Source organism: Streptomyces silvisoli, assembly GCF_029269905.1.
Classification (GTDB): domain Bacteria; phylum Actinomycetota; class Actinomycetes; order Streptomycetales; family Streptomycetaceae; genus Streptantibioticus_A; species Streptantibioticus_A silvisoli_A.
Map to the genome: position 1 here is coordinate 335932 of NZ_JARJBC010000005.1, position 46431 is coordinate 382362.

The following is a 46431-nucleotide window of genomic DNA, read 5'->3' on the forward strand; positions in this document are numbered from 1 at the left end:
GTGGCGCGGCCGTCGTGTTGTCGACCGTCGGTTCCAGCCCGGCACAGTCGGACCTGGTGCAGGGGTTGAAGCCCAACGGTCGGCTGCTGATCGTCGCCGCTGACCACCAGCCGATCGATGTCTCGCCGGACGCGCTGGTCTTCGGTCGGCGTTCGGTTGGTGGCTGGTACAGCGGCAACGCCAAGGACAGTGAGGAGACGATGGCATTCGCAGCGCTCAAGGGGGTGCGGCCGATGATTGAGACACACCCGTTGGAGCAGGCCGAGGCAGTCTTCCAGTCCATGGGCAAGGCGCAGTTCCGAGCCGTCCTCGTGCCGTAGCCGGAAGGCGCTTTGGCGCGCAGCGCGAGGGAGGGAGCGCGGGTGGTACCGCTTCCTCCCTCGCATGTCGTGGTGCGCCTGCCACAGGCCCGGCGTCAACGTCGTGCGTATCGTCGCTAACAGTGGTCATCTAGCATTGGTTCTATGGTGGGTTGTGAGGCTGTGGATACGCGTGAACGCATCCTGATCGCTGCGGCGGACCTGCTGGCCGAGGGTGGTGCTGATGCTGTCTCCACTCGTGCGGTCAGTGCGGCGGCCGGGGTCCAGGCGCCCACGCTCTACCGCCTGTTCGGGGACAAACAGGGTCTGCTGGATGCGGTGACCGCCTATGGCTTCGAGCGCTATCTGGCGGACAAGCAGGCGATGGCGGCGACCGAGGATCCGGTGGAGGATCTGCGGCGCGGGTGGGACCTGCACGTGGAGTTCGGCCTGACCCATCCGTCGTTCTACGTGTTGATGTACGGGGCGGTGCGTCCTGGCGAGCGTCCAAGCGCGGCGGGGGAAACGCACCGGGTGCTGTTGGGCATGCTGGGGCGGGTGGCGCGGGCGGGGCGTTTGCGGGTGCCGGTGGAGCAGGCTGCGGAGATGATCCAGGCCACCTGTGCCGGCGTCGCCCTCGCCCTGATCTCCGCCTCGGCTGATGCCCGCGACCTGAGTCTGTCGACACGGACCCGGGATGCGGTGCTGGCCACCTTGACCACCCAAAGCGCCCCAGCCAACGAGGAGGTATCGGTCTCTTCGCGGGCCATCGCGTTGGACGCGGTGCTGTCGCGTTCCTCTGATGCGTTCACGGCGGCCGAGTTCGCGTTGTTGCGTGAGTGGCTCGCCCGGCTTGCGTCCAGGCCGTAGTGCCCCGTGCGACCCTTGCTCTCGACGGCAAGGGTCGCACGGGCGAACATGACGCCGGACGTCCCGCGGCCCCTGTCGGACGGTCAGGACGTCAGCGGCATCGCCGTCACCACGGGGTGGGGGCGTAGTCCTTGAGGAAGCAACCGTAGAGGTCTTCGCCCTGTTCGCCGCGGACGATGGGGTCGTAGACCCGCGCCGCGCCGTCGACCAGGTCCAAAGGAGCGTGGAAGCCCGCGTCGGCCAGACGGATCTTGTCGGGGTGCGGGCGTTCGTCGGTGATCCAGCCGGTGTCCACCGCGGTCATCAGAATGCCGTCGACCTGGAACATCTCCTGCGCGCTCGTGCGGGTGAGCATGTTGAGCGCGGCCTTGGCCATGTTGGTGTGGGGGTGCCCGGCGCCCTTGTAGCCTCGGCTGAACTTGCCTTCCATCGCTGAGACGTTGACCACGTACGTACGTCGGGCCGGGGAGGCAGCGAGCGCCGGACGCAGTCGGCTGATCAGGATGAACGGGGCGATGGAGTTGCACAGTTGGACTTCGAGCATCTCGACCGGCTCGACTTCGGAGACGGTCTGCACCCAGCTGTTGGAGGCGGCCAGGTCGGGGACGAGCCCGCCCGCGTCGATCGCCGTACCAGCCGCGATCCGGGCTGGCGAGGCCGAGCCCGTGACCAGTGCCAGCGAGGTGACCTCCTGCGCGCCGAGTGCCTCGTGTGCCCCGCTGGCCTGACCGGGCAGCGCCGGGTGGTCGACGCTCCCGCTGCCGAAACGGCCGATCACCTCGCTCGTGGGCAGTTCTCCGGCGGGCAGTGGCGCGGACTCGGCCGCGACCAGCTCGGAGTAGGCGGCGGGGGAGCGGCGCACGGTCTGCGCGGCGTTGTTGATCAGGATGTCCAGCGGGCCGGCGGCGGCCACCGAGTCGGCGAGCGCGACCACCTGGGCCGGGTCGCGTAGATCGATCCCGACGATCTTGAGACGGTGTAGCCACTCGGCGCTGTCCGGCATCGCTTTGAAGCGGCGGATCGCGTCGTTGGGGAAGCGGGTGGTGATGGTGGTGTGCGCGCCGTCACGCAGCAGCCGCAGGGCTATGTACATGCCGATCTTGGCTCGGCCGCCGGTGAGCAGTGCGCGGCGGCCGGTCAGGTCGGTTCGCGCGTCGCGCCGGGCCCGGTTGTCCGCGGCGCAGTCCCTGCAGAGCTGATGGTAGAAGGCATCCACTTCGACGTAGCGAGCCTTGCAGGTGTAGCAGGAGCGCGGGCGCTGAAGGATGCCGGCTATCTCGGTGGTGGTGGGGGTGGTCAGCCCGAAGACGCCTGCGGTCTCGTCGTCGATCCGGCCAGGCGCGCCGGTGGCGGTTGCGGCCGTCACCGCGCGGTCATGGGCAGTCTTGCGCGCCCGGTTCTCCTGGCGGCGCCGCTGTTTGACGGTGCGGAAGATGTGGGCCACGGCCTTGCGGACGGTGATCGCGTCCGGGTGGTCGATCGGCAGGTCGTCCAGTTCGGCGAGGACGTCGAGGCACAGCTGCAGGCGCTCCGGGGCCACGCCCGGCCCGAACTCGGGTGCGGTGCCGTCCACGGCGTCCGGTTGGTCGTTGGTGTGCTGGTGTTCCGTGGTCGCCGTCATGGCCGTGTGCTGCTCTCTCTTTCGCTGGTTCCCACCCGATTATCCGTGAACTGTACGGAGTGGTCGGGCGGCCGCCCCACGGGGCCCGCGTCCAGCGGCGGAGGGCCGAAGCGCGCCAGGCAGTGCCAGACCTTCTTCAGGTCCTGCGGGTCGTAGCGGCCTGTCTGTACGGCATCTCCGATGATCTTCGGGTCGATCCGGCCGTCGACCGCGATCTCGGCTCCCAGGTCGACGTACCGCTGTCCGCGGTAGCCCGGGTGGCGGCGCAGACGGTCCACGCTGAGCCGAAAACCGGGATGCCACTCGATCGGGCACGGTAGTCGGCGGGCTGCGTCCTCCACGGTCGTGCCGCGGTAGCTGGGGTCGAGAACCAGCGCCTCGACGTGGCGGTCGAGCCTGACCGGCCCGTGGATCTGCGCCTCGATGTGACCGTCCATGGCATCCAGGCCACCGGCCTCAGCCAACTCGATGAGCGAGAAACGAGCCGCGACGCCGAAGTCGGACGGCTCGGTGGAGCTGTCGGGGTAGCAGAACGTGGTTCGGGCCAGGGTGTCGCCGGTGAGCCGGAAGTGGGAGGAGCCGAATCGCGGTGCCCCGCCCGCGGGGTCGCGCCGGAAGTTCAACGCACCGTAGACAGGGCGCTCGTCGGCGGCCACATGGTCGTAGGCGCCGACGAAGATGCGACTCTCCCAGCGCCACCGGTCCCCGCCCGGGTGAGCGGTCAGACCACCGTTGCTGGTGCCCGTTACGAACTGGGATCGATAGACACGGTCCGCCGCCATCTTGAGCAGGATCGGCTGGCCGTCCGCTGCCCGGTCGGGGTGAAAGTTCATCGTCAGCCGCAGCCGAGGGTCGAGCGGATCTCCCGAGGACAGGGCCGTGAGGTGGTGCAAGGCCCTCTCCTGCGGAGACCAGCCGGTGCCGGTTCCCATCGGTGAAGTGTGCAGGAACACAGTCCGCCACCACATCTCAATTACCCTGAGCACGGTCCCCGAATCAGGGGCCTGAAAGGACGTGTGCGGGGGGCATGCCGGACCGCCCGCCGTCAGCTTCGCTGCGGCGGGCGGTTGCCGCGGCCCTACAGCTCCGCGGCTGCTCGCAGCGGACTGAGCGCGGCTGCGCGGCGGGCCGGGAGGGCCGCTGCGACCGCGCCGAGCGCGAGAGACATCAGGCATACGAGCGCCAGCGTTCCCCAGGGGAGTGCGAGCGAGTACTGCGTGATCGCGCCGTTGGCCAGCGCGCCGACCGCCCAGGCCCCGAACAGTCCGCCGAGCAGGCCGAGCAGTGTGCCGAAGGCGGCGACGGTCACCGCCTCCAGGCGGATCATTCGTCGGATGCCGACGCGATCCATGCCGATGGCGCGCAGCACGCCGATCTCGCGAGTGCGCTCCGAAACCGACATCGCCAGGGTGTTGACGATTCCGAGCGCGGCGATCACGACGCCGATGACGAGCAACCCGTACATCAGCGTGAGCAGGTTCCCCACGGTTCCGGCGGCCTCGTGGACGAGTTGCCCCCGGTCCTGGACCTTCAGCAGCGGGTTGTTGCCCACGGCGGCGCGCAGCCGGCTCTCCGTGTCCTTCGACACGGCGTTGTTGTCGGTGCGGACCAGGAGGCGTTGGACGGAGCCGGGCATGAAGCTGTTGTTCTGGACTTCTGGGCGGTAGCCCAGCGCGTCGCGGGCCACCGGGTTGTCCTCGTAGACGCCCACAACGCTGTACTGCTTGAAGTCCTGGCCCCGGCCGATGCTCGCGTTGAGTCGGCTGCCCGCGCTCAGGCCGCCTTGCTCGGCGAGGCTGCGGGACACGGCGATTCGGCCTGGTCCGAGATTCTTCGCGGAACCGCTGACGAAGTGGAGCCTCATGACGCTGTTCACGGTTTCCGGGTCGACGCCGGAGATCTGCTGGGACTTGCCACCGGTGAACACGGTGGAGTCCGCGATGGCGCTGGCGGTCCGCACTCCGGAGGTGTCGGCCACCCGCCGTACGGCGGCCGTGTCGATGGCGGTCGTGGTGTCACGGGTGCTGATCACGTAGTCGGCCCCGAGGCCGGACGCGGCTTGACGGTCGAGGGCCTGCCCGGTGGAGTTGCCGATGACGGCGAGCCCGGCGACCAGCGCGGTGGTGATCATCAGGGCGGAGGCGGTGGCCGCGGTACGCCGCGGGTCGCGCAGGGCGTTCTCCCGTGCGAGGTGGCCGATGACGCCGAAGCGGGTGGTCAGTCGTCCGATGAGCCGGACCACCGGGCCGGCGAGCAGCGGCGCCAGCACGACCAGGGCGGCGCCGAGGAGAGCGCAGCCGAGCATCGCGCTTTCCAGGTTTCCCTCTGAGGCGTCCTTCGCCCCGGCGAGCGACACCAGCAGCCCGGCGCCGAGCACCAGCAGGACCAGTCCTACCAGCCCGCGGATCCGGGAACGGGCGGCGGAGGGTGGCTGCTCGGCCGAGCGCATGGCCTCAACCGGTGCGATCCTCGCCGCCCGGCGGGACGGCAGCCACGCGGCGAGCACCGTGACCCCCACGCCCACGGCGAGCGCGGCCACGACGGGCTGGGCACTGATGACCAGAGGGCCGCTGGGCAGCACCTCCTGTGAGGTGTTCAGGATGTCGGGCAGCACCGAGGCGACGCCCAGGCCGAGCGGGAACCCGATCGCGGACGCGGCGAGGCCGACCAGGGCGGCCTCCAGAAGGACGGAGCGGACCACCTGGCGGCGCGACGCGCCGATCGCCCGCAGCAGGGCGATCTCACGGGTGCGCCGCGTCACGAGCATCGTGAAGGTGTTGACGATGAGGAACGAGCCGATGAACAGCGAGACCCCGGCGAAGATCATGGGCATCTTCTCGTAGCCCCGGGTCAACACGTCGACGTTGACGGCCTGTTGGGCGGCCTGGGCGGTGGCGGTGCTGACCTCGGTGCGGTCGGCCGGGAGCACGGCGGTGACCCGGTGGGAGAGTTCGGACTGGGCGGTACCGGGCGCGGCGGCCAGGTCGATGCCGGTGTAGTGGCCGGGAGAGGCGAACAGCCGCTGGGCGGTCGCCTTGTCGAACAGGGCGAGAGTACCGCCCGCCGTCACCCGGGGGTCCTTGGTGGAGACGATGCCGACGAGCCGCTTGGTCATGACCGGACCGTTGGTGGCCATCGTGACCATGTCACCGATGCCGAACCCGCCGGCCGCGGCGGTTCCGCTGTCCACGGCCACCTCGTCACTGTTGTGCGGGGCGCGGCCGTTCACGAGCGGGTAGCGGCTGTCCTTGCCTCCCTCGCCGGGTACGTAGGCGGCTGCCAGGTTCGCCCATGTCTTGCCGACACGCAGCGGGCTCCCGTCCTTTGCGGACAGGGTGGCAGCGCCGTCGGCCAAGGGACGCGCGGTGGTGACACCCGGCAGCTTGGCGAGTTTCCGCACGAGCGCGTCGTCGAGCACGGTGGTGCGCTGGTCCTCCGCGGTGGCCGACGGGGCGAACTTCGGCGTCACGCTGACCGCGATGTCCGCGAAGTTCCTGGATACGGCGGCGCGGTAGGCGGCGGAGGAGGAGTCCGCGAAAACCAGCGTGCCGGAGACGAAGGCGACACCGAGACAGACCGCGAGCACGGTCATGAGCAGACGGGCTTTGTGCGCAAGGACGTTGCGCAGGGCTGTTCGCAGCATGGGGGCGATTCCAGGGGAGTGCGGAGTACGGAGAAGACAAAGGGCTGCCAGGTGCTGTGCGGGGCCCGAAACGCGGGTGACTGTGCGAGGCGCGCGGCGGGCGCCCGCCACCTGGCCGGGTCAGCGCGTGCGGCTCTGGGCCTCGAACCGGAGCATCCGGTCGAGGACCGCGTCAGCGGTCGGCTCGTGCAGCTCGTCCACGAGCTGGCCGTCGGCGAGGAACACCACCCGGTCCGCGTGTGCGGCGGCCACCGGGTCGTGGGTCACCATCACCACCGTCTGCCCCAACTCCCGTACCGAGTCGCCCAGAAAGCCAAGGATCTCGGCGCCGGAGCGGGAGTCGAGGTTGCCAGTCGGCTCGTCGGCGAACACGATCTCGGGACGCGAGACCAGGGCGCGGGCAGCCGCGACCCGCTGCTGCTGGCCGCCGGACAGCTCAGTGGGCCGATGGGCGAGCCGACCCGCCAGGCCCACGGTGGTGACAACCGTCTCCAGCCAGGCCGGGTCCGGCTTACGGCCGGCGAGCCGCAGCGGCAGCGTGATGTTCTCCAGCGCGGTGAGCGTCGGCAGCAGGTTGAAGCCCTGGAAGACGAATCCCACCTTGTCCCGCCGCAGCGTGGTGAGTTGCTTGTCCGAAAGGGAGGCAAGCTCGGTTCCGCCGATGCGCGCCGAGCCGGAGGTGACCCGGTCCAGCCCGGCCATGCAGTGCATCAGCGTGGACTTGCCGGAACCGGAGGGACCCATCACGGCGGTGAACCGGCCCCGTGCGAACTCGACGAACACCGAGTCCAGCGCGGTGACCCGCGTCTCACCCTTCCCGTACACCTTGGTCAGACCCGTTGCGCGGGCAGCCGGTTCGGTGACGGGGGAGCCGGGTGCGGGGGTGGGGAACATCTGGGACATGAGTACTCCGCCTGTGATTCGACGGTCCGCACAGAGCGCGGCGGGCCGGAGGGACACACCCATCCTCACCGCCTTCACCTGCGCAAACATCGCTCTGCGGGCGGGAGTTGGGCTCTGTCCGAGGGAGGAGTCGAACGGTCCGCCTCCGCCCTCGGGCAGACCCTCAGAGGGAGGGGCCTATGCCGTTGGGGAGAGGAGGGCCTGCCCGCGCGGGACCACACCTCGTGCCACGGCCTCAGACCGTTCACACAGCAGGGAGCCCGCGCCGCGCAGCGAGTGCCGTGGCGACGTCCGTCAGGAGACCAGACCCGCCCGGTGGGCGAGCAGCGCCGCCTGCACCCTGCTCGCCGAACCGGTCTTGTCCAAGATCGCGCCGACGTGCGTCTTCACGGTCCCGATCCCAATGCCGAGCCGCTCGGCGATGTCGTGGTTGGAAAGTCCCTCGCCGAGCATCACGAGGACCTCCCGCTCCCGGGAGGTGAGCCGGGCGATCCGTTCGTCCCCGACAGCGGACCGGGCCAGCCCGGATCCGCCGCCGCGCAGCATCCGGGCGATCACCGAACCGGTGACGCCGGGAGAGAGCACGGCGTCACCGGCGGCAGCCGCCCGTACCGCGCTGATCAGCTCCTGGGGGCCCTCGTCCTTCAGGAGGAAGCCCGAGGCGCCCTCGCCCAGCGCCCGGACCACGTTGTCCTCGTCACCGAAGGTCGACAGCATCACCACACGCGGCGCCGGATCCAGGGCCAGCAACGGCGCGATCGCGCTCAGCCCGTCGCACACCGGCATCCGGATGTCCACCAGCGCCACGTCGGGACGGTGAGCGGCAGCCGCGTCCACGGCCTGGTGCCCATCGGCGGCTTCGGCGACGACGTCGATCCCGTCGGCGTGCCGGAGGATCAGCCGGACCCCGTGCCGGACCATCGCCTCGTCGTCGGCGAGCAGGACACGGATCGGCCGGGCGGGCTCGGTCACGGGGCGATCTCCCAGGGCGCGGCGTCCCGAACCAGCGGGACGGTGAAACGGTCGATGGCGATCAGACGGTGTGCGGTGTCGAAGCAGTAGCGGGCAACGACCAAGCCGTCGGGGCGGCTCTCGGTGGCCCCGTTGAACGGGTAGACGCAGCCGACCGTGCCAGCGGGACGGGACGGTTCGCGACCGGTGGCCGCGGCCCGCACGGCCAGGTTGTCCACCACGCCGTCCCTGGCCATGTCCTGGAAGCTCATGCCGATGTGGGGCAGCGGGGGCGGCCCCGTGCCTCGCGGGTGGCCGACGAACACGAAGCCGATCCCGAGGACCATCAGCACACACAGTGCCACCATCCCGAAGGCGAGCGTCAGCGCCTCGGCCGTCCGGCGGCCGAGCTGAACGGAGTCCTGGCGCCCGACGCGGTCCGCGCCACCGGACGAAGCGGTGTCTGCCGTCGGTCCGGTCGAGGCAGGCCCGGTGCCGGGTCGTTCCGCGGCGACAATCTCACCGGGCTCGGTCGGCACGACCGCCTCCACCTGGAATCCGCCGGACGGCAGCGCAGCGGCGTCGAAGTTGCCGCCGAGCAGTTCGACCCGCTCCCGCAGACCGGCGAGGCCGCGCCCCGTGCCCATGTCCTCGGCAGGGGCCGACGGCTTCGGCGGCGCACCGTTGCGGACGGTGACCCGCACCGTCTCGTCACCGTGCACGACCCGCACCGTGACATGCGCCGCCGTCGCATACCGGTGCACATTGGTCAGCGCCTCCCGTACGACCCGGTGCACCGCGCGGCGAACCCGCTCCGAGCGGTTGCCGAGATCCGCTCCCCTCCAGTCGAGCTGGACGGCGATTCCCCCGTCGCGGGACTCCGCCACCAGCGCCTCGATGCCCGCGCGGGTGCCGGTCGCGTCGGTGAGCGCGTCCGGCCCGGTGTCCCGGCCGAGCGGCCCGAGCACCCCGAGCGCCTGCCGCAACTCACGCATCGCGTCCTGGGTGGTATGCCGTACCAGGACGGCCTCCTCGCGCAGCTCTGGGTGAGCGCGGTCCAAGGCCAGCTCCAGTCCGCCGGCGTACAGCGAGACGAGGCTGAGCCGATGGCCGACCATGTCGTGCATCTCGGCGGCGATGCGGGACCGCTCCTGGACACGCGCCTCGCTGTCGGCGAGCCGCCTGGCCCGTTCCGCCGCGTCACCGCGCTCACGAAGCGCCCTGACCAGTCGGCCCTGCTGTCCGTACGCCGTGCCGACCAGGCCGGGCACGACCACCGCGGTCACCGCGAGGACCAGCCCCAGCGCCACCCCGTACGGCACCGATCCGGGGCCGAACCAGGGGGCGACCGCCGTCGCGGACAGCACGCAGAGGAGACCGGCCGCACCGAGGAGTCGGGCCCGCCTACGTGCCCGAACCGTGCGGCGGGCCACGCTGTACGCGGTCGCCGCCGTGACCGGCCCGAGGCAGGGCAGCGTGCCGGTGAGCACCGCGAGCACCAGCAGCACCGCGCCAGGAAGCCGACGACGCAGCGGCAGGAGCACGGCACCGGCGGGAACCGCCAGCAGCTGGAATCCCGGGTGCGGCAGGTAGTCGAGACGCACGGCCACCGCGTACAGGCCCGCAGTCGCCAGCGCCGCGCCGACCACCTCCACCACCGGCGACACGGATCCGCGGGGGGACGGCGCGGCGAACGGGCGGCAGCGGGTGAAACGGCGGAAGGGGCTGGTGAGCGACACGCTGACCAGTATCGACGTCCCACCGCTACACAGACGTGAACCTCACGGGCGATCTGCGCTCTACCGAAAGACAGAGGCAGGGCGCCGAACACGTCAACGCATGGCTCGGCAACGGCTACAGCAGCAGGTCGAACAGGCCGAGGACCTGCTCCCACTCCGGGGTGAGCGGGTGGGTGCGGTCCGGGGCGATGATCCGGAACGACTTCGCCATCGCCAGGCTCAGCCCGCCCGCGATGGCCGGGAGTCTGTTCTGTGTCTCCTCGCTGGCCGACAGTTCCAGTGCGGGGTGGGTGGCCAACTGGTCGAGCAGCGGCTGTAGTTCGATCTCCTGGTCGAGCTGTTTGAAGGCGTGGATGCTCTCCTGCAGTCCCTTGGTGATGGGAAGGTCCTGCGGTTCGATGATGTCCCGACCGTTGGCCTTGGCCTTGGCCTGGGCGATGAGGAAGAAGTCGTAGAGCTTCTGGTCGATGAAGTCGGCGTAGCGCTTGAGGTCGTTCTTGTCGACGGAGAGTCCGGCCGCGGCCCGAAAGAAGCGTTCGAACTTGGTCACACCCATGACGGGCATACCGATCACCTCCTGAGGTGGGTTGGGCTGTGTCGGCCCGATCGAGGTCAGTCCTGGGCGGAAACTCCCACCTCCCTGAGACGCTCGTGGATCAGGCGTACGGCCATCGCTCCCTCGCCGATGGCGGAGGCCACCCGCTTGATCGAGCCGCTGCGTACGTCTCCGACGGCGAAGATGCCCGGCCTACTGGTCTCCAGCGCCATGGGGGACCGGCCCAGGTAACTCCAGTCGTTCTCCTGGGTGTTCGTGGCGGCGTCCTGACCCGTCTCCACGAAGCCGTGCGAATCCAGGCAGACCGCACCCTCCAGCCATGTGGTGCACGGCTCGGCCCCGATGAAGATGAAGAGTGCTCGTACCGGCAGGGTGCGACGGTCCCCGGTGCGGTTGTCCTCCACGGTCACCGACTCCACGGAGCGGTCCCCGTGCACCTCACGCACTTCGGTGTGCAACTGGACGTCGATTCCCGGATGCCGCTCGATCCGGTCGACGAGGTAGCGGGACATGTTGGCGCCGAGGTCGCCACCGCGCACCAGCAGGTGGACCTTCGGCACCTGCCGGGCGAGGAAGAGGGAGGCCTGCCCGGCCGAGTTGCCCCCGCCGACCACCGCGACGGGATCGGCACGGCACCTGCGGGCCTCCACGAGCGTGGCCGCGTAGTACACGCCCAGGCCCTCCAGTTCGTCGATGTGGGGGACGTTCAGCCGACGGTAGTGGGCACCGGTGGCGAGCACGATCGTCCGGCCCATGGCCGGGCCCTCCTCGTCAAGGGAGACGACGTAGTGGCCTTCCCTCCGCTCCAGCCCGACCGCCTGTACCGGAACGGTGATCCCGGCACCGAACCGGGTCGCCTGCACAACAGCCCGCTCGGCGAGTTCGGCGCCCGAGATTCCAGCGGGGAAGCCGAGGTAGTTCTCGATCCGGGAGGACGTGGCCGCCTGGCCTCCGGTGGCCACTCCCTCCAGCACGGTGGTCCGCAGCCCTTCGGAGGCCCCGTAGACAGCGGCGGCGAGCCCGGCCGGTCCGGCGCCCACGACCAGCAGGTCACGTACGTGGTCGTTGGGTTCGGCGGAGCGCATGCCGAGGGCGCGGGCCAGCTCGGCGTTGCCCGGATTGCGCAGTACCCGGCTGCTGTTGAGCACGACCACGGGCGTGTCGGAGGCGGGGATGCCCAGCCGCTTGAGCAGTGACTCCGCCCCCTTGTCCTTCTCCAGGTCGATCCACCGGTGCGGAAGGCGGTTGCGGGCGGCGAACTCAAGCAGTCGGCGGGTGTCGGACGAGTAGCCCGAGCCGACGATCCGGAAGCCGGTGCCCTGCCCCACCAGTTCGGAACGCCGCAGCAGATAGGCGCGGAATATCAGGTCGCCGAGGGCGGGTTCGCTGGCCAGTAGCGCGCGCAGTTCGCCGGCATCCACCACGAGGACCGTCCCGCTTTCGACGACCACGGCGGTGAAGAACGCGGCCTGGCCTTCCAGGAGCGCGAGTTCGCCGAGGAAGCGCCGCGGGCCGTGTATCCGCAGCACGCGTTCGTCGACTCCGTATCCCTCCAGGATCGCCACTTTGCCACTGAGCACGACGATGAACTCGGTGCAGACCTGGCCCTCGCGGAAGAGGACTTCACCGGCCTCCACCTTCCGCTTGTCGCCGCATGCGGCCAGCACCTCGATCTGCTGGTCGGAAAGCCGGGGGTACGCACCGTGTGTGTCGGGCGTCTCGTCAGCGCGCACGGCGTCGCCGCCGCCCATGACGGCTCCCTCTCCCCGGTCCGGTGCCCGGCCGCTCACACGAACGCCTCATGTGCGAAGCACCAGCGCCAGTGCTCGCCCGGTTGCAGCGAACGGACGATGGGGTGTCCGATGGCGGCGGCGTGCGCCCTGGCGTGCCGGCCCGGCGAGGAGTCGCAGCAGCCGACGTGTCCGCAGGTGAGGCAGAGGCGCAGGTGCACCCAGCCCATGCCGAGCCTGAGGCACTCCTCGCATCCGTCGGGGGTCCTCGGAACGACGTCGCGGACCAGGCTCAGATGGGGGTCGTGAAGGACGGTCATGGTTGCCTCCGGGAGTCAAGCGGGTTGGGCGCGGCGGGAGAGCGTCTGCTCCACCCAGTCCCGCAGCACGTTGGGCGGTGCGGCGCCGGTCTGCCGGGAGATCTCCCTGCCCTGGTCGAGGATGAGGAGGGTCGGGACGGCCTGCACACCGAACCGCTGCTGCAACTGTGGAGACTTGTCGATGTCCACCTTGACCAGCTTGATCCGGCCGGCCATGTCGCGCGCCACCCGCTCCAGCGCGGGGCTGACCATCCGACAGGGGCCGCACCAGGTGGCCCACAGGTCCACCAGGACCGGCAGCGTCGACTGCTCGGCGACCTCGGCGAAGTCCTGGCTGGTGGCGTCAACGATCCACGGCAGCGCCTGGTGGCAGTTTCCGCACTTGGGGGTGCCGTCCGCGGCGGCCGGAATCCGGTTGGTCCTCCCGCAGTTCCCGCACCTGACGGTCTGCGTCCGCGGGTGTGCGGTGCCGCTCATGATGCCTCCTGACGGCCGCGGTCACGCGGCCTTGGCTTGTTGCTGCGTGGCATCGGGGAGCTCCACCACCAACTCGCCGTCGTGAGCGGTGACCACCACCGTGATGCCCTCACGGATCTGGCCGCGGAGCAGAGCACGGCCGATCTTGGTCTCCACCTCGTGCGAGATGAAGCGGCGCAGTGGCCGGGCCCCGAAGACGGGGTCGAAGCCCTCCTGGGCGATGAGGCGGCGGCCCTCCTCGGTCAGTTCCAGGGTGATCTGCTGTTCTGCCAGCCGCTTGCGCAGCTCGTCGAAGAGCAGGTCGACGATCCGTTCGATCTCGGCGAGGCCCAGTGGCCGGAACAGCACCACGTCGTCGACCCGGTTGAGGAACTCGGGCCGGAAGTGGGCGTGCAACTCGGCCATGACCAACTCCCGCACCTCGGGCTTGATCTCGCCGCCCGCGGTGGCGTCCTGCAGCAGATGCTGGGAGCCGAGGTTGGAGGTCATGATGATGACCGTGTTACGGAAGTTGATGGTGTGGCCCTGGGCGTCGGTGATCCGGCCGTCGTCGAGCACCTGGAGCAGGGTGTTGAAGACGTCCGCGTGCGCCTTCTCGATCTCGTCGAACAGCACCACCGAGTACGGCTTGCGGCGCACGGCCTCGGTCAGCTGGCCGCCCTCCTCGTATCCGACGTAGCCGGGGGGTGCTCCCATCAGGCGGCTGACGGTGTGCTTCTCCTGGTACTCGCTCATGTCGAGGCGCACCATGGCGTCCTCGCTGTCGAACAGCGCGGCCGCCAGCGTCTTGGCGAGCTCGGTCTTGCCGACACCGGTCGGTCCCAGGAAGATGAACGAGCCGATGGGCCGACGCGGGTCGCGGATCCCGGAGCGGGCCCGGATGACGGCGTCGGCGACCAGTTGTACGGCCTCGTCCTGGCCGATGACCCGCTCACGCAGGATCTCGTCCAGCCGCAGCAGCTTCTCCCGCTCGCCCTCCTGCAACCGGGCCACCGGGATGCCGGTCCAGGCGGCGACGATCTCGGCGATCTCGTTCTCGGTGACCACCTCTGGCAGCAGCCGCTGTTCGCCCTGTTTGGTGGCGAGTTGCTGCTCCTCGGCGGCGAGTTTGCGCTCCAGTTCGGCGATCTTGCCGTAGCGGAGTTCCGCGGCCCGGTTCAAGTCGTAGTTCCGCTCGGCCTCTTCGGCTTCGTGGCGGGCCTGTTCGAGCTCCTGGCGCAGTTCCTGGACGCGCCGGATGGCCTGCCGCTCGGCGTCCCACTGCGCGTGCTTGGCGTCCGCCTCGGCCCGTAGGTCGGCCAACTCGCGGCGCAGTTCCTCAAGTCGGGCCTTGCTGGCCGGGTCGTCCTCCTTGGACAGCGCGGCCTCCTCGATCTCCAGCCGGGTGACCCGGCGGGTGAGCTCGTCCAACTCGGCTGGCAGGGAGTCGATTTCGGTGCGCAGCCGGGCACAGGCCTCGTCGACCAGGTCGATCGCCTTGTCCGGTAGGAAGCGGTCGGTGATGTAGCGGTGGCTGAGGGTCGCCGCGGCGACCAGGGCGTTGTCCTGGATCTTGACGCCGTGGAAGACCTCAAGGCGTTCGCGTATCCCGCGCAGGATGGAGATGGTGTCCTCGACGCTGGGCTCGTCCACCATCACCGGCTGGAAGCGCCGCTCCAGAGCGGCGTCGGACTCGATGTGCTTGCGGTACTCGTCCAGTGTGGTGGCGCCGATCATGTGCAACTCGCCGCGGGCCAGCATCGGCTTGAGCATGTTGCCCGCGTCCATGGCGCCCTCGGCGGCGCCCGCGCCCACCACGGTGTGGAGTTCGTCCACGAACAGCAGGATCCGGCCCTCCGCGGCCTTCACCTCGGCCAGTACCGCCTTGAGGCGCTCCTCGAACTCGCCCCGGTACTTGGCGCCCGCCACCAACGAGCCCATGTCCAGCGCGAAGATCGTCTTGTCGCGCAGGCCTTCGGGAACGTCCCCGCGCACGATGCGCTGTGCGAGCCCTTCGACGATGGCCGTCTTGCCGACGCCGGGGTCGCCGATGAGGACCGGGTTGTTCTTCGTCTTACGGCTGAGGATCTGGATCACGCGGCGGATCTCCGCGTCGCGGCCGATCACCGGGTCGAGCTTGCCGGCCTGGCCCTCGGCGACCAGGTCCCGGCCGTACTTCTCCAGCGCCTCGTACGCGCCCTCGGGCGTCGCGGAGGTCACCCGCTGGGCGCCGCGTACCTGGGTCAGCGCGGACAGGAAGGTTTCCCGGGTGACGTTGTGCTCCTTGAGGCGGCGGCCGGCCTGGGTGGCGCTGCCCTCGTCGATCATCGCAAGGATCAGGTGCTCGACCGAGACGTACTCGTCCTTCAGCCGCTTGGCCTCCCGGTCGGCGGTGTCGAGCAGCCGGGCGAGCCGCTGGGTGACGTACACCTGCCCTGGTGTGGCGCCCGGACCGGTGACCTTGGGGCGCCTCTCCAGGTCGCCGCGTACGTCCGCCCGGAGTGCGTCGAGGTTGGCACCGCACTGCTCCACCAGGCGCGGTACGAGGCCGTCGCCCTGGGCGAGCAGGGCGAGCAGCAGATGTTCGACGTCGACCTCGGTGTGGCCCATCCCCGTTGCCGTGGTCTGTGCTTCCTGCAGCGCTTCCTGGGACTTCTGGGTGAGTCGGTTCATGTCCACGGCGGTCCACTCCTTCGCTGTCCGATGGGTGCGTCGGCTCGCGGATGGGCGGCGTTCACGCGGCGCAGTTCGGTCTCCAAGGACTCGATCCGGTCAAGTAGGTCCAGGACCAGCCCGATCGCGGCGTAGTTGAGACAGAGTCCGGTCCGCAGTCGTTGGACACGGGCGATGGCGGACGGTGCGGTCGCGGCGAACCACAGCTCCCCGGAGGCGTCCCGGGCGGCGTCCACCAGGCTCAGCGCGACGAACCGGCGGACCAGGTCGGGGTGCAGGCCGCTGCGGCGGGCGACGACGTCAAGGCTGAGCCGGTACGGCCGGGTCAGCGGGTAGTGGACCGTTGCCGTCTCCCGTGCGCGCTGTGCCGCGGTCGGCGTGGGACGGACGCTCATCTCACTGCCTCCTCGGGTCGAAGGTCGAAACGGCGGCCAACTCCTCGAACAGTTCCTTCTCCTTGGGAGTCGGCGAGGGCGGGACCGCTATTCGGATGTGGGCGTACAGGTCGCCCGGCCTGCCCTTCGGGTTGGGCATGCCTTCCCCGCGCAGCCGCAGTCGGCGGCCGCTGGAGGAGCCGGGCGGGACGGTGACCTTGGCGGTGCCGCTCGGCGTCGCCAGTGGCACGGTCGCGCCCAGGGCCGCCTCCCACGGGGCCACCGGCAGGTCGACATGGATGTCGCGTCCGGACAGCCGGTACCGCTTGTGGGGGAGGATCCGCACCCTCAGGTACAGGTCGCCGGCGGGGCCGTCGCCCATGCCCCGGCCGCCTTCTCCAGCGAGCCGGATCCGCTGGCCGTCGACCACACCGGGCGGTATGTCCACGTCGTAGGTGCGAGGGTGCTCCGGGCCGCCGATGGTCACCTTCCGCTTGCCGCCGCGGTGTGCCTCCTCCACGGTGAGCCGGAGTTCGGCCTCCTGGTCGGCGCCCGGCATCGGGCCGGGGGCGCCGCGGCCGCCGAAAATACCGCCGAACAGGTCCTCGATGTTGATTCCGGCGCCCTCGAAGCCCTCACCACTGGTGTAGACCCGAGCCCTTCCGCCGCCGGGCGCACCGCCGGTGGTCCAGCGGACCCGACCGCCGCCACCACCGAATCCGGCGCCCGCGGCCACCCGCTCGTCGTAGTCCTCCGGAATCTGCCGGAAGTCCGCACCGAAGCGGTCGTACCGTGCGCGTGTCTTCGGGTCGGACAGCACCTGGTATGCCTCGTTGATCTCCTTGAACCGCTCTTCGGCGGCCGGGTCGCTGTTGATGTCCGGGTGGTTCTGGCGGGCGAGCTTGCGGAAGGCCTGCTGGATCTCGTCCGCGCTCGCATTGCGCGACACACCCAGCACTTCGTAGTAATCGCGCGCCATGCCGTCACTCCTGTTTCCGGCTCACGGCCACGGCCGCTGGCCGAAGTTGCCGATCGGGGTCGCCGTATCCGGGCCGGAGCACCCGCACCACGGTGCCCGGCGCGGTGTCCGGCTCGTCGACCACCGTGACCACCTCGTGCCTGGTGGGGTCGAACGGCACATCCGTCTCGTCATGACGCGGGTATCCGAGGTCCTTGAGGATCTGGACGGCCAGGTCGCGCACCGCCCTCACCCCTTCGACGACGGAGCCGGGGTCGGCCTCGGCGTGCGACAGCGCCAGTTCGAGGTTGTCGACCACCGGGAGCCAGGCGGCGGCGACCCGCCCGCGTTCGGCGTCCCGCACCTGCTGCAACTCACGGATATGCCGCTTGCGTTGGTTGTCCAGCTCCGCCATCGCCCGGCGCCAGCGGTCGTCCAGTTCCTCGACGGTGGGGGTGGCGGCCGACTCCTCGTCCTGGCCGGTCGGCTGCCGCGTCGCCTGTTCGTCCGGCGGGTGCTGGTCCTCATGCTCGGACATGGCGGTGCCTCATCCCCGATCGAATTCGGCGTCGACGACGTCCTCGTCGGGCCCCTCGCCGGTGGCCGGCCCGCCCTCTTCGGCCGGCCCGCCCTCTTCGGCCGGTCCGCCGCCTTCTGGCGGGGTGCCGGGCCGGCGGCTGGCGAGTCCGTGGTAGATCTGCTGCAACTCGGAGGTGAGGCCGCGGACCCGGTCCACCGTCGCTTCCTCCTTGACGGCCTGACGGGCCTCGGAGACCAGCATCTCCGCGCGTGCCTTCTCGTGTTGCGGGACGGAGTCACCCAGTTCGCTCAGCCGCCGCTCCACCTGGTAGGCGACCGCGTCGAGTTCGTTGCGTGCGTCCACCGCCTGGCGCAGGGACTGGTCCTCGGCGCGGTTGCGCTCGGCCTCGGAGACCATCCGTTCGACCTCGCTGCGGTCCAGGTTGGAGCTCTCGCTGATGGTGATCCCCTGCTCGGCGCCGGTGTCCTTGTCCCTGGCGCTGACGTTGAGGATGCCGTTCGCGTCGACGTCGAAGGTCACCTCGACCTGCGGCTCGCCGCGCGGCGCCGGGCGGATGTTCTCCAGCCGGAAGCGGCCCAGAACGCGGTTGTCCGCCGCCCGTTCGCGCTCGCCCTGCAGCACCACCACGTCGACCGCGGGCTGGTTGTCGTCCGCCGTGGAGAACGTCTCGGAGCGCCGGACCGGGATGGTGGTGTTCCGGTCGATGATCTTCGTCATGACGCCGCCGCGCGTCTCCACGCCGAGGGACAGCGGGGTGACGTCGAGCAGCAGCACGTCCTTGACTTCGCCCTTGAGCACTCCGGCCTGGATGGCCGCGCCGATCGCCACCACCTCGTCGGGGTTGACGCTCATGTTCGGTTCCTTGCCGCCGGTGAGCTTGCGCACCAGCGCCTGAACCGCGGGGATGCGGGTCGAGCCGCCGACCAGGATGACCTCGTCGATGTCGTTCTCGGTCACCTTGGCGTCGCTCATCGCCTGGCGCACCGGGTCCAGGCAGCGTTCCACCAGGTCGGCGGTGATCTGCTCGAAGGTGGAGCGCCGGATCGTCTCGGTCAGGTGCTTGGGGCCGGAGGCGTCCGCCGTGATGAACGGCAGGTTGACCTGGGTCTGGGTGACCGAGCTGAGCTCGACCTTGGCCTTCTCGGCCGCTTCGAACAACCGCTGCAGGGCCTGCGGGTCGCTGCGCAGGTCGATCCCGTTCTCCCGCTGGAAGGCGTCCGCCAGGTGGTCCACCAACCGCCGGTCGAAGTCATCGCCGCCCAGGTGGGTGTCACCGGCCGTCGAGCGGACCTCCACCACGCCGTCGCCCACGTCCAGCAGGCTGACGTCGAAGGTGCCGCCGCCGAGGTCGAAGACCAGCACCGTCTCATGGCCCTTCTTGTCCAGCCCGTAGGCCAGTGCCGCCGCGGTCGGCTCGTTGATGATGCGCAGCACTTCCAGGCCGGCGATCTTCCCGGCGTCCTTGGTAGCCGTGCGCTGGGCGTCGTTGAAGTAGGCGGGCACGGTGATGACCGCTTCCGTGACCTTCTCACCCAGGGTCTTGCCCGCGTCCTCGGCGAGCTTGCGCAGCACCAGGGCGCTGATCTCCTCGGGCGCGTACTGCTTGCCGCGTACCTCGAAGCGGGCCAGCCCGCCGGGCCCCTCGACGACGTCGAAGCCCACCGCTTTGGCCTCTTCGGTCACCTCGTCGAAGCGGCGGCCGATGAAGCGCTTCGCCGAATAGATCGTCCCCTTGGGGTTGAGGATCGCCTGCCGACGGGCCAGCTGCCCCACCAGGCGCTCCCCGGTGTCCGTGAACGCGACCACGGAAGGAGTGGTGCGGGAGCCTTCGGAATTGGGGATGACCGACGCCTCACCGCCTTCCCACGCGGCGATCACCGAGTTCGTGGTACCCAGATCGATCCCGACTGCCTTGGCCATCTGGCACTCCTAGATCGTTACTCCCCCCTGCGGACGGCGCGATCCATCGGGTGGGATCCCATCGCACCTTCTGCCAGCGTGCTCGAACCGGGCGGCCGCTGACATGGCCCCGCGGGGACGAATTACGCCCGCCGTACCGACCTGCCAGGTCGAGGGGGAGCGGTGGCCTGCCGCTTTCCGGCCCCGGAGGCGAGCTCCGCGGGGCCGGATCCGTCCCGGCGGCCGATCGCGGCTCGCGTCCGAGGACCGGCGGCGCTTCGCTGCTCGGCCGTTCAGCGGAAGCTGGCGGCGATCTCGGACAGCCGGTCCAACTCCGCCAACGACTCCCGCTCCGGCATCGTCTCCAGGTCCAGCAGCACCCGGTCGACCCCCACCTTGCGCAAGCCCTCCAGCAACTCGGGATCCGCGGGCGTGTAGGCCACCGTCACTGGCACATCGCGGTTCGCCATGCCGCGCAGGCGCTCCATCCGCTGACGGAGCTCCTCCGGGGGCATGACGTTGGCGATCCAGGCGTCACCGAGCTCCGCGATCCGTGGGAACGCGGCTTCGCCGCCACCCACGTAGATCGGCGGGTGCGGGTGCTGCACCGGCTTGGGCCAGCTGTACACCGGGTCGAAGTCCACGAACTCGCCGTGGAACTCGGCCTTCTCCTTGGTCCACAGCTCCCTGATGGCACGCAACCGCTCGTCGACCAGCCGGCCGCGGGTGGCCGGGTTGGTGCCGTGGTTCTCGATCTCCTCACGCAGCCAGCCCACTCCCACCCCGAAGATGGTGCGCCCGCCCGAGACCAGGTTCAGGGAGGCGACCTCCTTCGCCGTGATGATCGGGTCCCGCTGCACCACCAGGGCGATGCCCGTGCCGACGAGCAGCCGTTCGGTGACCACCGCCGCGGCGCTCAGCGCGACGAAGGGGTCCAGGGTGCGGTAGTACTTCTCCGGCAGCTCCCCACCGAACGGGTAGGGGGTACGACGCTCCACCGGGATGTGGGTGTGCTCGGCGATGAACAGCGAGTCGAATCCGCGTTCCTCGACGGCTGGTGCCAGTGCGGTCGGCGTGATGCCCTGATCGGTGAGGAAGGTTGAGATCCCGAACTTCATGGCAGCTCCTCTGCTCGATGGCGGGACGCGACCGACCCGCGGCGCTCACTGCGCCGGGTACCGGGACCCGTCCGTCTGGCAACGATCATCAGGCCTGCGGACACTCGGGCACCGGCGGCACGCCCCGCGTGGCCGTCCGGAGCGCCCGTTGCCTCAGGCGGCGATGACCTCGGCGTCGTCGTGGCGGCCGGATGGCTCCCGCTGGTCGGTGTCGAGTCGCATGCCCAGCGGGCGGGCCAGGCCGACGACCTCCTCGTCGACCCGCTGTAGATGACGTAGTGCCTGTGCGGCGGTCGTGTCCGGCTCCTCCGTCTGCCGTGCCTCCGGGCGCGGCTCGCGGACGGCCGACGACGTGCGCCGCCAGCGTCCGAACAGCGGTTTCGCGCCGGTGTCGAGCGGCTCTCGGCAGTTGCCGCCGCTTTCCAGGCAGGTGATGAGCGCGTCGAGGTTGCGGTCGACACGCTGGGCGGCCTCCCGCAGCCGTACGTCGGACCTCATCGTGCGACGTCCCGTGGCCAGTTGTGCCATGGCCGCCAGGCTGCGCGCGTGGTAGGCGGCCGTCTCCAGCAGCCCCAGGACGTATCGGGTGATCCTTCGGCGGTTGCGCAGCGGAGTGATCGGGTGCCGCAGCGGCTGGGTGGCGGTCCGCAACTCGTCCAGGGCGTTGTCCAGCGTCCGGGCTCGTTCCAGCAGATCCACCGGCCGGCCACCGCTGAGCTCCGCGACGCCCTGCCCGGTCACCTCCCGCAGCCGCCCCAGGACTTCGCGGACCTGCTGCTCGGTGCGTTCGTAGGTGCGTACGGGCAGGACGAGCGTGCCAGCGAGGATGGCGCAGGCGGCTCCGATCGCCGACTCCCCGAGCCGTAGCTCCAGCAGTCCGGGCGTGAGGCTGTGCAGCAGTGTGTACAGCAGGCAGAGCATGGCCGTGACGAAGAAGGACGACAGCGCATAGGTCGTCGCGGTGGTGCAGAAGCTGCCGAAGACACACAGCATGAGCAGCGCGAAGGCCGTCCAGGGTTCGTTGCCGACGAGGTCGGCCAGCCAGATCCCAGCCAACACGCCGATCAGTGTTCCGGTGATCCGGCGGTAGCCCTTGACCAGGATCTCGCCGCTGGAGGAGGTGTTCACGAACACAACCCAGCAGGTGAGGACCGCCCAGGACCAGCGCTGCGGGGACAGCAGTTCGCCGCCCAGGATGGCCAACGCCGAAGCGACGGCGACCTGCACGGCGACGCGGGTGCTCGCCCGGCGCATGCCGGTTGGCTCGGTCTGTCGGCTCGCCGCCCGCTGCGCGGTGTCCTCCGCTTCCAGTACCGCCTCTTCCGTCTGCAGTTCCTCGCGCGAGCGCGCCGCCTCCGGGCTGTCGTCCGGGCTGTCGTCGGGACCGGCGAGTGCGATGCGCAGTCCCATCAGCCCACGACTGAGTTCCCCGATCGCCCTGAAGACGTCCCGCACCGGCGCCGGAGCCTCGGGGAGTCGCTCGGGATCCCGGTAGCCGAGCAGCCTGTCGCGGACGATCTTCAGGCCGACGCCCTGGTCGTTGACCGCGGTGCGGCTGGCGATCTCCCGCAGCGCCCTGAGGTCGGCAACGAGGCGGCGCACCAGGTCCGGCCGCGCCACCTCCAGCGGCACTTGCTCGGGCGGCCGGCCCGCCACGAGACGGTCGGTCAGGTCATGGGCCACCGGATTGGCACCCGGCCTGCCCAACGCCCCCAGCAGCATGGCCCCCAGCCGCTCGGCGGCGACCTCGGCATCGGCGATGCGCCGCTGCACATCGGCCGCGACCGCGGGATCCCTGATCCCCTCGTCCAGGTGGTCCTGGATCATCAGCGCGGCCTGGTGCAGGCGCGCCGTACGCCGCCGGAGTCTGCGCATCGCCGGTTCGGCCGTAGGGGCGTCGGGCCCCTGTTCGGCCACCTCGATCAACGAGTCGATCAACTGCAGGAGCCGGGCCCGGAAGGACTCGCACAGGCGGAGCAGAGTGCGTTGCGGGGAGACGCGCACCACGGCGAACCGCACCACCACGGCGGAACACCAGCCGATCACCAGCACGGTGCTCTCCTGGGCCACCACCTCCGGTCCCGTGCGCACGAACAGGGAGATGAAGTACATCTGGAAGGCGATGACACCCAGATCACTGCCCCGCTTGCCGAACCGCCTGGAGTAGGCGGCCAGGAAGACCACCACCACGCACATCAGGTCGGCCAGCGGGCGGTTCGGTGCGATCAGGGTGCCGACCGTCAGCGCGGCCAAGCCGGTGGGCAGGCCGACGGCCAGTGTCACGGCCTGTTCCCTGCGGTTCGTGGCCGAGACCGCGAAGGAGAAGACCTCCGCCGCCGTCGCACCGGTGACCACCGTCCGCGGGGGGTAGTGCGACGCGGCCAGCAGCGCGGCGCACAGCAGGATCGCCGTGACGATGCGGGCGGCGCTCAGGAATCGGATGAGCCCTGGATCGGAGGCGATGACGCGGTCCACCGCCCGCCGCCACGCCTCCGCTGCCTGTGACGTCCAGGCGAGCGCTCGTCCGCTTCGGGTGTGCTGGTCCGTGGCTCCGCCTTTCGGATGTCCGGGTCGTCGGGTCGCCTGTGCCCCACCGGACGGTGTTCGGGACTCGGTGGGCCGGGAGTCGGCCGGCGGTTCGGGCTGCCAGGGCTGCGTGGGCTGCGCCGCGCCGAGCAGAGCGCTTCGGCCCCCGGTCGGTGGGCGGCGGCTTCGTCCGTCCGGTCGTCGGACGCTTGGGCCCGGGCAGCTTCTTCGCCGGAAGGTTCCGGCGGGGTGACCCGGGCGGCGCGGGCAGGTATCTCCTTTCTTGTTTCAGCCTGCTCTTGTGTCAGCCTGCGCGGGGCGGGTAGCCGAGACATGGGCCTAAGGGGACAAAACGCACATAGTGACTCACCCTCGCAGGTCGAGGCCCCTTGCCTGACCAGGGCTCCTTCGCTGGCACAGGGGCCCGGCCGACCCGCGGTGCGCAGCCCGTACGGCCCACGGGCCGCACGACCAGCGCCGCGCTCTTTGGGAAGGAGACGGCATGAACGCCATCCCGGTGAAGGGCACGCCGCCGAACGCGCGGGCCGAGCAGTGCCTGGGCAGGATGGCCAGCCTCTGCGAGCTGGCGCCGACGATGTTCAACGGCCGGGACGAGAACGACGTCCTGAAACTCGCCGCTTCCTGGATCGCCTCACTGGGCAGTTCCCTGACCGCTGTGGGCTACTTGGCGCACGACGGGGAGCTGCGGCGCGGCGGGACCTCCGCGCTTGAGCCCGAGGACCACGCGATGGATGCCGGAGTACGCGCACTGGGCGGCCAGGACACCGCGCTCGACCTGCCGGGATTCGGCTGGGCCCGGGCCCTGGCGCTGCGGAACCGCAGTAGCTGCCTCGGCTACCTCGTCGTACGGTCGCCCACGGCCCCGGCCGATGACGACACGCACCTCGTCACCCTCCTGGCCCGTCAGACGGCCGCCGCGCTGGATCACGTCCAGGAGTGCGAGGGTGAGCGCGAGCGTGTACGGCAACTGCGGCTGATCAACAACGGCGTGACCGCGGTCAACGCGTGCCTGCGGAGCGCCGTGGCCGAGCTCCAACGCCGGATGGTGATACACGAGGCGCTCAGCCGGGTCTCGGTCTCGGGCGAGGGCGAGCCGGGCATCGTGCACCTACTGCACGAGCTGACCGGCTTCCCCACCCGGGCCGAGGACCGGTTCGGCAATCTGCGGGCCTGGGCCGGGCCCCAGGGCTCGGCTCGGCCCACCGGACTGGCCCCCGCGCGCCGGACGGCGGTGCTGCGCCGCGCCGAGCGCGAGCGCGGGCCGGTGCGCGATCGGGACCTCCTGGTCGGCGTGGTGCGATCGCGCGGGGAGGTGCTCGGCGTCCTCGTACTGGCCGACCCGCAGCACCAGGCGGGGGAGACCGAGACGTTCGCGCTGGACCAGGCTGGCACGGTGCTTGCCCGCGAACTCTCCCACGTGCGCAGCCTGGCTGATGCCGAACTGCGCATGCAGTGCGATCTGGTCGAGGACCTGGTGACCGGGACGGACGAGCAGAGCGCCTTCGCCCGGTCCGAGGCGGTCGGCCACGACCTGCACGGGGCCCACCACGTGGTGGTCGTCAGGTGGACGGGGCCGTGGGGCTCCGGAACGGTCACCGCCGCGGTCGGTCGGGCAGCCGCGGCAGGGCGGCACGACGTCCTGCTGGGACGCCGGTCAGGTGCGGCGGTACTGATCGTCCGCGGCCCGGCCGTCGGGGACGCGTTCTACGAGGATGTGGCGAAGGAACTCGGCTCCGCGGACGGTGTGATCGCGGTCGGCGGCCAGTGCGACGCCCCGTCCGACTTCTCCCACTCCTACCAGGAGGCGCTGCGCGCCCTGGAGATCCGGCAGAACTCCCAAGACCCCCGCGGCCTGATCGCCTTCGACCGGCTCGGTCTCTACCGGGTGCTGCGCACCAGTGACCACGACGCGCACACCGAGCAGTTCGTACGTGAGTGGCTCGGCCCCCTCATCGACTACGACCAGGTGCACCACGGCGACCTCGTCGCAACACTCACCGCCTATCTGGAGAACAGCAGCTACGACAGCACCGCGGCGACGCTGGCGATCCACCGCAGCACGTTGCGGTACCGGCTGCGTCGCATCCGGGAGATCTCCGGCCTCGACATCACCGATATCGAGGTCCGACTCAACCTGCATGTCGCGGCCCGCATCTGGAACGTCATCACCAGACCGCCGCTGTGAAAACACGACGGGGTTCCACCGGTACCACCCGGCGGCGCCGGCAGGTCGCACGGCGCGCCCGTCGCGGGGGAGGGCGGCTGACGTCAGCCTCCCGACTGACCGGAAGGGCCACCGAGCACCGGCTCGTCACCGGCGCGCGGCAGCAGCGAACCCAGCGGCCCGAGGTCGAGGTTGAGGTCGTCCATCGTCAGCCCGTAGCGGCCACACAGCTCGGACATCCGGTCCTGCAGGAGCATGAGCGTCATACCGACCCGCTCCTCCTGCTCCTCGCTCAGGTCACCGACGTCGACACGATGGATCGCGGTGCGCTCCATGAGCTGGCGGAGCAACTCCACGACGGTCAGGACAAGCCTGACCAGGTCGCGTTCCACGGTGTCCGGGTCCAAGGCGAGTCGTTCGGCGGCCCCACCGTCTGGACGGGCACACACTCCGGTCGGTTCACACATCTCAAGGCTCCCAGCCGCCGACGGTGCCATCAGTGATCGATTCGATGACCGCGCGCAGGTTGATCCGTACCAGGTCCACGTCGGCGATGGACAGCACCAGATCACCGGTCAGGACCACACCACCGGCCAGCAGTCGGTCCAGCAGGTCGATGAGCGCGACATGCCGACCGACGAGGGCGGTGTCTGCGTCGCGGACCGGCGCGCCCGGCGCGGTCGGTTCAACGTCCATCGTTGTCTTCGGTCCGCGAGCCGTCGTGAGCGTCCGTCGTGGCGAAGGAGTACGGAGCCCACGGCCCCGTGATCTCGATCCGCACCCCAGGCGCGTCGGCGGCCTGGGACCGCACGGCTCGCTGGAAGCGCGCCGTGTGCTCAGAGGGCACGAGGAACGCGTAGTTCGCCACGTTCTCACCCTGCCCGGCGCTGACCGGACCGTCCTGCTGTGGGCGGTGCTCAACTCCCGCACTGGCAACCTCCCTTGCGGCACCGGCCACCCGGGCCGCGACCGCGTCCGCCGCGCGCAGTGCCTGTTCGTGCGCCTGACGTCGGGCGCGGCGCTGCCGGAGGTAGTCGCGACCGGGACTGGAGCCGACCGAGACGGTGGCCACCGGCGCTGCGGCGGTGGTGGGCGCGGCCCCGGGGTCGGCGTACACCTTCACTCCCCACTCCACATGCCCCTCCAACTGCTCAAGCAGCCGCGCGAGGTCGTGAGCACGCTCGCGCAGCATGTCCGCGACCCGCGTGTCGTCGAGGAACACCGTGGCAAGCCGCATGGGCAGTACGGTCGTGTGCTCCCACGCCGCGGCCACCACGGCGTGATGGGCCCGGGCGATCACCTCCAGCTGATCGAGGCTCTCCAGTTGGTACTTGACGCCCTCTTCCGTGAACTGCTCGGCGGGCACGCTGGACACCAGCGCGCCCAAGCCGCCCTCGCAGACGGTACGCAGCGCGCGGTGGCCGGACGCGGCGGCGCCCACGGTGGCGGCTGATTCGAGCGCCGGTCCGCGCTTCCCCACGGCGTAGACGTAGCTCACCCGGTCATCGCTCATCTTCGATCTCCCTGGCACGCAGCCGACTCACCTCGGCTCGCAGTCGCTCGTTCTCCACCGCGAGTCGCTCGTCCCCCGAAGTCACCTCGGGGTCGCTGGTACGGGCGCGAGAGGAGAGTGAGGGGTCATGCTCCCACCAGTCGATTCCCATCTCCTTCGCCTTGTCGACCGAGGCCACCACCAACCGGAGCTTGATGGTCAGCAGTTCGATGTCGAGCAGGTTGATGCGGATATCGCCCGCGATCACCACGCCCTTGTCCAGGACCCGTTCCAGGATGTCCGCGAGGTTCGCCGCCGAACCCTGCCGGTCGTAGGGCGACATGCGCTCGGAGGCGGTGCGGCCCTGAAGCAAGTCAGCCATGTGTCATCAGTCCCATCGGCTCGTCAGCGTCGGCCGGCGTCCGCCGCCTGACCGCGACGACCGGTGTCGTCCCGTCGCTCCGCTTCGCCAGTGTCTTCGTCGTGTTCGTGCCGGTTGGGTTCCTCCTCCTCGTCCACCTCGTCCACCAGGTCGCCTTCCGGGTCGTCGGCGTACTCGTCGTCCTCGGCCAGATCGTCCTCGTCCTCGTCCGGGCCCATGTCCTCGTCGTCGAAGTCATCGACGTCGTCGAACCGCTCCGCGTCCTCCGGCTCGTCGTCCCGCACCGCCTCATGCGGCGGGTCGACGTCGACCTCCGCGTCGTCCTCGGCCTGCTCCTCAGCCGGGTGCTGCTCAGCGGACCGCTCCTCGGCGTCCTCGTGGTCCCTGACCACCTTGCCGTCGCGTATCTCGCCGCGCCAGCCGTCGGTGGCCTCACCGCGCAGCATGATGAACTTGCGGTAGAGCTTGAGATCCAGGCGTGCCCGTCGGCCCTGCGCCCGCCAGATGTTCCCGGTCTTCTCGAACAGCCCCTTGGGGAAGTACTCGATGACAAGCAGGACGCGGGTCAGGTTGTCGCTGAGGGGATGGAACGTCACGACGCCCTTGATCGTCCCCTTTGGGCCCGATGTCGTCCAGGCGATCCGCTCGTCGGGGACCTGCTCGGTGACGTTCGCCGTCCAACTCCGGGTGGACTTGGCTACCTTCACGGTCCAGTTGCTACTGGTGTCGTCCGTCTTCTCCACGCTCACCACGCCCTTGGCGAACGTGCTGAACTCCTGGAACTGCGTCCACTGGTTATAGGCCTCGCGGGCCGGCACACCGACGTCGATGTCCTCGGTGATCGTGACGCTCTTGGACTTGCCCCCGCCGCCCTTGCGGCCCTTGCCGAAGAGGCCCTTGACCTTGTCGGTCAGGGCGTCCTTGAGGTGCGACTTGCCCAGCGCGGTCACCGCCTGCGCGGGTGTCTTCCCCTCGCTCAGCGCCTTGCCGCCCTTCGCCAGGCTTGCGGCGAGCCGTCCGGAGCCCTGCCCGGGCTCGGCGAACCTGCTGATGCCCTCGCCCAGCTTGTGGCCCAGGTCGGCCAGCGCGTGTTCCGCGCGCGCCTGCAGGTATTCCTGGAGTTCGTCCTTGAGCCGGGCGGTGGCGGGGTTCTGCTCCAGCAGGTCCCGGACCTTTGTCGTGGTGGACTCAGTCATCGCCGCCCCCACGCTCACTGGTCCTGCGCGTGCCGCGGCTGGCCGTCTTGCGGCCGGCGGCCGCGGTCCTGCGCGCCGCGGAGCTGGTCCTGCGCGCGCTGGAAGCCGCAGTGTCGCTCGCGGACTTGCCAGCGGTGCGCCGGGCCGTGGCCGACGCCGAGCCGGCCTTGGAACGTGTGGCTCGGGGAGACTTGGCCGCCTTGCGGCGGGGCGACGAATCCGCTGCGGAGGAGTTGCTCCCGCTGACGCCTTCTTCCTGCCCGTCGTTCCTGTCGGCCGGGTCGTCGCGGTCGTCGTCCGCCGCACCGCTGGGTGCGTCAAGCTGGAGGGTGCGCTCGTGGAGCGAATCGGCAAGGCCGTTGATCCGCTTGGCCAGGGCGGCGGAGGCGGCGGACTTGGTGGCGTCCACCAGCTGGTCGCGGGCCTGGTCACTCAGGCCGCTGAGCACCGGGGAACCGGCGATCATCTTGTTCAGCCTGAGGGGTTCAAGGCGCAGCTTGCGCCCGGCGAGGAACATGCCCAAACCGATGGCCATCTTCGCCTTCTTCGTACGCCCGAGAAAATACCCGCCGACTACGGCGAGGCCGATCTTGGCGTTGTTCATCATCTGTCGTCCACCTCGTTCTCCTTCGCTTTCACGGCGGTTGGCGCAGGGGATGTGCTACGCGCCGCCGCGGCGATGGAGTTCGAGCCACTCGATCTGGTCGAGCAACTCGTCCTCCAGTCTGTCGAATTCGGCTTCATCGATCTCACCGTCGAGCAACCGCTGTTCCAGGATGGCCAGTTGCCGCCGTAGCGGCGCCGGATCGTGACACTCCCGCTCCGCGGTGAGCACCAATTGGTCGATCACCCACACCGCGCCTTCCACGGGGGCGAGCGGAAGCGTCAGAATCCGCGTGACGAGTCCCATCACCAACAGTCTCAGACGAAGCTGTACGGCGGCAGAGGGCCGTGCAGGCTCAGCGAATACGCCGGTCCGCGGCGCTCGGCCTCTTCCCGCACCGCACGCGAGAACAACTCCATGTTCTCCCGCCTCACCAGGAACGAGACGTTCAGGAAGTTCGAGTCCTGCTGCTCGGCGGCGTGCTGGCGTACCGTGAGGGATGCCAACCGGTCCACGATGTGCTGGGCCTGAACGGAATTACGGTGCTGGATTTCACGGGACAGCAGTTCGCCGAGCGCGATCTTCTGGTTGCGCGCATCGGGGTTCTCCCGGGTGAACTCGTTGAGCTGACGCGCCTCTTCCGACTCCGCGATGATCTCCCGCAACAGGTCGTCCTCGTCGCGGGAAGCCTTCAGGTTGAACTCCAGGCAGCCCTCGAGTTCCTTCAACCGCTCCAGGTAGGCGTCGCGCTGGTCGTCCAGCGCGGTGAGCACCTGCTCGTCGTCCGGGGCCACCAGGCCGAACCGCATCGGCAGCACCGCTCCGTCGGCCAGCAGCCGTTCCAGCACGTCCTGGTGTGCGACGAGGTCGCGGCGCTTGGCCCGCAGTCCGGCCGGGGCGTCGCTGACGACCGCGCTGAGCGCCTGCGTCCCGAGGGCACGCAGTTCGCCGGCCGGATCCCCAACCCCCTTTATGCCCTTGAGCCGCAGCGGGTGGTCCGCCGACGTGATTGCGTAGATGTAGGTCGACATCGCTCAGTCCTCCCGCCTGCGTGAGGTCCGGCGGCTCGATGACGCCGTGCTCCTGCGTTCCGGCTGCTCCTCGGGCTCCGAATCGCCCGCCCGTTGGAGGGAGTCGCTCAGCGCCTCCACCGCTCCGGTCAGCGCGCCCTTGGACTTGCCCTTCGCTCCGCTCTCCGTCGCCTCGCCGACTATGTCGGTGAGCTGCGTCGGCGCCTTGCGGCCTGATTCCAGATCGAGGCGGTTACACGCTTCGGCGAACCGCAGGTAGGTGTCGACGCTGGCGACGACAACGCGCACGTCGATCTTGAGTATCTCGATGCCGACCAGGGAGACGCGTACGAACGCGTCGATGACGAGCCCCCGGTCCAGGATCAGTTCGAGGACGTCGTACAGATTCCCCGAACCGCTTCCGCCTGCTGTTGAATTCGATTGCGGTGCAACCGTCATATCTCCTTCGCCCTCCAGGTTCCCGTGTTTCGTCAGCGGTCCAGTTGACCTCGCGCATATCGGCGGGTCCGCTCGTAGCTGATGAGTTCGCCGTCGCTGTCGAGTGCCACCCGGTAGGAGGCCATCACACTCGTGGTCTCCGGGATCCGCTCGACCTCCACGACTTCGACGTTCGCCGACCAGCCGGCCTCGGTGGCTTTGACCGCGGATACCTGAACTGTCTGGCACTGCAGTAGTTCGCCGAGTTGACGTGCGGCGGCCCGCATCGCCGTGGACAACGAGATCCCGTTGTCCCGCGGCTTGCGCTGTCGACTTTCCTTGTTGTTGGCCTTGTGATCTGTGGTGGTCATGCTTCCGCCCAATCGATCACGTATCGAGTGCTGTGCCGACCCTTGTTAGCGAGTTCTCGTCGGCTGGCCGAACGCCTGCCCGAGCGAGCAGAACGTATGCACCGCACGCACGACGTGGCGCGCATCGCCGTATTGCCCCGCCGGTTTGAGACGGCGGGGCAATACGCAACGCCCTAGAGGCGCCTCAAGGCATGCGGGATGTTCTCGTGCCGCTTCAGTGGATCCGGTTCCTCCGGGCGAGGCCGAACTGGAGCGCCGCCGCTGGCCGGCACATCGGTGGCAGTTCGCGCGCTGAGCCTTCTCCGAGCCGATCGGCGCCCCTGCGGCCATCTGGCGTCGGGCCTTCGCGAGTCGTTGCTGCCGACCGTCGGAGCGCCGTTGTGGCGGTCGAGTTGCTGTCGGGTGAGCGGTCGGCCTGGGGTGGGGCGTCTCACGGGGCGCCGTCCCGCGCGGAGTTGAGCCCGTACTGCTTCGCCGGGCCGGAACCGTTGGTGACTGCCGTTCTCTTCGGCTGGTGACCGAAGTCTCATCCGCGCTCGCGCAGGTACGCCTCCAACTCGGCGGCCCCGGTCAGCATCGCCCGCCCCCGGGCGCACAGCCGGCCGCGCCAGTCGCACAGTGCGGCCTCCAGCGGCTCCAGCCCGCCGGCGGCCCGCACCTGGGCGATCAGCGGGGCGATCTGCTCCAGCAGGTAACCGCCCCGCCTGAGCTGGTGGGCCAGCCGGGCGTCCCGTACGTCGGCCTCGTCGTAGAGGCGGTACCCGGTCAGCGGGTCGCGGCGCGGGCGCACCAACCCGGCGCGCTCCCATTTGCGTAGCGTCGCAGGCCGGATTCCCAGCTTCCCTGCCAGCGGCCCGATGAACGTGCCGCCGGGCCCGGACACCGCGCCCAGTTCGGATCCCACACCGGGTTCGCAGGCCGTGGTGGGATCCAGATCGCGGAGGGCGCTCTCCACGGCCTGGAGGGTCTGGCGGTCTTCGAGGAGCTGGGCGTGGCTCTCGTCGATGAGTCGGAACGCCTCATCGGCCGCGCCCTGGTTCACCGCCCGCATGATCGACGTCGCCGTCTGGTGGCCGTGGCCGGGCACCAGGGCGAGGAACGCGCGCAGGGCCGCCGCGTGCAGCGAGGTATAGGTGCGGTAGCCGTGGGATGTGCGACCGGCGGCCGGAAGGATGCCGGCCTCCTCATAGTTCCTGATCGCCTGTGTGGACAGACCGTGCCCGCGCGCCAGATCAACCGGCCTGAGCCGTTCACCGCTTTGAGACTTTCGATCCATAGTCCTGCCGATATCGCGAAAAGTTTCAACCGAAAGTTCAACGATACCGTTGAAGGCATGGCTACTGACATCAAGGACATCACCCATGCCGTCGAGGCCGCCGCCGTCATGAGGCTGCTGCCGGCCCGGCCGAGGTTGCTCGCCCTGGGCGAGCCCACCCACGGCGAGGACACTCTGCTCGACCTGCGCAACGAGCTCTTCCGGCAGTTCGTCGAGCAGGAGGGCTACCGGACGATCGCGATCGAGAGCGACTGCGTGATGGGCCTGGTCGTGGACGACTACGTCACCTCGGGCACGGGCACTCTCGACGAAGTCATGGAGCACGGCTTCAGCCACGGGTTCGGCGCGTCCGCGGCCAACCGCGAGCTTGTGCGCTGGATGCGGGCCTACAACGACGGCCGGCCCGCGCCCGAGCGGGTCCGCTTCGCCGGTTTCGACGGCCCGCTGGAGATCACCGGAGCCGCGAGCCCCCGGCAGGCCCTCACCGCACTCCACGGCTACCTCTCGGCCCGGGTGGACTCGGACCTGCTTCCCTGCACCGCGGAACTGCTCGACCACCTGCTCGGCGCCGACGACCGGTGGACCAATCCCGCCGCGATGATGGACCCGGCCCAGTCCGTGGGACAGTCGGCCGAGGCCAGCCAACTGCGGCTACTCGCCGACGATCTGGTGGCGCTGCTCGACCACCAGACGCCGCACCTGATCACGGCGACCTCGCGGGACGACTGGGACCGGGCACGCCTGTACGGGCGCACCGCAACCGGCCTACTGCGATACCACTACCGCATGGCCGACACCTCACCGGCCCGCATGACGCGGCTTTGCGCACTGCGGGATTTGATGATGGCCGACAACCTCCTCGCAGTCGCCGCTCGGGGCCCAGCACTCATCCACGCCCACAACTCCCATCTCCAGCGGGAGAAAAGCACCATGCAGTTGTGGGAGGGGCAGGTGGACTGGTGGAGCGCCGGCGCGCTGGTGAGCGCGCGACTCGGCGAGGAGTACGCCTTCGTGGCCACGGCCCTCGGCACGATCCGGCACCAGGGAGTGGACACCCCGCCCCCGGACACCGTTGAAGGGCTCCTGTACGCGCTCCCAGAGGACCGCTGCGTCATCGACGCGTCGCGGCTGGCCACCGCCCTCGACGACATGCGGCCCGCGCCCCGCCTGTCCCCCTGGTTCGGCTACGCCCCGCTTGACCCAACACACCTGGCGGACAGCGACGGCATCGTCTTCGTCAAGGATGTCCCGCAAAGGTAGTGCCCCTATCAGCAGTCCGGCCTGTCCGGGCGCCTCGGATGCGCGGGGGCGTCCTGACCGCAACGGCGAACACGACGCGGCGGCCACTCCCGCCGGGTGGCCGCCGCTAACACCGTCTGCCCGCGCTGCGCGCACGAGACCATCGACAAGGTCCACACCTCGCCGGTGCCTGGTGCGTGGGACGTGCTGCAGTGCGCCCAGTGCCTGTACACCTGGCGCACCAGCGAACCCCCTCGCCGCACCCAGCGCGACATCTACCCCGACAGCTTCAAGATGACCGTCGAGGACATCGCCAACGCGCCCGGGGTGCCCACCATCCCGGCGCTGCGGACCACCGCGTGAACGACGTTTGTAGGGCTAGCGCGAGAGTCGCTTCGGCAAGCACCGTGCACTCGGTGAAGCACGAACTGTCCGTCCACGTGCGCAAGATCGCGCCGAAGTGCAACGGCGCCACTCCGCAGGGGGCGACGAAGGCCGACGCGCGCCCCGCACGATGTGGACACGTGGTGGGGACAGCACGTGTACCGGCGGGTTAGCAGTGCTGGCGAGGGGCGGCGCGTGCGCGACTGGTCGGCCGCCGGATCCGGTACTGAGGCCAACCGCGCGGTCCCGCGCCGCAGATCAAGCGTCCAACTTGATCTTTCGCATGGTCAGGTGGGAAGTGATCCGCAGGAGACCGGGGAGTCCGCTGAGTTTGCCGGTCAGGAAGGCCTCGTAGGCGGCGTGGTCCGCGACCGCGACGCGGATGAAGTAGTCGGGGCGTCCGAACATCCTGCGGAACTCGATGACTTCGTCGTAGGAGGTCACGGTCTCCTCGAACTCCTCGATGGTCTTGCGATCGTTGGCGTAGACCTCGACGTCGACGAGTACTTCCAGGCCGCGGCCGACGGATTCGGGGTCGAGCACGGCGCGGTATCCGGCGATGACGCCGACGTCCTCCAGACGCTTGACGCGCCGAAGACATGGCGGCGGCGTCAGGCCGACCCGCTTGGCCAGTTCGACGTTGGTCAGCCGACCGTCCTGACGCAGGTGAAACAGAATTTCGCGGTCGATGGCATCGAGGACGCCTTCATTGCCCATGGAGCCAGCACAGGGCCATTTCTTGGAACCATGTGAGGCGACTTTCATTCTAATATTTCTCCATGAACGCACTTCCGGTCACCGTGGGCGGCCCCCCTCGCCGCCTCGGTTCGGGACGACGCGTGCACCGGTGCTCCTCAACCGCTGGGCCGGGCTTGCCGGTTCAGCGGTCAGCCGCGGGCGAGGCGCTTCATGAGGTTGGCTTTTGCCGCTGGCCACTCGTCGGCGAGCATCGAGAAGTACACGCTGTCCCGCCAACTGCCGTCGGCTTGCAGCTTGTGGCGGCGTAGTACGCCCTCCTTGACCGCGCCCAGGCGGGCGATGGCTTGCTGGGAGCGTTCGTTGCGGTGGTGGGTCTTCCACTGCACCCGCCCGTAGCCCAACTCCTCGAAAGCGTGGGTGAGTAGCAGGAGTTTGGCCTCGCTGTTGACGGCGGTGCGCCAAGCGGAGCGCACGTACCAGGTCCAGCCGATCTCCAGGCGCTCGTCCCGCTCTTCGATCTCCAGGTAGGTCGTCCAGCCGAGAGGACGACCGGTGGCGCGGTCGATGACGGCGAACGGGACGAGTGTCCGGCGTTCGGCGTCCGCGAGCAGCTTCTCGGCGGTGGCCCGTAGGTCGTCTGGCGTGCGGGGCGCGGGCACGGGCAGCCAGCGCCATATTTCCTCGTCGTCCGCGCCAGCCGTGAAAAGGCCTGGGACGTGATGGGCAGTCAGCGGTTCCAGTCGGACGTGGCGACCTTCGAGCACGACCGCTGAAGGGGTCTTTGCGGGCATGATCGAACCCTAGACCGGCTTCGCACTAGGCGCAATTGCCTTTTGTGCTATTGCAAAACCGGCACCGGCTGGGCCGCCTCCCCGCAGGACGCTTCTTCGAGGGATCACCTCTTGAACGCAAGGGCGCTGCTGCTGGCGCTTCGCATGCGGGAATAGTCATGACATGGAGGCTGAAAGGACCCGTATCTACATGCGAATTCCAGTCGCACGCAAGGGATTTGGACTCCGGCTCTTGACGTGACATTCATCGGGATGAAGCATTCATCGGCGACAGAGCGCTCCCCATCCCCCACGACGTTCACTTCCTGAACGAGGAGAGTCGCCCCATGCCTTCTGCCACCAACCCGTCCCCGCGGCAGCCTGTAATGCGCCGCCGGGCCGTCATCGGTGCCGCGGCCGCCGCGGCTTCGGCCCCCGCCCTGCTTCGGCTGTCTTCGTCAGCATCGGCCGCCCCTCTACACAACGGCCCGCGCGCCCTGCCGGGCGGCGGCGATCTCGGCCCCAACGTCCTTGTCTTCGACCCGGCCACGCCCGGTATCCAGGCCAAGCTCGACGACGTCTTCAAACAGCAGGAGTCGGCGCAGTTCGGTACGGGACGCTACGCACTGCTGTTCAAACCCGGTACGTACAGCGGGCTCAACGCCCAGATCGGTTTCTACACCTCCATCGCCGGCCTCGGGCTGTCACCCGACGACACCACCATCAACGGCGACGTCACGGTCGACGCCGGGTGGTTCAACGGCAACGCCACGCAGAACTTCTGGCGTTCCGCGGAGAACCTGGCCCTGGTCCCGGCCAACGGCACCGACCGCTGGGCCGTCGCGCAGGCGGCTCCATTCCGGCGCATGCACGTACGTGGCGGACTGAATCTGGCCCCCAGCGGCTACGGCTGGGCGAGCGGCGGCTACATCGCCGACTGCCGCATCGACGGCTCTGTGGGACCGTACTCACAGCAGCAGTGGTACACCCGCGACAGCGCGGTCGGAGGCTGGAACAACGCCGTGTGGAACATGGTGTTCTCCGGTGTCGAGGGCGCTCCCGCGCAGAGCTTCCCCAACCCGCCCTATACCACGCTCGACGCCACCCCCGTCTCGCGTGAGAAGCCGTTCCTGTATCTCGACGGCAGCGAGTACCGGGTCTTCCTACCGGAGATGAGGACCAACGCCCGTGGCGTCACCTGGGGCAACGGCACGCCGCGGGGCACCTCGTTGCCGCTGTCCCAGTTCTATGTCGCCAAACCCGGCGTCGCCGCGGCCACCCTCAACCAGGCCCTCGCGCAAGGCCTCCACCTCCTGCTCACCCCCGGGATCTACCACCTCGACCAGCCGATCCAGGTGAGCGGGGCCAACACCGTCGTGCTGGGACTCGGCTTCGCCACGCTCATCCCCGACAACGGCGTCACCGCACTGACCGTCGCCGACGTCGACGGGGTACGCCTCGCCGGATTCATCATCGAAGCAGGACCCGTAAACTCCGCCACCCTGTTGGAAGTTGGCCCGCAGGGCGCCTCCGCGGACCACTCCGCCAACCCGACCACCGTCCAGGACGTCTTCATCCGCATCGGTGGTACCGGCCCCGGCAAGGCCACCACCAGCATGGTGATCAACAGTCATCACACCATCGTCGACCACACCTGGATCTGGCGTGCCGACCACGGCGACGGCGTCGGCTGGGACACCAACCGCGCCGACTACGGCATCCGCGTCAACGGCGACGACGTCCTGGCCACAGGGTTGTTCGTGGAGCACTTCAACAAGTACGACGTGCAGTGGTACGGGCAGCGTGGCCGCACCGTCTTCTTCCAGAACGAGAAGGCGTACGACGCCCCCAACCAGGCCGCCGTCCAGGACGGTTCGGCCAGGGGGTACGCCGCCTACAAGGTCGATGACGCGGTGACCGCGCACGAGGCGTGGGGGCTCGGCAGCTACTGCTACTACGACGTCGACCCGACCATCGTCCAGGACCACGGCTTCGCCGCCCCCAACACCCCGGGGGTGAGGTTCCACGACCTGCTGGTCGTATCCCTCGGCGGCAAGGGCCAGTTCGCCCACGTCATCAACGACACCGGGGCCGCCACCTCGGGCACCTCCACCGTTCCGTCCACCGTGGTCTCCTACCCGTAGACGGATGCAACGGCCAGGCGCGTAACGCCTACCGTGTGGCCATCGCGGGAGCGGTAGGCGTTACCGCGTCGCAGACGTGGTGTCCTCGAACCAGGCGGGGCGTCACTGAACGGCTGGTTGGTCACCCGGCGAGTCGGCACGTCGGGGGCGGTCGGCTGTGAGCGCTGTGTCGGCGGCGTCGAGGATCTTGCCGAAGACGTGGGCGATGACGGGTTGGGCGAGCACGCGCGTGATGGCCGCCCCGAAGGGCAAGCGGACCTGGCAGGTGGTCGTCCACACGACCAGGGTCCCCCCGGCGACTTCGGTGAAGGTCATGCGGCCGAGCTCGTGCCGGGCGGGCGGGAAGCTGCGATCGACGACGTAGTCGAACTCGTGCGGCGGGTTGTAGGCGGTGATCCGTTCGCGGAACCAGCCGATCGTCCACGTGTGCACCCGTACGGCGCCCACGCCATAGGGCGCGCCCACGCCCGGCCGGGCCAGTCGTGCCCTGAGGACGGATGGCGTGCGGGTGTAGTTGGTGGTTGTGGCGCACCAGTCGAATACATCGGCCATCGGCGCTGCGATGACACGTCGTACCGTCACGGTTTCCACGTCTAGTCCTTCCTCCTGGTCAGCTGGCGCGGAACGATTACGGCGCCCAGCTTGTCGGGATTGCGCACCGCGTACATGCCGTGGATCAACGTGTCGGCGATCTCGAATACCACTACGGAGTCGAGCTGATCGCCCGAGCGGCACAGCACTGCGGGCAAGGCGTTGTAGCTTGCGAACTCGACCCGGGCGCCGAGCCCCGTTGTCCTGGCGACTCCCGCGACGAACCGCGCTACCTGCTCGCGCCCCCTGACCGGGCGGCGGGCGGCGGTGATCCGGCCACCGCCGTCGGAGATGTGGACCACACCCGGCGCCATCAGGCTCATCAGGGCTGTGACGTCGCCGGTGTTCGCCGCGCGCAGGAACCGGCCGACGATCTCGTCCGCCGTCCGTGGGTCGTGGTCGAAGCGCCTGCGCCGTGCTCGTACGTGCTCGCGCGCGCGGTGCGCGATCTGACGGGCCGCGGTCTCGGTCTTACCGACCAGGTCGGCGACTTCACGATGCGAGTAGCCGAACACCTCGCGCAGCACGAACACCGCGCGCTCATCCGGGCTCAACGTCTCCAGTACCAGCAGCATCGCCATGGACACCGACTCCGCGAGATCGGCGTCCTCGCTCACATCCGGCTCGGTGCGGACCGGTTCGGGAAGCCAGGGCCCGACGTAGTCCTCTCGCCGCCGCCGCGCCGTGCGCAGGTGGTTCAGCGCCTGCCGGGTGACCGTGCGCACCAGATAGGCGCGCGGATGCTCGATGTGCTCCTGCCGCACAGCGTGCCACCGGAGGTAACTGTCCTGCACCACATCCTCGGCGTCGGCGGCGCTGCCGAGAATCTCGTAGGCGATCGTGAACAGCAGCGGCCGACATTCGGCGAAGTCCCTTTCCTCGCTCAACATCCACCCCGCATGCTCATCACCCTCCTACGCGAACCTGGCTCCCCATGTAGACACCACTCGTCCCGGAATCGTGACACCTTCGCTGGTGACGCCCATCACATTCGGAAGTGAACTGCCAGCCACCGTCGGCCGGACCACGCCACCCCCGGCCAACTGCCGTGTAGAAGCGGGCCATTGGGCAGTCGCGTCGACGGCGTTCGTGATCTGCGGTGGGTGACCCTCCGGCGCTGGGCCGGAGAGCTTTCGGCTGCCCGTTGGCCATCTCGCGGCGGTCGTGCCACCGCCATCCCGCTTCGGCTCGCACGCCCGCTGGCGAGTGGGGGCGACCCCGTAGGGGCGGCGTGCGGGTGCGTCCGCATTGTGCCGCGTTACCGCCGGTAGTGGCTTGGCTGGCGGGCTCTCCTGCGCCTGGCTCCCGCTCACGGCGTCGGCCCTGCCTCGGTGGGGATGCCGGTCGCGGGTCGGACCGCTCATCGTGGGCCTGCCTGTTGCTCAACCGGGTACACGTACCTTTGTGCGGGCCGGAAACGGAACTCCTAAAGTCGTGGCCACAAGGTGCTTCGCGGTGGCCGCAGGAGGGCGTCATGGGTGTTTCCCTTCGTGCTGAGGCCGGGGCGGTGGCCGCGCCGAAGGCACGTGGTGAGCTGTCCGAGGCGCTGTTCAGCGCCTGGCGGACGCAGGGCACGCTACCGCGCCTGCCGGACCCCGCCCCTGGTGTGGACGCCTTCGGCGAGGACGTGCAGCTCGCGCTCTACGCGTGCTACGAACTGCACTACCGCGGCTTCGACAGGGTGCCGGCCGAGCGTGAGTGGGATCCCGAGCTGCTCAGGTTCCGCGGTGCTCTGGAGTCCCGCTTCCTCGATGCCATGCGCGAACACATTGGCTCGCCCGCGGACCATCGTGAGCTGCTGGGGGAGCTGCTGACGGAGCCGCCCGACGGCACCGGAGCCTCGCACTTCCTGCTGAAGCAGGGCACGCTCGAACAGTTCCGCGAGTACGTGGTGCATCGCTCGGCCTACCACCTGAAGGAGGCCGACCCCCAGGCGTGGGTGATTCCCCGTCTGCGCGGGCACGCCAAGGCCGCGCTGGTGGCCATCGAGTTCGACGAGTACGGCGGGGGCCGTGGAGAGTGTCTGCACGCGCGGCTGTTTGCCGAGATGATGGACGCTCTCGGACTCGACCCCGCGTATGGCCGATACGCGGACTGGATTCCGGCTCCGGCGCTGGCTGTGGTCAACATGATGTCGCTGTTCGGCCTGCACCGTGCGTGGCGCGGGGCTCTGGTGGGGCAGTTCGCCACCGTGGAGGTGACTTCTTCGCCGGGGGCCGCGCGGCTGGCGGCCGCGCTGGAGCGACTGGGGATCGGCCCGGCGGGCCTCCGCTTCTACCGCGAGCACATCGAGGCCGACGCGGTGCACGAGCAGCTGGTGCGGCGCGAGGTGATCGATCCGTTGCTGGCCGCCGAACCGCACCTGGCACAACAGGTTGCCTTCGGGATCGCCGCCACCTGTTTGCTGGAGCAGCGGCTCGCCGACCACCTGCTCTCCGCCTGGCACCGCGGGCAGTCCTCGCTGCGGGCCCCACTGCCTGTGTGAGCCGCCTGACGACCGTCGATCAGGCCTTTCCCGGCGGTATGCGGTGCCGACGGTGGCTGGTGTCGCACCACGGCAGGATCCGGCTGCGCCTGCACATGCACAGCGCCACCACCACTCGGTCGCTGCGCACGACCCGCCCGTCCGGCAACTCCACCTCGACCGGGCCGGGCAACAGCATCGGTCCGCACTCGTCGATCCGTATCCGCAACGGTTCCCGTGCCCTGCGGTCGCCGCCCGTCTCACTCTCGTGCGCGCTCACCGCGGATCACCACCAACTCCTCCTCGCGACTGCCTGGTTCGATCATGCCGCGCTGTTCCAGCCAGTGTGCGCGTTCGTGCATCACCGGCCCGAACGGGATGCGGCGGCGCCGTACCACCCGGGTGGCCAGGCCCCAGGCCTGTAGCGCGGCGCACGTCGCGTCGGGGTTGGCCACGCGGGATTGGACCAGCATCACGCGTCCGCCGGGGAGCAGCAGGTCGGGGACGCAGGCGCAGATGCGGTCCAGCACGGCCCGGCCGTCCCAACCGGCGTCCCACACCCGCGCCCGGCCGTGTCCCGCGGGCAGAGTCCGGCGCCCCGGCACATAGGGGGGATTGGCGATCACCACGTCATAGCGCCCCAGAGAGCGCCCCAGCCCAGGGGCGAAGACATCCTCGCGGCGCACCTTCACCGGCACCCCGTTGAGCTGTGCGTTCAGGCGTGTCGACAGCACCGCGCGACGGGAGATGTCGACCGCGGTCACTCGCGCCCCCGCCCGGGCCAGGACCACCGCCAGCCCTCCGGATCCGGAACACAGCTCCAGCACGTTTCTGGCGGGCGGAGACTCCCGCAGGACCGCCCCGAGCAGCAGCAGCGAATCCTCCTGGACGGGGTAGACGCCTGGCAGTCTGACCACTCGCATACTCCATGGTCCGGGTGGTCGCGCCTGGGCCGCAACATGAGAGTGGCTTTCTCCGCCACAAGATCAGGGCCGTGATGCCATCGGGGCCGGGAAGCCGCGGCCCCGCCGGTCCGGGCTGTGAACGGACCGCTATGCCCTCGGCGGTGCATTGCCTGCCATCGATCATGAGGCCCGAAGCGCTCGACGCTGGACGCAGGACCCGCCCGCCCGCGAGTTCCTCGGCCGACGGCGCTACGAGCAGCGTCAGTGGTTATCGTGCCCCGGGACGGTCGGGAGCGATGGCGCATATGCGGCCCGGGCGCGTTGGGCGGGAGGTTGCGCGGTCCCCAGCGCGGACCCAACGCCCCCGGGTTGTAGGGCACTTACCCCGCTGGGCGAATGATGATCCGTGATGAAACTGTTTCGTCCTGGCATAGCGAAGCGGGCCCAGCCGCAATGGAGCGACTGGGCCCGCTTCGCGGACGGGGTGCATTCACCATCGATACCAGCGGCTTCGACCCCCGGCGGCGTCCGTGGAGCGGACCAGGAAACCGAGCAGCCAGATGACCAGAACCGCTACCGCGACCCACCAGAGGATCTTTACGGCGAAGCCGACTCCGAAGAGGATCAGTGCCAGCAGAAGGACCAGAAGCAAGGGACCCATGATTATCAACCTCCTGACCCGCGTATGCCCTGCGGCATCAACTCCAATCCTGTCGGCGGCTGTTGTTTGCACCGTCGGTTCGCGGGCAGCGGGACGATTACTGCAACAGCAGTAGAGAGACGCGAGGAGGCTTTTCTGATGAGTGCGGGCGAGAAGGCGAAGGCCAAGACCGAGCAGGCCAAGGGCGCTGCCAAGGAAGCGACCGGCAAGGTGTTGGGCAACGATCGCCTCGTGGCCGAAGGCGAGGCGGACAAGATGGCGGGCGATGCCCGAGAGACCAAGGAACACACGAAGGACGCCTTCAAGGACACGTTCAAGCGTTGATCCGCGGGCGGCTCTCAACGTGCTGGCGACCCCTCATCAATGAGGGGTCGCCAGCACGTTGAGAGCCGATTGGGTAACGTGTGATTTCCGCGTTCGTTTTCCTGTCCGGCATTTCAGGGATGGGTAGCGGGAAGCGGGGTGCGTGAAGTCCGAATTATCAACCAGTCGAATCCACGAACCGAAAGATCCCGGAGCTCTGCCCGCAGGTACGGGGTGCTCGCTGCATGGTTGCCGCGATGCGCCTGTCAGCAGACGGTCACCTGGACGATGCGTTCGGCGCTCACACCGCGGGCGTTCTCCACGAAGAAGGTCACCTGATAGGTGCCCGACCGCGATGTGTCGACGTTGGAGTCCTTCACCAGGGCCACGCTGGTGATGTCTCCCTCTTCGGCGTCCGTCGCCCTGAGCCCGATCTCGGGGCAGTAGAGGGGGTTGAAGCCGGCCCCGAGCGAGACGCTCACGTCGTTCGCGGTGATCTCGGGCGCGTGATCAGTCGCCATGAGACTCCTCCGTTCGCTGGACCGCAGGGACTCGCTGCCTTCGTCGTCGAGTGCTCAGGTACTGCCCAGGGCGCGGTGATGTATGCACCCTGGATCACTGCCCGGGCTCGTGCCAGCGGAAGCCGGTGGACTGCGGACGTTCACCGGGGGCACATTCGGTTCATGAACGACAGCCGAGAACCAGGTGCTCAGCAGGCCGATGCGGCGCGCAGCGGCCCATCCGGCGACCAGCCGTCGACACACGCTCGCGCCTTCGTACTCGGTGGCGGGGGAGCGCTGGGAGCACACGAAGTGGGGATGCTGAAAGCGCTGCTGGAGTTCGGACTGCGCCCCGACCTGGTGGTGGGAACGTCCGTGGGTGCCATCAACGGCGTCGTGGTGGCCGCCGACCCTACGTGTGCCGCAGTGGATCGGTTGGCCGAACTGTGGTCGGAACTGGGGCACGCGGGCGTCTTCTCCGGCTCGCTGCTGGAGCGGATCGGCACCGTGGTACGCAGCGGTACCCACCTCCACTCCGCCGAGCCGCTGCGCGAACTGCTGAAGGCCCACCTCGCCGTGGACCGGGTCGAGGACCTCGCGGTGCCGTTCCAGTGCGTGGCATCGAGCATCGAACGCGCCGCGGAGCACTGGTTCGCCGAGGGACCGCTGGTCGAAGCCGTCCTCGCCTCCTGCGCGGTGCCGGGGCTGTTGCCTCCGGTGCGCGTGGGCGACGAGCACTACTTGGACGGCGGCCTGGTCAACAGCATTCCCGTCGGGCGCGCGGTGGCCCTCGGCGCCCGTGAGATCTACGTGCTCCAGGTCGGCCGCGTCGAGTCCCCGCTCAGCCCCCCGCGGCTGCCCTGGCAGGTCGCGATGGTCTCGTTCGAGATCGCGCGCCGTCACCGCTTCGCACGGGACATGGCCGACCTACCGCCCGACGTGACCGTGCATGTGCTCCCCAGCGGCGCTCCGACCGCAGAGCCGCGCGGGACGCTTCGGCAACTGCGGTACAAGACGTTCAACCAGACCGCGGAGCGCATCGAACGCGCCTACTCCGCGTCGTGCCGCTACCTGAGCGAAGCGCGTCTCGGCGAGGGGCGATGAGCGGCGCACGGGACGACGGCCCTGTCAGAGCCGTCACCGCCGGGGTCCTGACCGGGGCGCGCCGGATCCTCACCGTTCCCTTGACGGCGTGTCTGGTGCCCGTTGCCGCCGCCTTGCTGCTGGTGGTCACTGTGCTCAGCGCGCCTGTCTCGGCGCTGCGTCATGGTCGCTGGCGGCTCGTCAGGATCTGTGCCTTCGCCCTGTTCTACCTTGTGGTGGACCTGTTGGGGCTGATGGCGGCCGCGTTGGTGTGGCTGCGGTACGCGCCCGGAACGCGCGACGCGGCAAGGCGGCGGATGGCGGCCACCTTCGCCTTGCTGGACCGTCTGCTGAGGGTGCTGACCCGTGCCGCGGGCCCGGTGTTCGGGCTGAGGGTGCGGGTGTCGCCTGCCGTACCGCGCGTCGCGGGCACCGGTGCGCCGGTGGTCGTTCTGGTGCGGCACGCCGGGCCTGGCGACTCGTTTCTGCTGCTCCATGTGTTGCTCGACCGGGCCGGGCTGCGCCCGCACACCGTCCTCAAGCGGATGCTGCGGTTCGACCCCTGTCTGGACGTGATCATCGGACGGCTGCCGCACTGCTTCCTGCCCGCGCGCCGAGGGAGGACCGCGGCGGACGCGGTGGGCAAGCTGGCGAGCGGGCTGCGTTCCGGTGATGCCCTTGTGCTCTTCCCCGAAGGGGGGAACTACACCGAGCGGCGGCACCGCAGGGCCGTCGCGTCACTGCGGCGGCACGGCAAGGTCCGAACCGCCGCACGGGCGGCACGCATGCGTCACGTCCTACCGCCGCACGCTGGCGGCGCCCTCGCGGCACTGGCGGCGGCACCCGGAGCGGACGTGGTCTTCGTCGCCCACACAGGCCTCGACACCATCGACTCGCTGCCCACGTTGTGGGAGGGCATACCACTAAGCGAACCGGTCCGCGCCCACTGGTGGCGGGTTCCGGCCGCAGACGTCCCCGACGGGGACGCCGCCCGCGAGGAGTGGTTGCTCGCCCAGTGGGCCAAGGTCGACCGCTGGATCGCCGACCACTGAACGGAGTGCTCGCCGAGATGGCCGGCCCGGTGCTGAGTGCTTCGGTCGACGTGCGGTGCCAACCGAAGCACTCAGCGAACTGGCCGGGGAAGGCCGCGAACTCACGCACTCCTGCTTCGCGATTGCTTCCTGTACTTCGGTGACCATGCTGTCCGGGTCTTCGGGGCACGCCAAGGTCACTTCGCGGCCCGGGCCGACCGTGCGGTGTCCGGCATCCTCCAACCACCCCGCAAGCGCTTGGTGGATGGGCAAGCAGTCTTCCATCGGCCCGCGGTGCACGATCGTGGCTGCCCGCTCCAACTCGGGCAGATCTCCCCAACGGCTGGTTGCGGTCAGCGTGCAGCGCCGCTGCGAAGTCACTGACCGGGATGCCTGCGAAGAGGCCGAGGGCCATACCGACATGGTAGGGCTGGCGACTTCGTGAATCGGTGCCCGGGCAGCAGCCGTGACGCGGCAGCCTCACTTGTCTACCCGAAGACATCCCGCCGAGGTCGAGGACGCGAACAACCGGTACCGTGGCCGCCGTTCCTGGGGCCGACAACCGGCCGTAGCTCCGACACTGCGTGCGCGCGTGCATGTGCTTCCCATCAGCCATGGCTGCCGTGCCGCCTCACCAGCTCTGTGTGCCCAGCCGATCCGTCGGCGGCTGGCCCGCGCCCGGGTCCGCACTCTCCAGCGGCGACTGTTGGGTCGGTCGGCCTCGCCGCGTGGTACCCGTATGCCCACGCCGAGGCGACCGCCGCGAAGTCCGGGTTGGCGAGCGCACACGGTTCGGACCCACAGCAGGGGGTAGGCGCAGCTGCCACCGCTGACCGAGCGGTCGGAACGTAACGTAGGGAGAGATCATGCGGCTGCTTGCCCAGGGGCGAAGCAGGAGTGGGTTGTCCCGGGCGGGGCACGAGCTGTCACGGCGGCTGCGAAGCGCGTACCGCGATCACGTGGGACCGGCTGAGCGCTCTGTGCTGGTGGCATGGTCGACGTTCACCACGACCTTCACCGCCACACGTGCTGTCACCCACTGGATCCGGGACGGACACGGCCCGGCCAGCGGAGGGATCACTGTCGGAGGACGACACTTCCACCACTACAACATCGGCATCGCCCTGCTCAGCGCAGTAGGCGCGGTGGCTCTGCGCGGACAGGAACGGCACCGTCGGCACCCCGTGACCGCGATGGCGTACGGCGCGGCCAACGCACTCATCGTGGACGAACTGATGCTGCTGCTCGACCTGAAGGACGTGTACTGGGCCAAAGACGGCCGCACCAGCGTGGATGCCGCCGTCGGCCTGATCGGAGTCGGCGGCATCTACCTGGCTGCGGCCCCCTTCTGGCACCGCGCCGCACGTGAGCTGGCTTCAACAGCCGTCCACCGCCCGGCCTAGTACTGCAACCGCATCTGGGGGTTGTGGCCTCGGCGTTTGTAGTGGGAACGGCGGGCTCGGGCCTGGCTGCGTCTGCGGAAGCGTGACCAGCGCAGATGGTGTTCGTTGGTGTGGTGGCGGGGT

The 46431-nt window shown here is 69.6% G+C and carries 47 protein-coding genes (1 of these 47 only partly in view); 11 read left to right on the forward strand and 36 right to left on the reverse strand.

The window, feature by feature from the left end:
• A protein-coding gene (locus tag P3G67_RS11475) for an alcohol dehydrogenase (RefSeq protein ID WP_276093344.1) crosses the window boundary here: on the forward strand, positions 1–320 show its 3' portion. Its footprint begins 691 nt before the window's first position; the window shows 320 of its 1011 coding nt (coding positions 692–1011); its start codon lies off the left edge, out of view; it ends in the stop codon at positions 318–320.
• A 144-nt stretch (positions 321–464) separates the two neighbouring features.
• Positions 465–1169, forward strand: coding sequence for a TetR/AcrR family transcriptional regulator (locus P3G67_RS11480; RefSeq protein ID WP_276093345.1), 705 nt, complete (start codon positions 465–467; stop codon positions 1167–1169).
• Positions 1170–1275: 106 nt separating this feature from the next.
• On the opposite strand, the gene P3G67_RS11485 is transcribed toward P3G67_RS11480, so the two are convergent.
• From P3G67_RS11485 to P3G67_RS11565, 17 genes are all read right to left on the reverse strand, one after another.
• Positions 1276–2790, reverse strand: coding sequence for an SDR family NAD(P)-dependent oxidoreductase (locus P3G67_RS11485; protein ID WP_276093346.1), 1515 nt, complete (start codon positions 2788–2790; stop codon positions 1276–1278).
• Complete coding sequence (locus P3G67_RS11490) at positions 2787–3722, reverse strand: DUF3626 domain-containing protein (RefSeq protein ID WP_276093347.1); 936 nt, start codon at positions 3720–3722, stop codon at positions 2787–2789. The genes P3G67_RS11485 and P3G67_RS11490 overlap by 4 nt, the downstream gene beginning before the upstream one ends.
• Before the next feature lie 146 nt (positions 3723–3868).
• Positions 3869–6433, reverse strand: coding sequence for an ABC transporter permease (locus tag P3G67_RS11495; RefSeq protein ID WP_276093348.1), 2565 nt, complete (start codon positions 6431–6433; stop codon positions 3869–3871).
• 120 nt (positions 6434–6553) lie between these two features.
• Complete coding sequence (locus tag P3G67_RS11500) at positions 6554–7336, reverse strand: ABC transporter ATP-binding protein (protein ID WP_276093349.1); 783 nt, start codon at positions 7334–7336, stop codon at positions 6554–6556.
• A gap of 294 nt (positions 7337–7630) precedes the next feature.
• Positions 7631–8308 (reverse strand): response regulator, encoded by a 678-nt coding sequence (locus tag P3G67_RS11505; RefSeq protein WP_269855908.1) that lies wholly within the window; start codon positions 8306–8308, stop codon positions 7631–7633.
• Positions 8305–10026: a sensor histidine kinase gene (locus P3G67_RS11510; protein ID WP_276093350.1), complete on the reverse strand. Its 1722-nt coding sequence runs from the start codon at positions 10024–10026 to the stop codon at positions 8305–8307. Before P3G67_RS11510 ends, P3G67_RS11505 begins: the two co-directional genes overlap by 4 nt.
• 115 nt (positions 10027–10141) lie before the next feature.
• Positions 10142–10591, reverse strand: a complete 450-nt coding sequence (locus P3G67_RS11515) for a DUF1931 family protein (protein ID WP_276093351.1) — start codon at positions 10589–10591, stop codon at positions 10142–10144.
• A gap of 47 nt (positions 10592–10638) precedes the next feature.
• Positions 10639–12333 carry an FAD-dependent oxidoreductase gene (locus tag P3G67_RS11520; RefSeq protein WP_276093352.1) on the reverse strand — a complete coding sequence of 565 codons (1695 nt, stop codon included), beginning with the start codon at positions 12331–12333 and terminating at the stop codon, positions 10639–10641.
• Between the two features lie 35 nt (positions 12334–12368).
• Positions 12369–12632: a UBP-type zinc finger domain-containing protein gene (locus P3G67_RS11525; RefSeq protein ID WP_276093353.1), complete on the reverse strand. Its 264-nt coding sequence runs from the start codon at positions 12630–12632 to the stop codon at positions 12369–12371.
• A 15-nt stretch (positions 12633–12647) separates the two neighbouring features.
• Positions 12648–13109 (reverse strand): thioredoxin, encoded by a 462-nt coding sequence (gene trxA / locus P3G67_RS11530; protein WP_276093354.1) that lies wholly within the window; start codon positions 13107–13109, stop codon positions 12648–12650.
• A gap of 21 nt (positions 13110–13130) precedes the next feature.
• The gene (gene clpB, locus P3G67_RS11535; RefSeq protein ID WP_276093355.1) at positions 13131–15767 is read right to left on the reverse strand and encodes an ATP-dependent chaperone ClpB; all 2637 of its coding nucleotides are present in this window, start codon (positions 15765–15767) and stop codon (positions 13131–13133) included.
• Positions 15758–16156 carry a chaperone modulator CbpM gene (locus tag P3G67_RS11540; RefSeq protein WP_269855915.1) on the reverse strand — a complete coding sequence of 133 codons (399 nt, stop codon included), beginning with the start codon at positions 16154–16156 and terminating at the stop codon, positions 15758–15760. Before P3G67_RS11540 ends, clpB begins: the two co-directional genes overlap by 10 nt.
• A gap of 1 nt (position 16157) precedes the next feature.
• On the reverse strand, positions 16158–17114 hold the full coding sequence (locus tag P3G67_RS11545) for a DnaJ C-terminal domain-containing protein (protein WP_276093356.1): 957 nt from the start codon (positions 17112–17114) through the stop codon (positions 16158–16160).
• Positions 17115–17118: 4 nt separating this feature from the next.
• Positions 17119–17631 (reverse strand): nucleotide exchange factor GrpE, encoded by a 513-nt coding sequence (locus tag P3G67_RS11550; protein ID WP_276093357.1) that lies wholly within the window; start codon positions 17629–17631, stop codon positions 17119–17121.
• Positions 17632–17640: 9 nt separating this feature from the next.
• On the reverse strand, positions 17641–19554 hold the full coding sequence (gene dnaK, locus P3G67_RS11555) for a molecular chaperone DnaK (protein ID WP_276093358.1): 1914 nt from the start codon (positions 19552–19554) through the stop codon (positions 17641–17643).
• A gap of 272 nt (positions 19555–19826) precedes the next feature.
• Complete coding sequence (locus P3G67_RS11560; protein WP_276093359.1) at positions 19827–20651, reverse strand: LLM class F420-dependent oxidoreductase; 825 nt, start codon at positions 20649–20651, stop codon at positions 19827–19829.
• A 153-nt stretch (positions 20652–20804) separates the two neighbouring features.
• Complete coding sequence (locus P3G67_RS11565; RefSeq protein ID WP_276093360.1) at positions 20805–23126, reverse strand: FUSC family protein; 2322 nt, start codon at positions 23124–23126, stop codon at positions 20805–20807.
• A 553-nt stretch (positions 23127–23679) separates the two neighbouring features.
• On the opposite strand from P3G67_RS11565, the gene P3G67_RS11570 reads away from it, so the two are divergent.
• Positions 23680–25383, forward strand: a complete 1704-nt coding sequence (locus tag P3G67_RS11570; RefSeq protein WP_276093361.1) for a PucR family transcriptional regulator — start codon at positions 23680–23682, stop codon at positions 25381–25383.
• Between the two features lie 83 nt (positions 25384–25466).
• Here the strand turns inward: P3G67_RS11570 and P3G67_RS11575 are convergent, their stop codons facing one another.
• The 11 genes from P3G67_RS11575 to P3G67_RS11625 form a co-directional block, all read right to left on the reverse strand.
• On the reverse strand, positions 25467–25829 hold the full coding sequence (locus tag P3G67_RS11575) for a gas vesicle protein K (protein ID WP_276093362.1): 363 nt from the start codon (positions 25827–25829) through the stop codon (positions 25467–25469).
• Between the two features lies 1 nt (position 25830).
• Entirely contained in the window at positions 25831–26058 is a 228-nt protein-coding gene (locus tag P3G67_RS11580) for a gas vesicle protein (protein ID WP_276093363.1), read from the reverse strand.
• The gene (locus P3G67_RS11585) at positions 26048–26875 is read right to left on the reverse strand and encodes a GvpL/GvpF family gas vesicle protein (RefSeq protein ID WP_276093364.1); all 828 of its coding nucleotides are present in this window, start codon (positions 26873–26875) and stop codon (positions 26048–26050) included. The genes P3G67_RS11580 and P3G67_RS11585 overlap by 11 nt, the downstream gene beginning before the upstream one ends.
• Complete coding sequence (locus tag P3G67_RS11590) at positions 26865–27236, reverse strand: gas vesicle protein (protein ID WP_269855925.1); 372 nt, start codon at positions 27234–27236, stop codon at positions 26865–26867. The genes P3G67_RS11585 and P3G67_RS11590 overlap by 11 nt, the downstream gene beginning before the upstream one ends.
• A 23-nt stretch (positions 27237–27259) precedes the next feature.
• Positions 27260–28432 (reverse strand): SRPBCC family protein, encoded by a 1173-nt coding sequence (locus P3G67_RS11595; RefSeq protein ID WP_276093365.1) that lies wholly within the window; start codon positions 28430–28432, stop codon positions 27260–27262.
• A complete protein-coding gene (locus P3G67_RS11600; protein ID WP_276093366.1) occupies positions 28425–29039 on the reverse strand; it encodes a hypothetical protein in 615 nt (204 codons plus the stop codon). The genes P3G67_RS11595 and P3G67_RS11600 overlap by 8 nt, the downstream gene beginning before the upstream one ends.
• 54 nt (positions 29040–29093) lie before the next feature.
• Positions 29094–29342, reverse strand: coding sequence for a gas vesicle protein GvpG (locus P3G67_RS11605; RefSeq protein ID WP_276093367.1), 249 nt, complete (start codon positions 29340–29342; stop codon positions 29094–29096).
• Positions 29343–29353: 11 nt separating this feature from the next.
• The gene (locus P3G67_RS11610) at positions 29354–30067 is read right to left on the reverse strand and encodes a GvpL/GvpF family gas vesicle protein (RefSeq protein ID WP_276093368.1); all 714 of its coding nucleotides are present in this window, start codon (positions 30065–30067) and stop codon (positions 29354–29356) included.
• A 3-nt stretch (positions 30068–30070) separates the two neighbouring features.
• A complete protein-coding gene (locus tag P3G67_RS11615; RefSeq protein ID WP_276093369.1) occupies positions 30071–30505 on the reverse strand; it encodes a gas vesicle structural protein GvpA in 435 nt (144 codons plus the stop codon).
• A 32-nt stretch (positions 30506–30537) separates the two neighbouring features.
• On the reverse strand, positions 30538–30855 hold the full coding sequence (locus P3G67_RS11620; RefSeq protein ID WP_276093370.1) for a gas vesicle protein GvpO: 318 nt from the start codon (positions 30853–30855) through the stop codon (positions 30538–30540).
• Between the two features lie 526 nt (positions 30856–31381).
• A complete protein-coding gene (locus P3G67_RS11625; RefSeq protein ID WP_276093371.1) occupies positions 31382–32131 on the reverse strand; it encodes a TioE family transcriptional regulator in 750 nt (249 codons plus the stop codon).
• A 57-nt stretch (positions 32132–32188) separates the two neighbouring features.
• Here P3G67_RS11625 and P3G67_RS11630 point away from each other — a divergent pair, with 57 nt between their 5' ends.
• Positions 32189–33391, forward strand: a complete 1203-nt coding sequence (locus P3G67_RS11630) for an erythromycin esterase family protein (protein WP_276093372.1) — start codon at positions 32189–32191, stop codon at positions 33389–33391.
• Positions 33392–33487: 96 nt separating this feature from the next.
• Complete coding sequence (locus P3G67_RS11635; RefSeq protein WP_276093373.1) at positions 33488–33733, forward strand: non-oxidative hydroxyarylic acid decarboxylases subunit D; 246 nt, start codon at positions 33488–33490, stop codon at positions 33731–33733.
• Positions 33734–34012: 279 nt separating this feature from the next.
• On the opposite strand, the gene P3G67_RS11640 is transcribed toward P3G67_RS11635, so the two are convergent.
• Together P3G67_RS11640 and P3G67_RS11645 are read right to left on the reverse strand one after the other, a co-directional pair.
• On the reverse strand, positions 34013–34471 hold the full coding sequence (locus tag P3G67_RS11640) for an Lrp/AsnC family transcriptional regulator (protein WP_276093374.1): 459 nt from the start codon (positions 34469–34471) through the stop codon (positions 34013–34015).
• Between the two features lie 170 nt (positions 34472–34641).
• On the reverse strand, positions 34642–35244 hold the full coding sequence (locus P3G67_RS11645) for a GNAT family N-acetyltransferase (protein ID WP_276093375.1): 603 nt from the start codon (positions 35242–35244) through the stop codon (positions 34642–34644).
• A 326-nt stretch (positions 35245–35570) separates the two neighbouring features.
• On the opposite strand from P3G67_RS11645, the gene P3G67_RS11650 reads away from it, so the two are divergent.
• Complete coding sequence (locus P3G67_RS11650) at positions 35571–37367, forward strand: coagulation factor 5/8 type domain-containing protein (RefSeq protein ID WP_276093376.1); 1797 nt, start codon at positions 35571–35573, stop codon at positions 37365–37367.
• Between the two features lie 102 nt (positions 37368–37469).
• Here P3G67_RS11650 and P3G67_RS11655 read toward each other — a convergent pair whose 3' ends face one another.
• Entirely contained in the window at positions 37470–37958 is a 489-nt protein-coding gene (locus tag P3G67_RS11655) for an SRPBCC family protein (RefSeq protein WP_276093377.1), read from the reverse strand.
• Between the two features lie 2 nt (positions 37959–37960).
• Entirely contained in the window at positions 37961–38848 is an 888-nt protein-coding gene (locus tag P3G67_RS11660; RefSeq protein WP_276093378.1) for an RNA polymerase sigma-70 factor, read from the reverse strand.
• 584 nt (positions 38849–39432) lie between these two features.
• Here P3G67_RS11660 and P3G67_RS11665 point away from each other — a divergent pair.
• Entirely contained in the window at positions 39433–40443 is a 1011-nt protein-coding gene (locus tag P3G67_RS11665; RefSeq protein ID WP_276093379.1) for an iron-containing redox enzyme family protein, read from the forward strand.
• A 19-nt stretch (positions 40444–40462) separates the two neighbouring features.
• On the opposite strand, the gene P3G67_RS11670 is transcribed toward P3G67_RS11665, so the two are convergent.
• The 3 genes from P3G67_RS11670 to P3G67_RS11680 all read right to left on the reverse strand — a co-directional run bounded on the left by P3G67_RS11670 (position 40463) and on the right by P3G67_RS11680 (position 41988).
• Positions 40463–40702: a CDGSH iron-sulfur domain-containing protein gene (locus tag P3G67_RS11670; protein WP_269855945.1), complete on the reverse strand. Its 240-nt coding sequence runs from the start codon at positions 40700–40702 to the stop codon at positions 40463–40465.
• Positions 40683–41345: a HemK2/MTQ2 family protein methyltransferase gene (locus P3G67_RS11675; RefSeq protein WP_276093380.1), complete on the reverse strand. Its 663-nt coding sequence runs from the start codon at positions 41343–41345 to the stop codon at positions 40683–40685. Before P3G67_RS11675 ends, P3G67_RS11670 begins: the two co-directional genes overlap by 20 nt.
• A gap of 472 nt (positions 41346–41817) precedes the next feature.
• Positions 41818–41988: a hydrophobic protein gene (locus tag P3G67_RS11680; protein ID WP_269855947.1), complete on the reverse strand. Its 171-nt coding sequence runs from the start codon at positions 41986–41988 to the stop codon at positions 41818–41820.
• Positions 41989–42126: 138 nt separating this feature from the next.
• Between P3G67_RS11680 and P3G67_RS11685 the strand changes: the two genes are divergently transcribed.
• On the forward strand, positions 42127–42312 hold the full coding sequence (locus tag P3G67_RS11685) for a CsbD family protein (RefSeq protein ID WP_269855948.1): 186 nt from the start codon (positions 42127–42129) through the stop codon (positions 42310–42312).
• 245 nt (positions 42313–42557) lie between these two features.
• Here P3G67_RS11685 and P3G67_RS11690 read toward each other — a convergent pair whose 3' ends face one another.
• A complete protein-coding gene (locus P3G67_RS11690) occupies positions 42558–42812 on the reverse strand; it encodes an immunoglobulin-like domain-containing protein (RefSeq protein WP_276093381.1) in 255 nt (84 codons plus the stop codon).
• A 162-nt stretch (positions 42813–42974) separates the two neighbouring features.
• On the opposite strand from P3G67_RS11690, the gene P3G67_RS11695 reads away from it, so the two are divergent.
• The 3 genes from P3G67_RS11695 (at position 42975) to P3G67_RS11705 (ending at position 46308) form a co-directional block, all read left to right on the forward strand.
• On the forward strand, positions 42975–43895 hold the full coding sequence (locus tag P3G67_RS11695; RefSeq protein WP_276093382.1) for a patatin-like phospholipase family protein: 921 nt from the start codon (positions 42975–42977) through the stop codon (positions 43893–43895).
• Positions 43892–44926, forward strand: coding sequence for a 1-acyl-sn-glycerol-3-phosphate acyltransferase (locus P3G67_RS11700; protein ID WP_276093383.1), 1035 nt, complete (start codon positions 43892–43894; stop codon positions 44924–44926). Before P3G67_RS11695 ends, P3G67_RS11700 begins: the two co-directional genes overlap by 4 nt.
• A gap of 938 nt (positions 44927–45864) precedes the next feature.
• Positions 45865–46308 (forward strand): hypothetical protein, encoded by a 444-nt coding sequence (locus P3G67_RS11705; RefSeq protein ID WP_276093384.1) that lies wholly within the window; start codon positions 45865–45867, stop codon positions 46306–46308.
• Positions 46309–46431: the final 123 nt, after the last annotated feature.

Coding starts and splice junctions, on each gene's coding strand:
- P3G67_RS11625 (WP_276093371.1), bottom strand. CDS start 32,131: ATGGATCGAAAGTCTCAAAGCGGTGAACGGCTCAGGCCGGTTGATCTG.
- P3G67_RS11630 (WP_276093372.1), top strand. CDS start 32,189: ATGGCTACTGACATCAAGGACATCACCCATGCCGTCGAGGCCGCCGCC.
- trxA (WP_276093354.1), bottom strand. CDS start 13,109: ATGAGCGGCACCGCACACCCGCGGACGCAGACCGTCAGGTGCGGGAAC.
- P3G67_RS11485 (WP_276093346.1), bottom strand. CDS start 2,790: ATGACGGCGACCACGGAACACCAGCACACCAACGACCAACCGGACGCC.
- P3G67_RS11615 (WP_276093369.1), bottom strand. CDS start 30,505: ATGACGGTTGCACCGCAATCGAATTCAACAGCAGGCGGAAGCGGTTCG.
- P3G67_RS11595 (WP_276093365.1), bottom strand. CDS start 28,432: ATGACTGAGTCCACCACGACAAAGGTCCGGGACCTGCTGGAGCAGAAC.
- P3G67_RS11490 (WP_276093347.1), bottom strand. CDS start 3,722: ATGGGAACCGGCACCGGCTGGTCTCCGCAGGAGAGGGCCTTGCACCAC.
- P3G67_RS11560 (WP_276093359.1), bottom strand. CDS start 20,651: ATGAAGTTCGGGATCTCAACCTTCCTCACCGATCAGGGCATCACGCCG.
- P3G67_RS11500 (WP_276093349.1), bottom strand. CDS start 7,336: ATGTCCCAGATGTTCCCCACCCCCGCACCCGGCTCCCCCGTCACCGAA.
- P3G67_RS11650 (WP_276093376.1), top strand. CDS start 35,571: ATGCCTTCTGCCACCAACCCGTCCCCGCGGCAGCCTGTAATGCGCCGC.
- P3G67_RS11550 (WP_276093357.1), bottom strand. CDS start 17,631: ATGTCCGAGCATGAGGACCAGCACCCGCCGGACGAACAGGCGACGCGG.
- P3G67_RS11675 (WP_276093380.1), bottom strand. CDS start 41,345: ATGCGAGTGGTCAGACTGCCAGGCGTCTACCCCGTCCAGGAGGATTCG.
- P3G67_RS11605 (WP_276093367.1), bottom strand. CDS start 29,342: ATGGGACTCGTCACGCGGATTCTGACGCTTCCGCTCGCCCCCGTGGAA.
- P3G67_RS11665 (WP_276093379.1), top strand. CDS start 39,433: ATGGGTGTTTCCCTTCGTGCTGAGGCCGGGGCGGTGGCCGCGCCGAAG.
- P3G67_RS11600 (WP_276093366.1), bottom strand. CDS start 29,039: ATGATGAACAACGCCAAGATCGGCCTCGCCGTAGTCGGCGGGTATTTT.
- P3G67_RS11700 (WP_276093383.1), top strand. CDS start 43,892: ATGAGCGGCGCACGGGACGACGGCCCTGTCAGAGCCGTCACCGCCGGG.
- P3G67_RS11520 (WP_276093352.1), bottom strand. CDS start 12,333: ATGGGCGGCGGCGACGCCGTGCGCGCTGACGAGACGCCCGACACACAC.
- P3G67_RS11515 (WP_276093351.1), bottom strand. CDS start 10,591: ATGCCCGTCATGGGTGTGACCAAGTTCGAACGCTTCTTTCGGGCCGCG.
- P3G67_RS11585 (WP_276093364.1), bottom strand. CDS start 26,875: ATGAGCGATGACCGGGTGAGCTACGTCTACGCCGTGGGGAAGCGCGGA.
- P3G67_RS11620 (WP_276093370.1), bottom strand. CDS start 30,855: ATGACCACCACAGATCACAAGGCCAACAACAAGGAAAGTCGACAGCGC.
- P3G67_RS11695 (WP_276093382.1), top strand. CDS start 42,975: ATGAACGACAGCCGAGAACCAGGTGCTCAGCAGGCCGATGCGGCGCGC.
- P3G67_RS11575 (WP_276093362.1), bottom strand. CDS start 25,829: ATGTGTGAACCGACCGGAGTGTGTGCCCGTCCAGACGGTGGGGCCGCC.
- P3G67_RS11660 (WP_276093378.1), bottom strand. CDS start 38,848: ATGTTGAGCGAGGAAAGGGACTTCGCCGAATGTCGGCCGCTGCTGTTC.
- P3G67_RS11540 (WP_269855915.1), bottom strand. CDS start 16,156: ATGAGCGTCCGTCCCACGCCGACCGCGGCACAGCGCGCACGGGAGACG.
- P3G67_RS11495 (WP_276093348.1), bottom strand. CDS start 6,433: ATGCTGCGAACAGCCCTGCGCAACGTCCTTGCGCACAAAGCCCGTCTG.
- P3G67_RS11610 (WP_276093368.1), bottom strand. CDS start 30,067: ATGTCGACCTACATCTACGCAATCACGTCGGCGGACCACCCGCTGCGG.
- P3G67_RS11580 (WP_276093363.1), bottom strand. CDS start 26,058: ATGGACGTTGAACCGACCGCGCCGGGCGCGCCGGTCCGCGACGCAGAC.
- P3G67_RS11570 (WP_276093361.1), top strand. CDS start 23,680: ATGAACGCCATCCCGGTGAAGGGCACGCCGCCGAACGCGCGGGCCGAG.
- P3G67_RS11480 (WP_276093345.1), top strand. CDS start 465: ATGGTGGGTTGTGAGGCTGTGGATACGCGTGAACGCATCCTGATCGCT.
- P3G67_RS11590 (WP_269855925.1), bottom strand. CDS start 27,236: ATGGCTGACTTGCTTCAGGGCCGCACCGCCTCCGAGCGCATGTCGCCC.
- P3G67_RS11690 (WP_276093381.1), bottom strand. CDS start 42,812: ATGGCGACTGATCACGCGCCCGAGATCACCGCGAACGACGTGAGCGTC.
- P3G67_RS11680 (WP_269855947.1), bottom strand. CDS start 41,988: ATGGGTCCCTTGCTTCTGGTCCTTCTGCTGGCACTGATCCTCTTCGGA.
- dnaK (WP_276093358.1), bottom strand. CDS start 19,554: ATGGCCAAGGCAGTCGGGATCGATCTGGGTACCACGAACTCGGTGATC.
- P3G67_RS11640 (WP_276093374.1), bottom strand. CDS start 34,471: ATGGGCAATGAAGGCGTCCTCGATGCCATCGACCGCGAAATTCTGTTT.
- P3G67_RS11645 (WP_276093375.1), bottom strand. CDS start 35,244: ATGCCCGCAAAGACCCCTTCAGCGGTCGTGCTCGAAGGTCGCCACGTC.
- P3G67_RS11525 (WP_276093353.1), bottom strand. CDS start 12,632: ATGACCGTCCTTCACGACCCCCATCTGAGCCTGGTCCGCGACGTCGTT.
- P3G67_RS11685 (WP_269855948.1), top strand. CDS start 42,127: ATGAGTGCGGGCGAGAAGGCGAAGGCCAAGACCGAGCAGGCCAAGGGC.
- P3G67_RS11545 (WP_276093356.1), bottom strand. CDS start 17,114: ATGGCGCGCGATTACTACGAAGTGCTGGGTGTGTCGCGCAATGCGAGC.